The 57,211-nt window shown below is 34.5% G+C and carries 62 protein-coding genes and 1 pseudogene (1 of these 63 cut by a window edge); 31 read left to right on the top strand and 32 right to left on the bottom strand.

Annotation, left to right across the window (positions count from 1 at the left end; genetic code table 11):
• Positions 1–102: 102 nt before the first annotated feature.
• The 3 genes from ACFOUY_RS05785 to ACFOUY_RS05795 are packed head-to-tail and all read right to left on the bottom strand — an operon-like array spanning position 103 to position 1,840.
• Positions 103–216 (bottom strand): type II toxin-antitoxin system YoeB family toxin, encoded by a 114-nt coding sequence (locus ACFOUY_RS05785; RefSeq protein WP_378959622.1) that lies wholly within the window; start codon positions 214–216, stop codon positions 103–105.
• A 58-nt stretch (positions 217–274) separates the two neighbouring features.
• A complete protein-coding gene (locus ACFOUY_RS05790; protein WP_378959529.1) occupies positions 275–472 on the bottom strand; it encodes a DUF2683 family protein in 198 nt (65 codons plus the stop codon).
• 33 nt (positions 473–505) lie between these two features.
• The gene (locus tag ACFOUY_RS05795) at positions 506–1,840 is read right to left on the bottom strand and encodes a dihydroorotase (protein WP_378959530.1); all 1,335 of its coding nucleotides are present in this window, start codon (positions 1,838–1,840) and stop codon (positions 506–508) included.
• Positions 1,841–2,174: 334 nt separating this feature from the next.
• On the opposite strand from ACFOUY_RS05795, the gene ACFOUY_RS05800 reads away from it, so the two are divergent.
• The 4 genes from ACFOUY_RS05800 to ACFOUY_RS05815 all read left to right on the top strand — a co-directional run bounded on the left by ACFOUY_RS05800 (position 2,175) and on the right by ACFOUY_RS05815 (position 4,907).
• A complete protein-coding gene (locus ACFOUY_RS05800) occupies positions 2,175–3,521 on the top strand; it encodes a DEAD/DEAH box helicase (RefSeq protein WP_378959531.1) in 1,347 nt (448 codons plus the stop codon).
• The gene (locus ACFOUY_RS05805; protein WP_378959532.1) at positions 3,521–3,793 is read left to right on the top strand and encodes a hypothetical protein; all 273 of its coding nucleotides are present in this window, start codon (positions 3,521–3,523) and stop codon (positions 3,791–3,793) included. Before ACFOUY_RS05800 ends, ACFOUY_RS05805 begins: the two co-directional genes overlap by 1 nt.
• A 139-nt stretch (positions 3,794–3,932) precedes the next feature.
• The gene (gldC, locus tag ACFOUY_RS05810; RefSeq protein ID WP_378959533.1) at positions 3,933–4,268 is read left to right on the top strand and encodes a gliding motility protein GldC; all 336 of its coding nucleotides are present in this window, start codon (positions 3,933–3,935) and stop codon (positions 4,266–4,268) included.
• Between the two features lie 225 nt (positions 4,269–4,493).
• Positions 4,494–4,907, top strand: a complete 414-nt coding sequence (locus tag ACFOUY_RS05815) for a hypothetical protein (protein ID WP_378959534.1) — start codon at positions 4,494–4,496, stop codon at positions 4,905–4,907.
• Here ACFOUY_RS05815 and ACFOUY_RS05820 read toward each other — a convergent pair.
• From ACFOUY_RS05820 to ACFOUY_RS05835, 4 genes are read right to left on the bottom strand one after another with little or no spacing between them, the layout of a single operon-like run.
• Positions 4,897–5,400, bottom strand: coding sequence for a lipocalin family protein (locus ACFOUY_RS05820; protein WP_378959535.1), 504 nt, complete (start codon positions 5,398–5,400; stop codon positions 4,897–4,899). The genes ACFOUY_RS05815 and ACFOUY_RS05820 overlap by 11 nt on opposite strands.
• 57 nt (positions 5,401–5,457) lie before the next feature.
• Positions 5,458–5,841, bottom strand: a complete 384-nt coding sequence (locus ACFOUY_RS05825) for a cupin domain-containing protein (RefSeq protein WP_378959536.1) — start codon at positions 5,839–5,841, stop codon at positions 5,458–5,460.
• A 12-nt stretch (positions 5,842–5,853) separates the two neighbouring features.
• Complete coding sequence (locus ACFOUY_RS05830; protein ID WP_378959623.1) at positions 5,854–6,123, bottom strand: methylated-DNA--[protein]-cysteine S-methyltransferase; 270 nt, start codon at positions 6,121–6,123, stop codon at positions 5,854–5,856.
• Complete coding sequence (locus tag ACFOUY_RS05835) at positions 6,093–6,338, bottom strand: hypothetical protein (protein ID WP_378959537.1); 246 nt, start codon at positions 6,336–6,338, stop codon at positions 6,093–6,095. Before ACFOUY_RS05835 ends, ACFOUY_RS05830 begins: the two co-directional genes overlap by 31 nt.
• A 143-nt stretch (positions 6,339–6,481) precedes the next feature.
• Here ACFOUY_RS05835 and ACFOUY_RS05840 point away from each other — a divergent pair, with 143 nt between their 5' ends.
• The 4 genes from ACFOUY_RS05840 to ACFOUY_RS05855 all read left to right on the top strand — a co-directional run bounded on the left by ACFOUY_RS05840 (position 6,482) and on the right by ACFOUY_RS05855 (position 9,742).
• Complete coding sequence (locus tag ACFOUY_RS05840; RefSeq protein WP_378959538.1) at positions 6,482–7,147, top strand: heme exporter protein CcmB; 666 nt, start codon at positions 6,482–6,484, stop codon at positions 7,145–7,147.
• Between the two features lie 80 nt (positions 7,148–7,227).
• Complete coding sequence (gene ccsA / locus ACFOUY_RS05845; protein WP_378959539.1) at positions 7,228–7,890, top strand: cytochrome c biogenesis protein CcsA; 663 nt, start codon at positions 7,228–7,230, stop codon at positions 7,888–7,890.
• 78 nt (positions 7,891–7,968) lie between these two features.
• Positions 7,969–8,187 carry a CcmD family protein gene (locus ACFOUY_RS05850; RefSeq protein ID WP_378959540.1) on the top strand — a complete coding sequence of 73 codons (219 nt, stop codon included), beginning with the start codon at positions 7,969–7,971 and terminating at the stop codon, positions 8,185–8,187.
• Between the two features lie 133 nt (positions 8,188–8,320).
• Positions 8,321–9,742 carry a Glu/Leu/Phe/Val family dehydrogenase gene (locus ACFOUY_RS05855; protein WP_378959541.1) on the top strand — a complete coding sequence of 474 codons (1,422 nt, stop codon included), beginning with the start codon at positions 8,321–8,323 and terminating at the stop codon, positions 9,740–9,742.
• A gap of 678 nt (positions 9,743–10,420) precedes the next feature.
• Here ACFOUY_RS05855 and ACFOUY_RS05860 read toward each other — a convergent pair.
• From ACFOUY_RS05860 to ACFOUY_RS05875, 4 genes are all read right to left on the bottom strand, one after another.
• Complete coding sequence (locus tag ACFOUY_RS05860) at positions 10,421–12,031, bottom strand: Na+/H+ antiporter (protein WP_378959542.1); 1,611 nt, start codon at positions 12,029–12,031, stop codon at positions 10,421–10,423.
• Positions 12,032–12,105: 74 nt separating this feature from the next.
• Positions 12,106–13,452, bottom strand: a complete 1,347-nt coding sequence (locus tag ACFOUY_RS05865) for a hypothetical protein (protein ID WP_378959543.1) — start codon at positions 13,450–13,452, stop codon at positions 12,106–12,108.
• A gap of 51 nt (positions 13,453–13,503) precedes the next feature.
• Positions 13,504–15,537, bottom strand: coding sequence for a hypothetical protein (locus ACFOUY_RS05870; protein ID WP_378959544.1), 2,034 nt, complete (start codon positions 15,535–15,537; stop codon positions 13,504–13,506).
• Position 15,538: 1 nt separating this feature from the next.
• Positions 15,539–16,219, bottom strand: coding sequence for a hypothetical protein (locus ACFOUY_RS05875; RefSeq protein WP_378959545.1), 681 nt, complete (start codon positions 16,217–16,219; stop codon positions 15,539–15,541).
• A gap of 264 nt (positions 16,220–16,483) precedes the next feature.
• Here ACFOUY_RS05875 and ACFOUY_RS05880 point away from each other — a divergent pair, with 264 nt between their 5' ends.
• The 9 genes from ACFOUY_RS05880 (at position 16,484) to ACFOUY_RS05920 (ending at position 23,454) form a co-directional block, all read left to right on the top strand.
• Positions 16,484–16,918, top strand: coding sequence for a cytochrome c maturation protein CcmE domain-containing protein (locus ACFOUY_RS05880; protein WP_378959546.1), 435 nt, complete (start codon positions 16,484–16,486; stop codon positions 16,916–16,918).
• Between the two features lie 5 nt (positions 16,919–16,923).
• A complete protein-coding gene (locus ACFOUY_RS05885) occupies positions 16,924–19,389 on the top strand; it encodes a heme lyase CcmF/NrfE family subunit (protein WP_378959547.1) in 2,466 nt (821 codons plus the stop codon).
• A gap of 1 nt (position 19,390) precedes the next feature.
• Complete coding sequence (locus tag ACFOUY_RS05890; RefSeq protein WP_378959548.1) at positions 19,391–20,155, top strand: Rossmann-like and DUF2520 domain-containing protein; 765 nt, start codon at positions 19,391–19,393, stop codon at positions 20,153–20,155.
• 40 nt (positions 20,156–20,195) lie between these two features.
• The gene (locus tag ACFOUY_RS05895) at positions 20,196–20,528 is read left to right on the top strand and encodes a 2Fe-2S iron-sulfur cluster-binding protein (RefSeq protein WP_378959549.1); all 333 of its coding nucleotides are present in this window, start codon (positions 20,196–20,198) and stop codon (positions 20,526–20,528) included.
• Positions 20,529–20,565: 37 nt separating this feature from the next.
• The gene (gene iscX / locus ACFOUY_RS05900) at positions 20,566–20,808 is read left to right on the top strand and encodes a Fe-S cluster assembly protein IscX (protein ID WP_378959550.1); all 243 of its coding nucleotides are present in this window, start codon (positions 20,566–20,568) and stop codon (positions 20,806–20,808) included.
• A 33-nt stretch (positions 20,809–20,841) separates the two neighbouring features.
• Positions 20,842–21,405, top strand: a complete 564-nt coding sequence (locus tag ACFOUY_RS05905; RefSeq protein WP_378959551.1) for a KdsC family phosphatase — start codon at positions 20,842–20,844, stop codon at positions 21,403–21,405.
• A 266-nt stretch (positions 21,406–21,671) separates the two neighbouring features.
• Complete coding sequence (locus ACFOUY_RS05910; RefSeq protein WP_378959552.1) at positions 21,672–22,058, top strand: hypothetical protein; 387 nt, start codon at positions 21,672–21,674, stop codon at positions 22,056–22,058.
• Between the two features lie 76 nt (positions 22,059–22,134).
• A complete protein-coding gene (locus tag ACFOUY_RS05915; protein ID WP_378959553.1) occupies positions 22,135–22,698 on the top strand; it encodes a Maf family protein in 564 nt (187 codons plus the stop codon).
• Positions 22,699–22,755: 57 nt separating this feature from the next.
• Positions 22,756–23,454: a hypothetical protein gene (locus ACFOUY_RS05920; protein ID WP_378959554.1), complete on the top strand. Its 699-nt coding sequence runs from the start codon at positions 22,756–22,758 to the stop codon at positions 23,452–23,454.
• Here ACFOUY_RS05920 and ACFOUY_RS05925 read toward each other — a convergent pair.
• The 4 genes from ACFOUY_RS05925 to ACFOUY_RS05940 form a co-directional block, all read right to left on the bottom strand.
• On the bottom strand, positions 23,449–24,363 hold the full coding sequence (locus ACFOUY_RS05925) for a Ppx/GppA phosphatase family protein (protein ID WP_378959555.1): 915 nt from the start codon (positions 24,361–24,363) through the stop codon (positions 23,449–23,451). The genes ACFOUY_RS05920 and ACFOUY_RS05925 overlap by 6 nt on opposite strands.
• A gap of 2 nt (positions 24,364–24,365) precedes the next feature.
• The gene (locus ACFOUY_RS05930; RefSeq protein ID WP_378959556.1) at positions 24,366–25,082 is read right to left on the bottom strand and encodes an SDR family NAD(P)-dependent oxidoreductase; all 717 of its coding nucleotides are present in this window, start codon (positions 25,080–25,082) and stop codon (positions 24,366–24,368) included.
• Positions 25,083–25,200: 118 nt separating this feature from the next.
• Entirely contained in the window at positions 25,201–26,541 is a 1,341-nt protein-coding gene (locus ACFOUY_RS05935; protein ID WP_378959557.1) for an ABC transporter permease, read from the bottom strand.
• A gap of 3 nt (positions 26,542–26,544) precedes the next feature.
• Positions 26,545–27,441 carry an ABC transporter ATP-binding protein gene (locus tag ACFOUY_RS05940; RefSeq protein ID WP_378959558.1) on the bottom strand — a complete coding sequence of 299 codons (897 nt, stop codon included), beginning with the start codon at positions 27,439–27,441 and terminating at the stop codon, positions 26,545–26,547.
• Between the two features lie 570 nt (positions 27,442–28,011).
• Here ACFOUY_RS05940 and ACFOUY_RS05945 point away from each other — a divergent pair.
• On the top strand, positions 28,012–28,860 hold the full coding sequence (locus ACFOUY_RS05945) for a DUF6882 domain-containing protein (RefSeq protein WP_378959559.1): 849 nt from the start codon (positions 28,012–28,014) through the stop codon (positions 28,858–28,860).
• A gap of 92 nt (positions 28,861–28,952) precedes the next feature.
• Here the strand turns inward: ACFOUY_RS05945 and dnaJ are convergent, their stop codons facing one another.
• The 6 genes from dnaJ to ACFOUY_RS05975 form a co-directional block, all read right to left on the bottom strand.
• Positions 28,953–30,116 carry a molecular chaperone DnaJ gene (dnaJ, locus tag ACFOUY_RS05950; protein WP_378959560.1) on the bottom strand — a complete coding sequence of 388 codons (1,164 nt, stop codon included), beginning with the start codon at positions 30,114–30,116 and terminating at the stop codon, positions 28,953–28,955.
• A gap of 85 nt (positions 30,117–30,201) precedes the next feature.
• Positions 30,202–30,783: a nucleotide exchange factor GrpE gene (locus tag ACFOUY_RS05955; RefSeq protein ID WP_378959561.1), complete on the bottom strand. Its 582-nt coding sequence runs from the start codon at positions 30,781–30,783 to the stop codon at positions 30,202–30,204.
• Positions 30,784–31,048: 265 nt separating this feature from the next.
• The gene (locus ACFOUY_RS05960) at positions 31,049–31,732 is read right to left on the bottom strand and encodes a cell division ATP-binding protein FtsE (RefSeq protein ID WP_378959562.1); all 684 of its coding nucleotides are present in this window, start codon (positions 31,730–31,732) and stop codon (positions 31,049–31,051) included.
• 1 nt (position 31,733) lies between these two features.
• Positions 31,734–31,937, bottom strand: coding sequence for a fructose-6-phosphate aldolase (locus ACFOUY_RS05965; RefSeq protein WP_378959563.1), 204 nt, complete (start codon positions 31,935–31,937; stop codon positions 31,734–31,736).
• A 39-nt stretch (positions 31,938–31,976) separates the two neighbouring features.
• A complete protein-coding gene (locus ACFOUY_RS05970; RefSeq protein WP_378959564.1) occupies positions 31,977–33,866 on the bottom strand; it encodes a gliding motility-associated C-terminal domain-containing protein in 1,890 nt (629 codons plus the stop codon).
• A 68-nt stretch (positions 33,867–33,934) separates the two neighbouring features.
• Positions 33,935–34,948: an acyl-CoA reductase gene (locus ACFOUY_RS05975; protein ID WP_378959565.1), complete on the bottom strand. Its 1,014-nt coding sequence runs from the start codon at positions 34,946–34,948 to the stop codon at positions 33,935–33,937.
• A gap of 78 nt (positions 34,949–35,026) precedes the next feature.
• Here ACFOUY_RS05975 and ACFOUY_RS05980 point away from each other — a divergent pair, with 78 nt between their 5' ends.
• Entirely contained in the window at positions 35,027–35,377 is a 351-nt protein-coding gene (locus tag ACFOUY_RS05980) for a 4Fe-4S dicluster domain-containing protein (RefSeq protein WP_056871193.1), read from the top strand.
• Positions 35,378–35,539: 162 nt separating this feature from the next.
• Here the strand turns inward: ACFOUY_RS05980 and ACFOUY_RS05985 are convergent, their stop codons facing one another.
• A complete protein-coding gene (locus ACFOUY_RS05985) occupies positions 35,540–35,992 on the bottom strand; it encodes a universal stress protein (RefSeq protein ID WP_378959566.1) in 453 nt (150 codons plus the stop codon).
• A 109-nt stretch (positions 35,993–36,101) separates the two neighbouring features.
• Here ACFOUY_RS05985 and ACFOUY_RS05990 point away from each other — a divergent pair, with 109 nt between their 5' ends.
• Entirely contained in the window at positions 36,102–36,887 is a 786-nt protein-coding gene (locus tag ACFOUY_RS05990) for a C40 family peptidase (RefSeq protein WP_378959567.1), read from the top strand.
• A gap of 5 nt (positions 36,888–36,892) precedes the next feature.
• On the opposite strand, the gene ACFOUY_RS05995 is transcribed toward ACFOUY_RS05990, so the two are convergent.
• From ACFOUY_RS05995 to hisG, 10 genes and pseudogenes are all read right to left on the bottom strand, one after another.
• On the bottom strand, positions 36,893–37,792 hold the full coding sequence (locus ACFOUY_RS05995) for a WD40 repeat domain-containing protein (RefSeq protein ID WP_378959568.1): 900 nt from the start codon (positions 37,790–37,792) through the stop codon (positions 36,893–36,895).
• A gap of 81 nt (positions 37,793–37,873) precedes the next feature.
• On the bottom strand, positions 37,874–38,497 hold the full coding sequence (gene hisIE / locus ACFOUY_RS06000) for a bifunctional phosphoribosyl-AMP cyclohydrolase/phosphoribosyl-ATP diphosphatase HisIE (RefSeq protein WP_378959569.1): 624 nt from the start codon (positions 38,495–38,497) through the stop codon (positions 37,874–37,876).
• 124 nt (positions 38,498–38,621) lie between these two features.
• Complete coding sequence (gene hisF / locus ACFOUY_RS06005) at positions 38,622–39,425, bottom strand: imidazole glycerol phosphate synthase subunit HisF (RefSeq protein ID WP_378959624.1); 804 nt, start codon at positions 39,423–39,425, stop codon at positions 38,622–38,624.
• Positions 39,426–39,434: 9 nt separating this feature from the next.
• Positions 39,435–39,767, bottom strand: a pseudogene (locus ACFOUY_RS06010) (endonuclease domain-containing protein); the annotation flags it as partial.
• Positions 39,768–39,877: 110 nt separating this feature from the next.
• Positions 39,878–40,627: a 1-(5-phosphoribosyl)-5-[(5-phosphoribosylamino)methylideneamino]imidazole-4-carboxamide isomerase gene (hisA, locus tag ACFOUY_RS06015; RefSeq protein ID WP_378959570.1), complete on the bottom strand. Its 750-nt coding sequence runs from the start codon at positions 40,625–40,627 to the stop codon at positions 39,878–39,880.
• An 81-nt stretch (positions 40,628–40,708) separates the two neighbouring features.
• Positions 40,709–41,341 carry an imidazole glycerol phosphate synthase subunit HisH gene (gene hisH / locus ACFOUY_RS06020; RefSeq protein ID WP_378959571.1) on the bottom strand — a complete coding sequence of 211 codons (633 nt, stop codon included), beginning with the start codon at positions 41,339–41,341 and terminating at the stop codon, positions 40,709–40,711.
• Positions 41,342–41,626: 285 nt separating this feature from the next.
• On the bottom strand, positions 41,627–42,799 hold the full coding sequence (gene hisB / locus ACFOUY_RS06025; RefSeq protein ID WP_378959625.1) for a bifunctional histidinol-phosphatase/imidazoleglycerol-phosphate dehydratase HisB: 1,173 nt from the start codon (positions 42,797–42,799) through the stop codon (positions 41,627–41,629).
• 54 nt (positions 42,800–42,853) lie between these two features.
• Complete coding sequence (gene hisC, locus ACFOUY_RS06030) at positions 42,854–43,924, bottom strand: histidinol-phosphate transaminase (RefSeq protein WP_378959572.1); 1,071 nt, start codon at positions 43,922–43,924, stop codon at positions 42,854–42,856.
• 89 nt (positions 43,925–44,013) lie between these two features.
• The gene (gene hisD, locus ACFOUY_RS06035; RefSeq protein ID WP_378959573.1) at positions 44,014–45,306 is read right to left on the bottom strand and encodes a histidinol dehydrogenase; all 1,293 of its coding nucleotides are present in this window, start codon (positions 45,304–45,306) and stop codon (positions 44,014–44,016) included.
• Between the two features lie 60 nt (positions 45,307–45,366).
• Positions 45,367–46,218: an ATP phosphoribosyltransferase gene (hisG, locus tag ACFOUY_RS06040; RefSeq protein ID WP_378959574.1), complete on the bottom strand. Its 852-nt coding sequence runs from the start codon at positions 46,216–46,218 to the stop codon at positions 45,367–45,369.
• Positions 46,219–46,488: 270 nt separating this feature from the next.
• On the opposite strand from hisG, the gene ACFOUY_RS06045 reads away from it, so the two are divergent.
• The 11 genes from ACFOUY_RS06045 to ACFOUY_RS06095 form a co-directional block, all read left to right on the top strand.
• Entirely contained in the window at positions 46,489–48,054 is a 1,566-nt protein-coding gene (locus ACFOUY_RS06045) for a L,D-transpeptidase family protein (RefSeq protein ID WP_378959575.1), read from the top strand.
• 18 nt (positions 48,055–48,072) lie between these two features.
• Positions 48,073–48,477 (top strand): hypothetical protein, encoded by a 405-nt coding sequence (locus ACFOUY_RS06050; protein ID WP_378959576.1) that lies wholly within the window; start codon positions 48,073–48,075, stop codon positions 48,475–48,477.
• Between the two features lie 497 nt (positions 48,478–48,974).
• Positions 48,975–51,014 carry a BatA domain-containing protein gene (locus ACFOUY_RS06055; protein WP_378959577.1) on the top strand — a complete coding sequence of 680 codons (2,040 nt, stop codon included), beginning with the start codon at positions 48,975–48,977 and terminating at the stop codon, positions 51,012–51,014.
• Positions 51,011–52,273 (top strand): dihydroorotase, encoded by a 1,263-nt coding sequence (locus ACFOUY_RS06060; RefSeq protein WP_378959578.1) that lies wholly within the window; start codon positions 51,011–51,013, stop codon positions 52,271–52,273. Before ACFOUY_RS06055 ends, ACFOUY_RS06060 begins: the two co-directional genes overlap by 4 nt.
• Positions 52,274–52,387: 114 nt before the next feature.
• Complete coding sequence (locus ACFOUY_RS06065) at positions 52,388–53,056, top strand: hypothetical protein (RefSeq protein ID WP_378959579.1); 669 nt, start codon at positions 52,388–52,390, stop codon at positions 53,054–53,056.
• Between the two features lie 14 nt (positions 53,057–53,070).
• Positions 53,071–53,643 carry a DUF4199 domain-containing protein gene (locus tag ACFOUY_RS06070; protein WP_378959580.1) on the top strand — a complete coding sequence of 191 codons (573 nt, stop codon included), beginning with the start codon at positions 53,071–53,073 and terminating at the stop codon, positions 53,641–53,643.
• 87 nt (positions 53,644–53,730) lie between these two features.
• Positions 53,731–54,288 (top strand): zeta toxin family protein, encoded by a 558-nt coding sequence (locus tag ACFOUY_RS06075; protein ID WP_378959581.1) that lies wholly within the window; start codon positions 53,731–53,733, stop codon positions 54,286–54,288.
• 4 nt (positions 54,289–54,292) lie between these two features.
• Positions 54,293–54,460 (top strand): hypothetical protein, encoded by a 168-nt coding sequence (locus ACFOUY_RS06080; protein WP_378959582.1) that lies wholly within the window; start codon positions 54,293–54,295, stop codon positions 54,458–54,460.
• A 116-nt stretch (positions 54,461–54,576) separates the two neighbouring features.
• Positions 54,577–55,530, top strand: coding sequence for a glycosyltransferase family 2 protein (locus ACFOUY_RS06085; protein ID WP_378959583.1), 954 nt, complete (start codon positions 54,577–54,579; stop codon positions 55,528–55,530).
• Between the two features lie 131 nt (positions 55,531–55,661).
• Positions 55,662–56,630, top strand: a complete 969-nt coding sequence (locus tag ACFOUY_RS06090) for a glycosyltransferase (protein ID WP_378959584.1) — start codon at positions 55,662–55,664, stop codon at positions 56,628–56,630.
• Positions 56,627–57,211, top strand: the 5' portion of a protein-coding gene (locus ACFOUY_RS06095) for a hypothetical protein (RefSeq protein ID WP_378959585.1). It continues 243 nt past the right edge of the window; the window shows 585 of its 828 coding nt (coding positions 1–585); the start codon lies at positions 56,627–56,629; the stop codon falls past the right edge of the window. Before ACFOUY_RS06090 ends, ACFOUY_RS06095 begins: the two co-directional genes overlap by 4 nt.

Below are 57,211 nucleotides of genomic sequence, written 5' to 3' on the forward strand. Positions count from 1 at the left end.
TTTTTGCTTCATTAGCTCATAATCGAGCTGTTCTTCTCTCGTCATAACAAACTGTATCTAAAGTTAGTGATTTTAACTTTTGACACAGTTTATTTTACACCCTCACCATTTTCCGAAAAATTCATGTTTTAGTGCTTCTGGTTTTCCTATTCCATCAAATGGGTCATCAAGAATTGCCATTATTAATTGTTCAATTTTCTTTTGCTTTATTTCCAGATTTCTTCCAAAACTTGATGTCTAATAAAGAGTCGTCGACATATTGGATTTCCATCAGCTATTTCCACAAATCCTCGATAGCAATCTTAATGCCCTTTCCAGCTTTTATTTGTTCTTGTCCTCTTTTAATTTTAGCAACAAATTCTGGATTATAAGTGCTCTTTTCTTTTTCAAAATCAATTTTTAAGGCTTTAGCAAATGCTTTCAACGCATTAAGTTGTTCCTTATTTTTTGGATGTAATGTTAAAGTTTCCAATATACTATTTCTTAATAAACAAATATAACAAATCTATCTTGCAAAAGTTAGTCGCTTGCCAATCTGGTCTGTGGTAAATTTGCCTTTTTGATAAGCTAAATTGCCTGATACAAAAGTGTGTGTAACGCTTGCCTGAAATGTGTCGCCATCAAACGGACTCCAGCCGCATTTATAGAAATTATTAAGCTTGGTTACTTTCCAGGAGTCTTTTAAATCGACCAAAACTAAATCTGCCCAATAACCCTCACGAATGAAACCACGTTTCTCAATATCGAAGCAGATGGCTAAATTGTGCGCTGTTTTCTCCACTATTTTTTCTAGCGAGATTTTTCCTTGCAAATGCATTTCTAACAAAGCTGGCAAAGCATGCTGCACCAATGGACCGCCTGATGGGGCTTGGGCATAAGGCTGATTTTTTTCTTCTAAAGTATGTGGTGCATGGTCCGTTGCGATAACGTCAATATTATCATTTAAAACACCTGCAAGAATACCATTTTGGTCTGCTTCAGTTTTTACAGCAGGATTCCATTTAATAAAATTGCCTTTTGTTGCGTAATCTTTATCATTAAACCAAAGGTGATGAACGCAAGCTTCGGCAGTAATTTTTTTATCTTTTAGTGGAGTTGTATTATCGAATAAAGCAATTTCTTTTGCAGTAGAAATATGTAAAATATGCAAACGCGTTTGGTAGCGCTTAGCCAACTCAACAGCCAATGATGAAGATTTGTAACAAGCGTCGGCACTGCGAATTAAAGGATGCATATCAATGGTTAAATCGTCGCCGTATTTAGCTTTAAATTCTGCCAGGTTGTGGCGAATTGTTGCTTCATCTTCGCAATGTGTAGCCACCAAAATCGGTGCATTGCTAAAAATATTTTCTAAGGTTTTTTCGTTATCAACCAACATATTTCCAGTTGATGAACCCATGAAAACTTTAATGCCGCAAACGTTTTTAGGGTCGGTTTTTAAAACTTCTTCGATATTATCGTTGCTGGCTCCCATGTAAAAAGAATAATTTGCCAAAGAAGTTTCTGCTGCAATTTTATATTTATCAGCAAGTAAATCTTGTGTCAAAGTATTAGGAACTGTGTTGGGCATTTCCATAAAAGAAGTGATTCCACCAGCAACAGCCGCCATACTTTCGGTAAAAATATCTGCTTTATGTGTTAATCCTGGCTCGCGGAAATGTACCTGATCATCTATCATTCCTGGTAAAAGGTATTGGCCTTCTGCATTAATTTCTTGTGCGCCATTGGCAGAGAGATTTTGACCAATTTTGACAATAAATCCATCTTTAATTAATACATCGGCAACAATTTTTTGTCCCTCGTTTACAACTGTGGCGGCTTTTATCAGGTAAGAATTCATGCTTTCAAAGGTAGTAAAATAGTATCAAGTAGCGAGTATCAAGTATTAAGATTTGGGCGTCGGGTAGGAGGAAATTGAGTTTGATGTTGCTGTTTAGGGTTAAATAAACCTGATAAAGTGGAAATACTTTTTGTTTTAAAAGTTACGAACTCTAATAGGAACAGCGCACATTAGAGTTCGTAACTTTACAAAAAGATTGAAACGATAGCAGGACTACCGTTTACAAAGAATTACTGCAATTGCTTTACCCCTAAATCCCCTAAAGGGAACTTTGACTTTCGCTTTCAGCTTTGGTCTTTAACCTTTCAGCTTAAAAAACCTATCTTTGTGCGCTATGGCAAAATCGTTCGAAGAATTTAAGTTAAACAGGCAAATTTTAAATGCAGTTGCCGATGCAGGTTACACCGTTGCCACGCCAATACAGGAAAAAGCAATTGCACCAGTTTTATCTGGGCAGGATATTTTCGGTATTGCGGAAACTGGAACAGGAAAAACCGCGGCTTTTGTTTTGCCGATTTTAATGCAATTGAAATATGCACAGGGCGAAAATCCAAGAGCGTTGATTTTATCGCCAACCCGCGAATTGGCAATGCAAATTGCTGAGCAAGTAAAATTATTTTCTACTTATACCGATTTACGTTCGCTGGTTATTTTTGGTGGAATTGGTCCGAAAACACAGAAAGAACAGATTGCCAAAGGCGTAGATATTTTGATTGCAACGCCTGGAAGATTTCTTGATTTATACTTAGATGGCGATATTAATACGCAAAGCTTAAAGTTTTTGGTGTTGGATGAAGCTGATAAAATGATGGATATGGGCTTTATTGGTTCAATCCACAGAATTTTAGAAATTGTGCCTCGTAAACGTCAAAACTTGCTTTTTTCGGCAACGATGAGCGAATTAGTGCAGAAAATTGCTGGCGATTTCTTGAATAATCCATTGGTTATCGAAGCATCGGCACAGGCTACACCAGCAGCAAATGTTACGCAGGCTTTATATTATGTTCCGAATTTTAAGACGAAAATTAATTTATTGCAACATTTGCTGAAGAATGATGAGGCTTTTAGCCGCTTGATTATTTTCTGTAAAACAAAAACGGTTGCTGATAATATTTTCAGTTTTATTGAGCGCAGGTATGGTGCCGAAAATGTTCGTGTAATTCATGCAAATAAAGGTCAGAATACACGTATTAATTCAATAAATAGTTTTAAAGAAGGAAATATTCGTGTTTTGGTTGCTACAGATGTGGCGAGTAGAGGTATCGATGTGAGTGATGTAAGTCATGTAATTAACTTCGATGTACCAATTATTATTGAAGATTATGTGCACAGAATCGGGCGTACGGGTAGGGCTTTTGCAAAAGGCGATGCCATTACTTTTGCTACTGATGCCGAAAAATATTATATCCGCAAGATCGAAAAATTGATTCGCCAATATATTCCGGTTGCTGAAATTCCAGATGGTGTTTACATTGATGAAACGCCTTATGAGGAGCGCCAGCATATTGCGAAAGAGATTGACATGCAGAAACGTAAGGAAGACCCCGAATTTAGGGGTGCTTTCCACGAGAAAAAACACGCTGCAGCAATAGAAAAAACGGCAAGAGAAAAGGCAAAAGCAAAAGCGGGTAAAGTGGTTAAAACATTTAAAAAGGGTAAGAAATTCGATAAGAAAAAGTAATGAATCTGAGGATTACACCTTTAAATATTGTTGGAGCCGTTGCGCTGGGTTTGGTTGTGGTTAATGTGTTTTCTGAAAAAGATAATGCCCCTCGACATATTGATATGAGCGGTTTCTACCTTTTAATTTTAGGCTGTTTGATTCTCGTAACCTTTATTACAGATTTGATTTTTCGTTTCACGCTGAAAGATTTGAAACGAATTTGGATTGTAGAATCTATCTTTCTGGTGATTACCGCAATCCTGATAGTCATCATTCAAAAGCTAACGTAATTAACAGGTCAAAAAAATCTTTGAAAACATAATCTCTGTATTCAACTTATCCGTGTAATCAAATTAAATAGCATCTTTGCAACCGAAAAAATAATCGATTATCTGTGTAATCATTCAATCGGTGAAATCAATTAAGAAAATGAAGACAGCAGAAATAAAAATTACAGTAGAGTTAGACGAGGCGAACAATCCTGATAACATTCTTTGGGAAAGTACTGATGCTAATAATGCTGATAAAGTGCCAGCAAAGGCAATGTTTTTATCGGTTTGGGACCATAACTATAAAAACACTTTGAAAATTGACCTTTGGACAAAGGATATGCCAGTTGATGAAATGAAACGTTTCTTCTACGAAACTCTGCAAACTATGGCCGATAGCTTTTTAAAGGCTACAAATGAAACTTTAATTGTTGAAGATTTGCGTGATTATTGTGCTCATTTCGCTGATAAAATGGGTATTGTTGAGGGACAATAGAAGGTTGAAGGTTGAAGGTTGAAGGTTGAAGGTTGAAGGTTGAAGGTTGAAGGTTGAAGGTTGAAGGTTGAAGGTTGAAGGTTGAAGGTTGAAGGTTGAAGGTTGAAGGTTGAAGGTTGAAGGTTGAAGNAAAATAGCCAAGCAAGTTAGGAACAAATTTTAATTCTACAATTATCAATTTAAACAAACAAACGGCTCAACATATAAACGACTAAACAAATAAAAATGTTAATACTAAATAAATTCAGAGCTTTTTTGGGTGTTTTACTTTGCGCTATAGCCGGGTTTTGCCCAATGTTAAAAGTCCCGATTAAAGGAAATTGGAATTTGTATCAATCTGATGCTCGTTTGTTCGTTATCACTTATGCAATAATCGCTATAGCTGTGCTCATTCTATTTATTAGAAAAGCAGGAGCATTTAGATTTATCAGTTTTGTAATGGCTATTTGGTACGCATTAGCTGTTGTAGCAGTATATTTTACAGCGAATAATTATACAAAATATGGCTTTGCTAATAAATTAATTGGCAAGGTGGTTCATTTTCAATGGGGCTGGATTGTGCTTTTAGTTGGTGTTTTGTTTATGCTTTTTAGTACTAAACGCGGAGAAAAAATTACTGTTCAAACTACTAATCTTTAAATTGCGAAGTAAGTTTGCTTACTTCATATCCTTTAGCCTTGCAACGGGCAACTATTTCATCATGAGTTTTCTTCGACATAGTTTGATTACGGCTCATGATGAAAAGAAATTTATGGTCTGGATGACCAACCACCACATAAGAATAATCATCAGCTAGTTCGATAATCCAGTAATCAACCTTAATTGGCCATATAAATTGCGCTTGTAATTCGCCATTCTTACCGTCCTCAGATTTAAACATTTTAGAATTTCTGGAATAAATTTTATCGTTATTTAGCTTTTTGTAAGTAGTTAATACATTGTAAAAGCCATCTTTATTTAAAGTGTACTTTGTGGTCGTTTCGCGGCTGCCTTTATCGAAAATGGTAGGAATAGAGTATAATGAATACCAAGTGCCAGCGTATTTTTTTAAATCTAACTTATCAACGGGTGTGTTTTTATCAGCGGAGAAAAAGCTAAATAAGACTAATAAAATGGTGCAAATCGTTTTCATAACATCGATAGGTTTGATGTTATTTACGAGTTTTGTAAATATTCGGTTTCGGAAAAGTTAATCTGCTATAAAATAATCTTCAGCATTTTCTTCCAAAGGAATATAAATTCTCTCCCATTCATCGCCATCTACAATTTCCCAGGTATGACCAATTCCCTCGGTATCATCAGCAATTAAAATAATGCCAGGTTCGATAAAGAATGTATCGCCATTAGTTACTTCGAATTTTAGTTTGCCTTTTAATGTGATTACGTATTGTCTGCGTGGTGCAGAATGAGGTGCTTTTTGCAAAGAAATATCAGTTTGTGCGAAAAAATAATTGGTATTAATGTGTTGCCTAATTGGAATTTTACCAATCTCAAAAGCACAATCATTATTTTCTGTATTGATTAATCTAATCGCGTTTAAATGATTTTTAGTTTCGGCTTTTTCTAATGTCATCTTCAAAATATTTTAAAATTTAAGTTCTGTCTGTCCTTGTTGGGCAACTTCCCGCTCGTGTTGCAATAACCATTGTTTGCGCCATAAACCACCCGCATAACCAACCAGTTTACCATTACTGCCAATTACCCTGTGGCAAGGAACTACAATTGCGATGTTATTTCTCCCATTTGCAGCGGCAATCGCTCGTATGGCTAAAGGCTTATGTTCAGAGAATTTAGCATAAGAAATGCTTTTCCCGTACGGAATACCTAATAAATTCTGCCAAACCTCCTGTGAAATTCACTTCCTTTCTGTTTCATAGGAAAATCAAAAACCTTTAATTCGCCTTTAAAATAAGCCATTAATTGCGTCGCAACCCTTTTAGTTAACTCACTTTCTAAAAGTTCATCAATTTCTTTCTCTGAAAAAGTTACTTCTGAAATAAAATCATCATCAGCAATGATGGTAATTTTTCCAATTGGCGATTCGATTATTGATGCGTAGGTGTTTTCCATAATATGAGCCATATATTCACAGATTTCTAATCATTATGGAGAATTAATAATCTGTAAATCTGTGGCTATAAAGTTTAAACAAAATTACAACAATCCAACAATTTAGCCTCGCAATATTTATCAATAAAAGTATCTTTGCGGTTATGCAACTGGCCAAAGAGGTTAAATATTTAATCCACAAGGAAGTACTTTTAGAGTGGCGCTCCAAATATACCATCAACGGTGTATTGTTATATGTAGTTTCTACAATTTTTACTTGTTACTTATCTTTCGTAAGCCTTGGCGATAAATTAGCCTGGAATGCTTTATTCTGGATAATTATACTTTTTGCATCTATTAATGGGGTTTCTAAAAGCTTTTTGCAAGAAACCAAAGGACAACAATTATACAGTTATATTCTCGCTAGTCCAGCTGCTGTATTAATCTCAAAAACAGTTTATAATACCATTTTAATGCTCGTGTTAACCACGATAGCATTAGGATTTTACACATTGGTTTTCGATTCTTTTACACCGCCCGATTTATTGCTTTATTATGTGGCGGTAATATTAGGAAGTATCAGTTTTTCGACTGTTTTCACAATGGTTTCGGCTATTGCTAGCAAGGCCGGAAACGGCGGAATGTTAATGGCGATTTTGAGTTTTCCAATCATAATTCCAGTACTTATACTTTTGATAAAATTGGCTAAAAATGCGGTTGATGGCTTGCCTTGGGAGAATAGCTACGATGAAATTGGAATGTTGTTTCTGGTAAATGTATTAACCGTTGCAACCTCTTTATTGTTATTTCCTTACCTTTGGAGGGATTAGTAGAGCAAGGATACAGGAGCAATGAACAAAGAAATATAGACGCAAAAACTAAACAACAAACGACTAAAAAACTAATAATAATGAATAAAACTTGGTGGAAAATTTTAGGTTCAGTACTTGTCATTTATACTGCAATTGCAGGTTTATTATTGGGCGTTCCACGTTTGCCCATTTTAAATGAATCAATCAGAAATCTGTATTTCCACGTACCAATGTGGTTTGCAATGATTGTGTTGTTCTCAATATCAGTTTTTTACAGCATAAAATCGTTAAGTTCAAAAAGTGAAATTGATGATATGAAAGCTGTAGAAAGTGTAAACGCAGGTGTTGTTTTCGGACTTTTAGGCTTGGTTACCGGAGCAATTTGGGCGAAATACACTTGGGGTCAGTTTTGGAGTTTCGATCCGAAACAAAATTTTGCGGCGATATCTGTACTACTTTATTTTGCTTACTTAATTCTTCGCAATGCGATTGATGAAGAACAAAAAAGAGCTAAAATTTCGGCCATTTATAATATTTTTGCTTTCCCGATGATGGTGGTATTACTTTTCGTTTTGCCACGCTTAAAAGATTCATTACACCCAGGCAACGGCGGTAACCCAGGTTTTAACAGCTACGATTTAGATAGCCGCATGCGTATGGTTTTTTATCCGGCATGTTTAGGCTGGATATTAATTGGTTACTGGGTTTACACCATTCGTTTCAGAATACGTTCAATAGAAAATAAACAACAAGCGAACTAGGGCTATATAAGCTGAAAGACTAAAGCTAAAAGACTAAAGTTGAAGGACCAATGCTTAAAGAAAAAAACAAAAAATAAAATGAAAAAGATACTTTTCTCTATAATATTAATGTTTGCAACTGTACAATTATTCGCACAAGATAATGGTGTAGAAATGGCCGATAAGTTGCGTAGCGACGGTAAAATTTACGTTGTGGTTACTTGTATCGTTATAATTCTGGTTGGTTTATTGGCTTATCTTTTCTCTATTGATAAAAGATTAAAAAAAATTGAAAAAGAAAACACGACTAAAAACTAAGTTTAAACGTTTTAAACCTATTTTTTGAGCCTGAAATGATTGGTGTTGGCTGTACACTAAGTATTTTTTCATTTGGATATATGCGGTTTTTTTAGGCAATTTTGCGGCATACTTAATTCATAAAAAATAAATAATGGCTAATCTAGCAGACGAGAACAAGTTTTTTGCAGATGTATGCAAGAACTTTGACAGTGCGGCGCAATTTACCAATCATCCAGATGGTTTATTGAACCAGATTAAAGCGTGTAATAGTGTGTATCGTTTCCAATTCCCAATTCGCAGAGGGAACGGTTTTGAAGTTATCGATGCATGGCGTGTAGAGCATTCGCATCACATGAGTCCAACCAAGGGCGGTATTCGTTACAGCGAAATGGTTAACGAGGATGAAGTGATGGCACTTGCAGCCTTAATGACTTATAAATGTGCTATCGTAAATGTACCATTCGGTGGTGCAAAAGGTGGTATCAAAATCAACACCAAACAATATAGCGTAGCTGAGTTAGAAACGATTACTCGTCGCTACACTACAGAGTTAATCAAGAAAAACTTTATTGGTCCCGGTATCGATGTTCCTGCTCCAGATTATGGTTCGGGCGAACGCGAAATGAGCTGGATTGCAGATACTTATATGACCATGAACCCGGGTCAGTTAGATGCATTAGGTTGTGTAACAGGTAAACCAATTGCTTTACACGGTATCCGTGGACGTAAAGAGGCTACAGGTCGTGGTGTTGCTTATGCTGTTCGCGAGTGTGTAGATGTTGCAGAAGATATGGCTAAAATCGGCTTAAAAGCTGGTTTAGGTGATAAAAGAGTAATCGTTCAGGGTTTAGGTAATGTGGGTTACCACTCGGCAAAATTCCTGGCAGAATTTGGGGCAACCATTGTTGGTTTGTGCGAGTTTGAGGGTGCAATTTACAATGCAAACGGCTTAAATGTTGATGAGGTTTTTGCTCACCGTAAAAATACCGGTTCAATTTTAGGTTTTCCAGGTGCTACAGATTTCAAAAACTCAATGGAAGGTTTAGAGCAAGATTGCGATATCATCGTTCCTGCCGCTTTAGAAAACCAATTTACTGAGCTTAACATCCGTAATGTTAAAGCAAAAATTATTGCTGAGGGTGCAAACGGACCAACTACGCCAGAAGCTGAAGCAATATTCACCGAAATGGGCGGTATTATCATTCCAGATATGTATTGCAATGCTGGTGGTGTTACGGTTTCTTATTTCGAGTGGTTAAAAAACCTTTCTCACGTAGCATTCGGGCGTATGGAAAACCGTTATGCAGCTAATTCAAATGCTAATTTGATTAATACATTAGAAAACTTAACTGGTAAAACTATTCTTCCAGAACACCGTTTAATGATTGTTAAAGGTGCATCAGAAATGGAATTAGTAAACTCTGGTTTAGAAGATACCATGATTCATTCGTACCACGAAATTCGTGAAACTTTGAAAAATAAACCTGCTACACAAACATTAAGAACAGCAGCTTTTGTTAATTCAATTGATAAAATAGCCGTTTCTTATATGAATTTAGGTGTTTGGCCTTAATAAACGTAAAGCTAAAAGACTAAAGCTTAAAGTGAAAAAACCTTGCAGATGTTTAATTTGCAAGGTTTTTTATGCGTTTGTATTATTGCAAATCTCTCTTTTTTGAGTGTAATAATCTATTTTAGAAAATGAACGCTCGGTATTTCATCTTGCGGGGTTGGTCCCGCTCTTGCTACAATCTTTTAAAATTCTTGTCATGCTGAGGCACGAAGCATCTGTTTCATCTTTTGCAGATGCTTCGTGCCTCAGCATGACAGTATATTAAAGGTTGCTGCAATTTTAAAAGTATTTTCGCTAAATCGGGTTTAATTACAAAAGCTTGCTCAAAGCCAATTGCAAAATCGAGCATCAATTTTGTACCTTTCGTCATTCTCGCGTATGCGGAATTATTAATGCAAAGGAAAATAATTAATCTTTTTAAGATTTCCATTTTTATGGAAATGACGGCCAATGTGAAAGTCATTGGGGAAATAGAATTTGGGTTTAATTAGAAAAGCTTGCTCAAAACCATTTCAAAATCGAACATCAATTTTTGTCCCGTTCGTCATTCTCGCGTATGCGAGAATCTTAATGCAAGAAGAAATAATTAATCGCTTTAAGATTTCCATTTTCATGGAAATGACGGCCATTGTGAAAGTCGTTGGGGAAATTAGAATTAAACACGCTAAATAAAACCACTTACCCAGAAGAAGTAATACTCAATTCTTCCAAATCAAGCCTCCATTCTTCCTTTCGAATAATATCATCATCATAATTCTTATTGCTCTTTAAATGATGAAGTTCATCTCTTTGTACTTGAATTAAATCAAGTACAATTTCGTTATAAGCCTTTAAATCCTTTTTATCAATTTCGCCATTTTTATAGGCCTTTAAAGTATCTTTCCGCTCTACTAAAGAATGTTGTAATTCGGCTTTTAAATTAACCATTAGCTCATTGTGGGTACACTGGTATTGGTAATCTGCTTGAAGTTTATCTAAAGAAAGGTCGATTAATTTTAACTTAATTTGGCTTACTTGTTCCTGTTCAGAAAGCTTATGTTTTGCTTCCGGAATTTTCAAAAATTTAATAAACAGCGGTAAAGTTAAGCCTTGAACAACTAAGGTTACAAATATCACTACGAAAGTAATGAACAAAATTAGGTTCCTAAGCGGAAAAGGTATCTGTTCGCTTATCATTACCGGAATAGAAAGTGCAGCAGCTAACGAAACAACACCTCGCATTCCGGCGTAAGCAATTACCAATAATGAATGCCAGGTTAAATCTTGATAACGGATTCTTGTTTTCTTATTAAAAAAACCAGTAATTTTTGATGTTGAAAATAACCAAAGTAAACGAACTACAAAAGCCAAAATACTAATACCAACACCGTATGCAATTCCATTCGAAATTGGATATTCAGGGCCAAGACCATTAACAATATCTGGAAGTGCTAATCCAATTAAAATAAATACGACACCGTTAAGCATAAAAATAAGTGCAGACCAAACTGAAACTGTTTTTATTCTTGAATTTGAGGTTAGTATTATATGTGATTGGCTTGAAAGTAGCAATCCTCCAGAAACGACAGCCATCACGCCAGATGCTTCGAAATGTTCAGCAACAATGTACATGAAATATGGCGTGAGTAAAGTGAGTACGGTATCAATATTTTCTGTTGTGGGCAGCCAGCGGTGTATGGCATAAAATATACCTCCGATGGCCAAGCCAATTACAATACCCAAACCTGCTACAGAAACAAAACTTACAGCTGCATCTTGTAAAATGAAACTTCCTGTAGCAACAGTTGCTAATGCAAACTTAAAAACAATTAAACTGGATGCATCATTTACCAAACTTTCACCTTCTAAAAGCGCACTTACGGTTTTAGGAATCTTCAATCCTTTTAAAACTGCTGCGGCGGCAACGGCATCTGGCGGAGAAATAATTCCACCCAACAAAAAGCCAAGTGCTAAAGTAAAACCAGGTATAAAAGCTACTGATGCATAAGCTACGGCAACCGAAGTGATAAAAACTAACCCAACGGCCGTTAAAAATATTGCTCCTTTGTATTCATAAAAATCTTTCCAGGAGGTAAACCATGCGGCTTCATAAAGTAGGGGAGGCAAAAATAATAGAAAAACAATATCTGGGTCTATTTTTATTGGAGGCATTCCTGGTATAAAGCCAATAAGTAATCCGGCTAATACAAGAAATATTGGATACGATATTTTTAGTTTTTGCCCAACCATAACCAAAAGGGTTACGCCAAGTAATAAAACTAAAATAAGAATAAGGTTATCGTGTAGCATTGAAAAAAAGATATTTGTTTATTTTTAATAAATATAAAATAAAATAAAATTCAAGTGAAAAATTAGAAAGGCTTTTAAAAACTCTTCAAAATCTGATAAAGTGAATTAATATCTTCGTTTTTTAATTCTAGTTTGCCTTGCAAGTTGGCTTTATCTTGGTCGATAGCTTTCCCTTTCACTTCCAAACGCTTTAAAATCTTAAAATAATTAGTAACAATTGGTATTTCCAGCTGCTTATTAAGCCTTATAAAATCAATATTCAGATAAAAGAAATCATCAGATGAAACTTTATCTGTGTTTACAGTTTGTTCCTTTGCAGTAGAGAAATTAATATTGTTAGCATCGGTCTTAATGAACACTTTATACAAAGGGAAAGTGTTTTTGTTTAGTATGTTGCTATCCAGATTAACCAAACCTTGTTTTGCTAAGTAGTTTTTAAAACCATTTTGCTTGGTGCTAAAATTCAGGGAAAAAAGTGGAATATTTCGTTTTTTTAAACTTACTTTTTCTACCTTTTCGAAATCATCATTATACTCGTAAGTAATAACAGAATCGGTTTGCTGTATAGAATTTGTCCATTCGAAATCTATATTGTTGTTATAGTACTTTAATAAGCTATCTTTTTCAAGGCTAAAGTTTTTGTATTTGTAAACTTTTTTATCAATAGATTTAAAATTCGCATTTAGCCAAAAGCCAATGGTTGCATTTTCGCTCAGTTTACGATGCTTAATGCTTGATAATGGAATAACTTCATTTGTTATAAACTCATTGCAGAAATTTATCACTCCATTATTAAAATTAATCCAGCCGCTATTTTCTTTATTACTAAAAGCTAAATGCTCTTTTCGCGTCAATATTTTTTTAAATTGGCTATCGCTAGTTTTTATAAAATTTTTCTCGTTTAAAATATCCAACAATATTGGTTCATAGTTTTCGATTTGCGTAGCCAATGCAAGTGCTGCAGCTTTACTGTTGTAACAAATTGAAAAATTACCCAATTTAGATTTTGCAATATTTATATTTCCAATTTCCTTGGCGATTTCCAAGTGTAATGTATTACGTAAGAAATTTTCAAAGTCCTTAACATTCTTTATCTGAAAGCGGGAAAAGAAGGTTGTTGATGGTGCACCAGCTATATTGTAAAAGTAAAGGCTTGCTGGGATTTTTAAACCATTATAAAACTTATCGTTTTTATTAGTGCTATCTTTTTTTAAATCAGATTTAAAGTAATAAACCGGGTTGGCAATTATGTTTGCTGCTAAGGTTTTATAAATTTCATCGACACTTATTTTTACAACAGCATTCGCGTTTTTAGGAATTAGGAACTGGTTTGCTTGATATTGCCGGTATTTAAAAGTGCCAACAAAAAAAATAAGCAGTGATAAAACTATCACTGCCGTTATTTTTAGAAATTTCTTCATCAAATTGTGATTAACTGTTTGAATTGATTAATCGGTCAACTGTAAACTTAACTATTTCGATGCATTTTCGATTAACGAGAATAAATATTTCAATGCATTTTCATGTCCGTTGGGTATTTCTGCACTAATATCTGCCGAAACCACATTGCCTTTTATCGGATTCGATTTCATATAGATATTACCCATTTTGCCTAAAGTTTCATTAAATTTCTTTGCAGTTTCTTCACCACCAATTTCTTCGTTTGGCACTTTGCCTACTAAGTTTTTAGCGTTAAACAAAAAGCTGAAGTTATTTTTTGCTAATAAGTTTTTGTGTGTTTTACTGATAGAAGCATTGTAAGTATTGTTACTAATACCTTGCATTTCTGTTAACGAATTGCCAAAAAATACAATGCCATCCTTTATCATAAAGTAAATATCAATCGGACTTTTCTTTTCTTCGATTTTGTAAATATTGTTATTGGCGCTAACATAGTTTTTTTTCATACCATATTTAATCAGCTTATTCATTAGTCGGTTATCTTCTGATGAAAACATGAAAAGGAAATCTGGTAACGTTTCTTTTTTAGTTTTTGTTACTTCTTTGCGATTGTAATCATCATCATACTCGTACGAAGTATAAGTAACATCTTTATAGTTTAAGCCATTTATAACAAAAAGCGCATCGCCTTTAATTACCTTGCTTACTGCTTCTTCGTCTAACAAAAGCGAAAATAAATCAGAACCTAATTCAATTTCTTCATCCATTTTTCCACCTAAAAACGAGCCGTAAGTTTGTTTTAACAACTTAGGAAATTCTTCAAGGTAAGCTTTGGTGTCAATAGAGTAACCCATAAAACCAATTGCTTTTTCGCTGTCAACATATTTCAGGAATTTTTTATTCAACTTCCTGTCCATAATTTTCTTGTAAGAATCTGCTTGTTCTTTTGCTAACTCAAGACCTGTAGAAATACGGAAACTCGTTTTATCCATAAAAAGCTTAGCGGTTAAACTGCCATAACCTTTCATTATTCCAGCTTTGCCATAAGTGCCAAATTCTGGTGCGATTGAATTATAAGCATCTTGTAAGCTCGATACCCAAACCTCAGCAATTGCTTTATCATCTAAACTTGCTTTGTAAGATTTATTGCTTTCGATAGATTCGTAGTTAGTATTAAAAATTTTATCGGCTTGTGCAGTAATCCAAATAAAAGCCAATTGTTTTTTCTTTGCATCTTGCTCGGCTCGTTCTTTTTGATAATCGTCGTATCGGCCATCTGCATCAACAGCTTCAACTGCTGTGGTATCGGTTGCATAGGCTTCTTCCGTCATTTGTTCGTTAAGCACTTCTTCTATAACTTTAGCTTTCTTCGGTTTAACAGCCGTCTTTTTTTTCTTCGAAGATTTTTTGGTTGCAACTTTAGTTTTATTAACCTTTTTTTGCTTTACTGTTTTTTTATAGGGAACAGGTGGAGGAGGTGCATTTGTAGTATCAACGTCCTCATACATTTCTATAGTAGTTGCTGCATAGGTAGAATCTACTGCAACTACTGTGCTATCATTGTAGGCATCATAATTATTTTGGTACCTTATTTCTTTAATTCCGTAACGGGCAGAGTTTACCGAATCAGCTAAAAAAGAACTTCTTACGCTACCCGATACATAATAAAGCATATTGTTATTCCACTTAATTATACTCGTGCTATCTGGTAAAATCATCGTTCTAATATCTCCAGACTTAGTTATTTTACTCTCTTTATTATTTATTAAGCTTTCCAGCTTTGTTGCATCTCTAATCGGAATAAGAAAACAATTGTAAGTAATACTATCATTCAACTGATTGAAATAGTACATGTTTTTCTCTAAATTTATCCCGAAATCTTCTATGCTGTTAAAAGTCTTATCTAAAGATTTTGAGGTTTCTTGTAATAGTTTTTTGCCTAAAAAAGATTCGTTGAAATCTTTAACAAACATGAGTTTAAATACATTATCTCCTTTTATGGTGGCTACGGTAAATGCATTTGCAGGAATTTTTTTAACCAAATCCTGAGCGTAATTTAGTTTTGTTAGAAGTAGAAGGGAGATTGCAATTAAAATTTTCTTCATTTTATTTAGATAGTTGTATTTGATTGGAAACGTTAACTTTTCCATTAATTAAATCCATAATGCTACTTTTAAGCATTACAGCTTTTCTTGATTTTGATACGTTTGATGTTGGATTAGTGCTAATTGTTACAGGCGATTCGAACCGATAAATACTGGTATAAGTTGCGGTGTTGAAAACAGCTTTATCCTGACTTTTAAGCTTGTTAAATTCTGTTTTTGCAGTACTTACCGCCTGATATTTCCTGCTAAAAGTTTTTGTAGTTTTATTATAGCTGTAAGATGAACTGTTGGTTGCCTTTATTTTTTGCTGAGCTAAAATATTCTTAGTAATATTATTGATATTCGAAATATCCTTAAATGAAAAGCTAATTGTAGCAATGTAGTTATTGAAATCGCTTGTGCTTTTTACATTCGATATTCCTTCTGATTTTTTTAGATAAGCTACAGCTTCATTTAATTCTTGTAGAATCTTCTGTTTGCTTGGTACTTTGTATCCTTGCACACTATCCAAAAGCATAACCGATGCAACTTTGGTTTTACTCTGACTCAGGTTAATAGTTAAAGTCACGTCGCCAGTTCCATCGTTTTTCATGTTAATTTCTTCTATAACTTGAAAACAAGAACTAAAAGTTGGTATTAAAATCAAGAATAGTAAAAGTTTACAGAACTGATTAAGGTTCATATTTAATATAATTAGGTTTTACGGGGGATGTAAAAAAGAAATGATTATCTGATGCTTCAAATGTAACAATTTAAGATAGAAGTTATAAATGATTTTAGTGATAAACCATTATTTCTTAAGAACAATTATAAATAGACTAAGCAATTAGATTTTAATGCAATAATAAATCAGCTAATTGTCAATATAAAGACAAGAAAAATGTAAAAGAATGTTCGCTAAGCCTATTTTTCTATCTTTGTTGCCGGCTTTTACAACTATACAAAAATGAAAAAAAGTGCAATAATTGGTTTAATTACCATTGCGATTTCTGTAGGAATTTTATTCAGCTTAAATGCTAATACAGATACTTATTCTAATTTTAAAGAGGCAGCGGCTTCTAACAAGGAAGAGCATGTTATGGGTTATTGGGACAAATCTCAAGGCATGTATTACGATGCGATTAAAGATGCCAATCATTTTGCTTTCCACATGAAAGACGAAAAAGGCGAAATCCGTGAGGTTATTTACAATGGTACTAAACCTCAGGATTTTGAAAAATCAGAAAAGCTTGTTCTCATCGGTAAAATGAATGGTGAAAAATTCTACGCATCAAAAATTTTAATGAAATGCCCATCTAAATATAATGATAACCTTGTTGAGGTTAATAAAGATGGTAAGGTTGATACTGTAGGTAAGTACGGCGAGAAAAAATATAACTAATTTTAATGGATATTCAATTTGTAGGCGAAAACCTGTTGCCGGGTAAAATCGGACAGTTTTTTATTGTGTTGGCGTTTAGTGCATCATTACTATCAACTATCGCATATTTTTATGCCAGTCGCGAGAAAAATTTAGAAGATAAAACCTGGAGAAACTTAGGTAGAATTGGATTTTTAGTAAATTGGGCCAGTATTATTGGTATTGGTGCTATTTTATTCTATTTAATTTTAGGTCACTATTTTGAATATTATTATGTTCAATCTCACTCCTCAAAACAACTTCCTGTATATTATATTATATCCGCATTCTGGGAAGGGCAGGAAGGTAGTTTTTGGCTTTGGGCTTTCTGGCAATCGTTTTTAGGTGGCCTTTTAATCTGGAAAGCTAAAACCTGGGAGCGTCCGGTAATGACAGTTGTGGCATTTTCACAAGTGTTTTTAACCTCAATGATGTTGGGGGTAGAAATTTTTGGCGAACGTATCGGAAGTTCTCCTTTTATCCTGTTGAGGGATGCAATGGACTTAAAAGCACAAGCTCCTGTTGTTTTTGCAAATCCAGAAAACTATAAAAACTACCTTAAATTTATTACGGATGGTAAAGGGTTAAATCCGCTGTTACAAAACTATTGGATGGTTATCCACCCGCCAACATTATTTTTGGGTTTTGCAAGTATGGTTGTTCCGTTTGCTTATGGAGTAGCTGGTTTGTGGCAAAAAAGATATAAAGAATGGATTAAACCTGCTATGCCGTGGACGCTTTTTGCGGTTATGGTTTTAGGAACAGGTATTATAATGGGTTCTTTCTGGGCTTATGAAGCTCTAAACTTTGGTGGTTTCTGGGCGTGGGATCCTGTAGAAAATGCATCCTTAATACCTTGGTTAACCTTAATTGGTGCTGTACACGTAATGATTGCTTACAAAAATACGGGTCATGCTTATTTTACAGCAATTGCATTGGTGTTTTTAAGTTTCTTATTGGTGCTTTATGCATCTTTCTTAACACGAAGTGGGATTTTAGGAGATACTTCCGTTCACTCGTTTACAGATATGGGGATGTTTGGACATTTAATTCTTTACAATGTTGTTTTTGCTGTTATAGCAGTCGGGCTTATCATTTGGAGATGGAAAGAATTACCCATTACAACAAAAGATGAAGAAACATATTCTCGCGAATTCTGGATGTTTATTGGTGCTTTAGTAGTTACAATTGCTTGTGTTCAGATAATATTTTCTACTTCAGTTCCTGTATTTAATAAAGCATTCGGAACTAATTTTTCTCCTCCAATTGATGCTGTTAAATATTACAATCAATGGCAGGCACCATTTGCGGTTTTAATTACATTAATTTCGGGTTTTTCTCAATATTTAAAATACAAAAGAACAGATCCACGCAAATTCTACAGCAGTTTAGTTTCTGCAATATTGTTAGCAATAGTTTTAACAGCTGGTTTGGTTTACGTTGCTGATATATATACAAATACCATGTATATTCTGATGACGTTCAGTTGCGTTTTTGCAATACTTTCAAACGCAAGCATTTTATATCAGGCATTTGGTGGTAAAGCTAAATTAGCAGGTTCGGCAATTGCACATATTGGTTTCGCATTTTTGATATTAGGTGCTTTAATATCTGCTGCTACAAGCAAACCGATTTCTATAAACTCGAATAACTTTATTCCTGTTAAGGATTTTGAAAAAACAGAGAAGCCAGGCGAAAACATTATGTTGTATAAAAACGAGCCTAAGAAAATGGGTAAGTACACGGTAACTTATGTTAGCGATACAACTGAAGCGCCAAATACCATTTATACTTTAAACTTTAAAGTATATAATGAAGAAGGTAAATTAAAGGAAGATTTTAATTTACATCCTCATGTACAGGATAATGAAAAAATGGGCTTAATTGCTTCGCCAGATACCAAACACTATTTAACTTACGATGTGTATACCCACATTACAAGTGCTGCAATTAAAAAAGAAGCGCATGATGATCATGAAGGTCATTCTGATGATGAGAATTACAAAGCACCAAGAATAGTTAAAGTTGCAGTAGGAGATACCATTCATACTTCGAGCGGTATCGTAACTGTTAAGGCATTAAATAATAAGCCAACAGCTAAAGATTTGGTTTTAGCGCAAGGCGATTTCGCAGTTGGTTTACCTTTAGAAATTAATGCGAGTGGAAAAATTTATAATACGGAGCCTCTTTTCTTAATTAAGGGAAATAACACTTTTGATTTTGCCCGTAAAATAGAAGAACTGGATTTAAAATTCCGTTTTACAAAAGTATTACCCGACGAGAAAAAAGTTGAACTTCAGATTTACGAAAAACCTCAGCAAGCTAAAGATTGGATTGTATTTAAAGCAATAGAATTCCCTTTTATTAATTTATACTGGGCAGGTACAATTGTAATGGTTATAGGTTTCTTATTCTCCATCTTTAGAAGAAGAAAAGAAGCTAAAACAGCATAAAATGAACATTGTTTTATTAGGCTCTGGTAATGTAGCAACGCATTTAGCAATTGCATTAAAAGCAATTGGTGAAAATATTGTACAGGTTTTTAGTCCTAATTTTGATAATGCAAAACAACTTGCTGATAAAGTAAATAGCGAAGCGATTAATCAAACTTCTGAAATTGATAGTCAAGCTGATTTATACATTATTTCGGTTAAAGATGATGCCATTGTAGAAGTTGCAGCTGGTTTATCTAAAGTTAAGGGCTTAGTTGTTCATACTTCTGGCACAACAGATATTAAAGTTATTTCATCACTAGTTAATAAGGCTGGTGTTTTTTATCCTTTGCAAACTTTTTCAAAAGCAAAAGATTTAAACTTTAATAATATTCCGCTTTGTATTGAAGCTACAGATAGTGAACAGCTTGAATTATTGAACGAATTAGCGCATAAACTTAGCAAAGAGGTTTACAAGTTAGATGGCGAAAAGAGAAAGGTATTACATCTTGCGGCTGTGTTCGCTTGTAATTTTACTAATCATTTGTATGCAATGGCCAATCAGTTATTGATTAAAAATGATTTAGATTTTGATATAATCAGACCATTAATTGCTGAAACGGCTAATAAAGTTTTAGTTGATTTGCCGGAAAATGTTCAAACTGGGCCAGCAGTTAGAAATGATGAAAGTACTATGAATAAGCATTTAAGCATGCTTTCAGACCTGCCTGAATTGCAGGAAATTTATCAAACATTAAGCACCAGCATTAAATTAGCACACAAATAGTATAATTGCGGGTTTTGCTTATTACTTTTGCAGAATAATTATGAGTATTTTTAAACTAAAAATAAATTTTGAAGAAGCAGACCATGAGTCGATAGAATTACCTATCGCAGCTGGAGAATCTGTTTTAGATGTTTGTCTGGATAACGGAGTAGACCTTCAGCATAACTGCGGTGGTGTTTGCGGATGCAGTACCTGCCACGTTTATGTAACAAAAGGCATGGATAATATTGAAGAAATTTCTGATAAAGAAGAAGATTTTATCGATAGAGCTGTTCATCCGAAAATTACTTCACGCTTGGGTTGCCAGTGTGTAGTTATCAACGGCGATATAGAAGTTACCATTCCCGACCAGTCAGGTTTTATGGGTCACTAATTAAGCCAAAAAACATTAAACTTTATAACAAAACAACATGAATAACGATAAATTCGCTTTACCTATTTACTGGAACGATTATGAAGACATTGCAATGTCTTTATATGAGAAATTTGGCGATGAATTTACTGAAACAAAAATTTACCGCATCCGTTTTACTGAACTTTTAGACTGGGTATTAGAGTTGCCAAACTTTAAAGGAACTCGTGAAGAAAGCAGCGAAGGCCATTTGGAGCAAATTCAAACTGCCTGGTGCTACGAGTGGAGAGATAACCAATAACCACCAACGCCTAAAGGGGATAATAACGAACAAATGGAGCAGAATTTTACAAGCACTGGTTGGAAAAAGTCCCCTTTAGGGGATTTAGGGGTTATTTCTACCTTTATTTTTGATGTTGATGGTGTACTAACTGATGGCACTGTTCAGGTAACTGATAATGGGCAATCGTTACGCACTTTTAATATAAAGGATGGTTATGCAATGCAACTAGCTGTTAAACGTGGCTATAACCTTTGTATTATTTCTGGTGGCGATGGAATTGCTATGGCTAAACGTTTTTTAAACTTAGGAATTACTGACGTTTTCTTAGCTGCCGGTGATAAAGTAGATATCTTTAATAATTATCTTTCTGATAAAAATATCACACCAGCAGAAGTACTTTATATGGGCGATGATATTCCTGATTTAAAAGTGATGAAGCTTGTTGGCTTACCAACTTGCCCTGCAGATGCTGTTGAAGAAATTAAATCAATTTCTACTTTCATATCTCCATACAACGGAGGTAAAACTGCTGTTCGCGATATTATTGAAAAGGTAATGAAAATACAGGGAACATGGTATGATGAAAATCCAAATGCTGCTGATTCTGGGAAATAAGCCTTATTTTACCTCAGCTTTTTTGTAAAAAACCTTCCTTTTCTTGCACAAAAATTCTTTCTAAATAAATTAATTCTCAAATCTTTTTTACCTGTTTGGTTGTTAAAAGATTGGTGTTTAAGTGTTATTTGAATGCAACAAGTAAGTTACAGTTCAGCTTTAAACTATTGCAGGTTTTTGCATTCAAATAGATCTAAAAAACAACCAAAAATATAGACATTCAAAATAAAATTTGAAGCGTTTAAAAACAACTAAAAACAAAAAAGATGAAAAAATTAATGATGATTTGTGCTTTGTTATTCTCGGTAATAACTTATGCTAATGCGCAGCAAGGTGGTGGTCGTATGGGTGGAACACCTGAAGAACGAGCAAAAAGAAGTACTGATATGTTGGCTGAAAAACTGAAGCTTAGCGATGAGCAAAAAACAAAAGTTTTAGCTATTTATACTGCTCAAGGAGCGGAAATGACTAAAGCTAGAGAAGCAGCTGGTGGTGATATGTCGGGAATGAGGGAGAAAATGACAAAAATGAACGATGAAACTAACACTAAAATCGAAGCTGTTTTAACAGCTGAGCAAAAACCAGCTTTTAAAACCTGGTTAGAAGAACGTAAAAAAGCAATGGAAGCCCGTATGAATGGCGGTGGTAAATAATCCATTAATAAATAATTAAAATAACAAAAGCGGCTTTAGGTCGCTTTTGTTATTTTAGTGGAAAATTAATTTTATTATGCTTCAAAACACACCGATTATACTTGCATCAAAATCTCCACGCAGACAAGAACTTTTGAAACTGATGGGCTTAAATTTTAAGGTAGAGTTAAAGGATGTTGATGAAAGTTATCCTGAAAATTTAAGCCCTGCTGAAATTGCCGTTTACATATCAGAGAAAAAGGCAAAAGCATTTTCTGCCGACGATGAAATTATAATTACCGCAGATACTATTGTGGCTTTAAATGGAGAAATTTTGGGAAAACCAAATGATAAAGCACACGCTAAGGAAATGCTTAAAAAATTATCTGGGTATAAACATGAAGTTTATACAGGCGTTACTTTAGTAAAAGGAGATAAGAAAATATCATTTTATGATGTAACTGAGGTTCATTGTAAAACTGTTACAGAGCGTGAAATCGATTTCTACATAGATAATTATCAGCCTTATGATAAAGCAGGGAGTTATGGTGTACAAGATTGGTGGGGCATTGTTGTGGTAGAAAAAATTAATGGGTCTTACACCAACGTTATGGGCTTGCCAACCGAAAAGCTTTATAACGAGTTATTAAAGTTTATTTAATTTTATTCAGTTTATGGAATAATCAGTTTTATCTCATCATTTGCTTAAAAGATGGAAATGATGAAGACTACAATAACTGAGGTAAAAATAGCAGAACCGTGCTCCCAAAACTGGGATGAGATGGAAAATCGCAATGAAAATAAGTTTTGCCTGTCTTGCCAAAAATGTGTAATTGATTTTTCTGGCTACACAAATGAAGAAATTATTAAAACATTGGCTAATGCAGATTCAGAAATTTGTGGAAGATTATCTCAAACTCAACTTAATCAATTAAACTATTATCTATTGGTAATACCACCAAACAGGAGCTGGATGAAATATCTAGGTGTTTTAGCAATTGGCGCAAGTATTTTTACTCAAGATGCAAAAGCTACCGTTCTTGATAATAAGGTTGAAATTAGTATGCCTGTTAGCGAAAACCCAAAAGTTAAAACGGAAGACATTAAAATCAATCGTATATTTTATGGCTTTATATTTCTAGGAAAGGATAAGCCTGCTGTTGGACTAAAGTTGCAAATAAAAAACACAAAGTTTACGGCGATAACTGACAAAAGTGGCCGTTATCAATTCATAGTTGATGATAATTTCGACCGGAAATCTAATGTTTTGATTATTAAAGAATCTAAGTTCGTTACAGAATTTCCAATGAATTTTAATAGTCCAAAGCAAAATGACTATTATCCATCAACTATTACTGAACCTATGGTTTTGGGAAAGATAATGTATGTGCCAAAAAAGGGCAATAAATTTTTATAACAGGCTTGCTAACACGCCCATTTTTAAGTCATATGTAGACAGTGTTAGTTTATTCAGCTTTGTCCTGCCCATTACATAATTTGTAATTAGTGCCGCTACAACTATCATATCAACACGTAAAGCAATCATTCCGGGCATCGAAGCTCGTTCGTTGTGTGTACTATTTATAAGTTTTAGACTAATTGCAATGTATTCTTCATAATCGAATTTATAAGTTTTAGTCGTGCTTATATCGATTGTTTGATTATTTTTTCTGATAATAAGTTCTGCAAAAGTTTCAAAAGCACCTGCTGAGCCAATTAATATCTTTGGCTGATATTTTTCGCATACTTCGAACAAATCTGCAAGTTGATTTTGGATGTGATTTAAAATTGAGTTTTTGTCTTCATCGCTAATTGGGTCTGATTTGAAAAATTGCTGCATTAACCTTGCGGCACCGGTATCATAACTTTTCTTCCAAATTAATTTCTCCATATCGCAGAGTATAAACTCTACGCTTCCTCCACCAATATCCATAATAAGAGATAAATCTTCTATGGCTCCGCTTAATTTAACGCCGTTGTAAATTAATTCGGCCTCATCATCGCCGCTAATAGTTTTTATATCTATACCTGCAAGCTCTTTAGCGCTAAAAACAAAATCTAAACCATTTTTCGCACTTCTAACAGCTGAGGTAGCAGTTGCTTTAGTAACCTGAACATTAAATTCTGCAATGGTTTGGCTAAATTTCTTCAATGTTTCTATTCCTCTTTCAAATGCCGCTGGAATAATAATATTATCATTTATTCTGCCTTCACCCAATTTTACCGGAACATTCGTTTTGTATAGAATCTCATAGTTTTTCCCATCAGATTTTGCTATAAGCAAATGAAAAGTATTGGTTCCTAAATCGATTACAGCAAAGCGCATATTTATATTTTTGCTAATAAATATCGGGGTAAAATTTTAGAAATCCATGCAAATAACCTCCATCTTTTGCTTACATAAATCACATGGGCATTTCTTTCTATGCCATTAATAATTTGATGAGCAGCTTTTTTTATTGGCGTTACCCAAAATAGGTTATCTCCTTTTGCCATTGCGGTATCCATAAATCCAGGGCGGATATCTAAAATGTGAACGCCTAATTTTTCTTGTTTCGATTTTTTTGATAAACCTTCCAGGTAATTAATCTGGTAAGCTTTTGATGCGCTATAAGCCGGAGCTTTTTCGTTTCCTCGTAAACCTGCAACAGATGTAATTGCTGCAATATAGCCATGACCTTGCCGTCTAAAATACTCGAAAGACCAAGTAATTACGTTTGTAAAAGAACCTACATTTGTTTTAATGGTGTCTTGCTCAATTTGATTATTTAAATCTTCATTTATTTCGCCGTAGCCTGCACTGTAAATTAGCATATCAAAGCCATCAAGTCTCGCAATTAAAGCGCCTAAGTTTTCTATCAAATTAGGTTCGTCGTTTACATCAAAACAAGAAGCGAAAATCTTATTAGGAAGTAAAGCTTCTATTTCGTTTAATAAAGTTTGTCTTTTACCAGTTATGCCTACCGTGTAACCTGCATCAGACATTTCCAATGCAAGAGCTTTACCAATGCCAGAGGTTGCGCCAATAATGATAACTTTTTTCAAAGTTTTGAGAATCTAAAATTTACAAGGAATAATTTTTTATAAAGGTAAGTTCTAAATATCTTTATTCTCTGTATGTTTAAATTGATTTTTTAAAGCTGTTAAAATATGCCTTTTGTTATTAGTTCTTATACCAAAACCATTTCACCATTTCTTTAAAACTTGCCTTTTTACCATACATTAAAATACCAACTCTGTATATTCTTGCGGCAAACCAAACCGTACCAATAAAGCCAATTATTAAAATAAACATTGATAAAGCCAGTTCCCAGTTTGGTACACCATAAGGTAATCTTACTACCATGGCAATCGGTGAAGTAAAAGGCATTATCGAGAGCCAAAAAGCTACATTGCCATATGGGTCGTTAGTGACTACGCTAAGTGAAAGTGCGTAACCTAAAAGTAGTGGCATCATTACAGGCATCATAAATTGCTGCGTCTCTGTCTCGCTATCAACGGCCGAACCAATGGCTGCATATAATGCACTGTAAAAAAGGTATCCACTTAAAAAGTAGAAAATAAAAACTAAAATAATTTTACCTAAATCTAAATTTTGTAAACTCTTTTGTACATTCCCAAGAGGGCCATCATTCATGGCAGCCGCCTGAATTTGCTGAGCAGAAGGGTTTGCTGCCGAAATTTGAGCAGTAGAGGTAACCATTTTTTTAGCATCATCTTTACTTACAAAAACAGTAACAGCTAAAGCAGAAATGGAAAAGGTTAGCACTATCCAAAGCAAAAATTGTGTTAAACCAACCATAGCAATGCCGATAATTTTACCCATCATTAATTGAAAAGGTTTTACCGAAGAAATCATGATTTCAATAATTCGACTGGTTTTCTCTTCAATAACCCCTCTCATCACCTGCACGCCATACAGCATAATAAACATAAACATCAACACGCCAGCAACAAAAGCAATTATAGTGCTTGCTCCAGCACTACTATTTTCTTCTTTACCCGAATCACCAATTTTCTTTGTATCAATGCTAACATTGCTTTTCAAATTATCTAAATCAGTTTGAGAAATACCCGATTTTTTAAGTTTATAATCTCGGATTAAATCTTCAACGGAATCAGAAATTTTTCCGTCTAATGATAAGCCAGCTTGCTTGGTTCCGATTAATTCAATGCCTTTAGGTTTGTCAATATCAAAATCGGGGAGGTACAAAATATAGTCATAATCACTTTTACTAAGGTCTTTCTTTAGCTTTTCAAAAGAATCGTTAACATAAACATAAGTTACGTTTTTGTTCGATGTTAGTTTTTCTGTTAAGATTTTGTTCTCGCTTATTACTGCAATTTTATCTGTTTTATCGTTAATGCCTTTAATAGAGAAATAGATTATCAAACCATAAAAACCAGCTATAATTAATGGCGTTAAAAATGTCATTAAAATAAATGATTTCTTTTTAACTCTCGATAAATACTCTCTTCGTATAATTAGTAAAATTTTGTTCATTGCTTATTTTTTTACACGTTCAATAAAAATATCGTTCATATTTGGGATAACTTCAGCAAGTCGGTTTATTTTAACAACAGGAAGCATCAGGCTTAAAACATCATTAGCTGTATAAGTACCCCTAAGCTTAAATTTTAAACATTTGCCGTCTTTCGTTTCGATGGTTTCCAAAACATCAAATAATTCTGTATTTGTAAAGTTAGCTTCGCCTGAATACTCAATAACATAGGTGTTATTCCTGTATGAAGCCTTAATATCATCAATGGCACCATCCAATATCTTTTTCGATTTATCTATCAGTGCAATGTTATCGCAAAGTTCTTCAACACTTTCCATTCGGTGCGTAGAAAAAATAAATGTGGTGCCTTTTGCATTTAATTCTAAAATTTCATTTTTAATCAAATCTGCATTTACTGGGTCGAAACCTGAGAAAGGTTCATCAAGAATAATCAATTCGGGGTTATGCAGAACAGTAGCAACAAACTGAACTTTTTGCTGCATACCTTTGCTTAAATCTTCAACTTTTTTATTCCACCAGCTTGCCATATCTAGTTTTTCGAACCAAAACTTAATTCGTTTAGTCGCCTCAGCGGTACTTAGTCCTTTTAATTTGGATAAATAGAGTACTTGCTCTCCAATTTCCATCTTTTTATATAAACCGCGTTCTTCAGGCAAATATCCAATTTGATTGATGTGGTTAGAATTAAGCTTTTGTCCGTTAAGTATAACTTCGCCACTATCTGGTGCTGTAATTTGTGTAATAATTCTAATTAACGATGTTTTTCCGGCACCATTAGGGCCCAATAATCCGAAAATTTTACCCTGTTCAACTTCCAAACTCACATCATCAAGCACACGATGAGTTGCATATTGCTTTACAATATTTTTTACACTAAGCATAGTTAAAGTTTTAGTTATGTATTAGTCGCAAAAAGAAGCGAAAGGTTACAGAAAATAATCGGTTTTTGAAAAGTAATTTCAGCAGTATCTTCGTTCTAATAGTGCTTTAATATATCATAATCTTCGCAGTTAATACCTGCCACTTTTATCAATTTAATATTCTTCATAAATAAAACGAAAATTATATGTTTTGATTACTTAGCCCTCGAATATGTAATTAATATTTTTACATGAGTGCTTTGTATTTCTTTTATTTTGGGTTAGCAATAAAAATCATTTTTTTAGGTGCAGATTTCGTGTAATAAAAATAATAGTTGAAATAATATAATGACTTGACTTTTAGGGTTTTATATGTTTTTTATTATAGTGTAAATGTTTGTTCGTCAGGTTTTTGTGATAAGGATTTTGCATTGTACGATTAAAAATTTACTTTCAATTCTATTATAGAATAAATAGATAGATAGCGCTACTTTTTTTACCATCTGAAAAGAGATAACATATTATTTTTAGGTTGCATTAGATGAACTTAAAGAATGTTAGAATATTTAATTACAGCTTAAATAATTACATATGCTGCAAAATGTAAAAAATATTAATCAAAATAGTTTAGATGGTGTTTATCCTGCCTCTGATAACATTCGCCTAAGTTATAATACTTTTGTTAGCCAAGTAATTCCTAGCAAAATGAATTTTTTAAGAAAATTTTTCTCTCGTTCTGAAGAAGAAATAAAACCTGCTAAAGTTGTTTCTATGAAATATCCTCATTTCTGTAAATCAGAAAAGGAGCTTATAGAAAGATTCGGAGGAATTGCTTTTGATAAGCAAATTGATGTAGCAGAAATTATCGGAGAAAATAGCTGGAGTTTAGATATGATTAACTGTGAAATTAACTTCGGCGATAATCTGGTTATCCCTTTTCAAATTTTAGGCTCCTTTTCTCGTTCATCGCAAAGTTGGCTTTGGTCTTGGGCAAATACTCAGGCAGAGATGGCTAACGACTCTTTAGACCATGCATTTAAGCTTAAAAAGTACGGAGAAGATAATAATATCGATTTTTTAAAAAATGATCATTTTGAGGCATCAAATATAGATTTACATTTAATCGGGCTAACTGCATCAGGAATGATGAAATCAAGCGGATATTATATTGCCGATTATGGTAAGGGTGCTATGGTATTTACTTTAAAAAGTGACGCTATAGATAAGATAGCTAAAAATTCCCATGAAAGAATTTTAACCGTTTTTCCTCAGTTAATTTCCGATTTTGATGTCGAACATAAGGCAGCATTAAAATGTTATTTAGAAGAGAAAGGATACAAAATCTCAGTAGAGGAGTATAAAATGACTGGTGTAAAAGGCACTAACCGAATAACTGCTGAATTTGATAAAGATAATATATTAACCAAGTTGAGTGGCTAAAAGCCAATATGAGAAACTAAAAAACCGATGTGAAAACATCGGTTTTTTTAGTTTATAGAATTTAACCTTAATAACTTATTAGGCTAAATTTATTATTCGAAATATTCTTTCATTCTATCGAAGAAACTCTTTTCGTTTTTACCAGGTTGTGGTTTAAAGTTAGCAGAATCGCGAAGTTTTTCTAAAATACTACGTTCTTCACTACTTAAAGCTTTAGGTGTCCAAACGTTAATATGAATAATCTCATCGCCTCTGTTATACGAATTTACTTCTGGTAAACCTTTTCCTTTAAGGCGTAAAAGCTTCCCACTTTGTGTACCCGGTTCGATTTTAATTTTTGCCTTACCATCAATTGTTGGTACTTCAATACTTATTCCTAAAGCAGCATCAGCAAAGCTTAAGTGTAAATCGTAAACGATATTATTGCCTTCGCGTTTTAATGTTTCGTGCTGAGTTTCTTCAATTAAAATAATTAAATCTCCTGGTACTCCACCGTTTGGTGCTGCATTACCTTTACCACTCATGCTTAATTGCATGCCTTCGCTAACGCCGGCCGGAATATTAATTGTAATGGTTTCTTCACCACGAACAACGCCATCTCCATGACAAACATTACATTTTGCAGTAATTTGTTGTCCGCTACCGTTACAGGTTGGGCAGGTAGATGCAGTTTGCATCTGGCCTAAAATGGTATTAGTAACTCTTCTAACTTGCCCGCTACCACCGCAAGTACCACAAGTGCTTACCGATGATTTATCTTTAGCGCCTGTTCCATCGCAGGTTTTACAAGAAATAAGTTTGTTAACTTTTATCTTTTTTTCTGCTCCATGAGCAATTTCTTCAAGTGTTAATTTAACTTTTATACGCAGGTTAGAACCTTTAGCTACCCGGCGTCCGCCACGTTGCTGGCCACCGCCACCTCCACCAAAGAAGCTTTCGAACGGGTTATGGCCTCCAAAAATATCTCCAAAATTACTGAAGATATCATCCATATTCATATTACCACCACCGTAACCTCCAGATGCACTGCTGCCAACGCCAGCATGACCGAATTGATCATAACGTTGCTTTTTCTCGGGATTACTTAAAATTTCATAAGCTTCTGCAGCTTCTTTAAACATATCTTCTGCAGCTTTATCGCCTGGGTTTTTATCCGGGTGATATTTGATAGCCATTTTACGATACGCTTTTTTAATCTCGTCTGCAGGGGCGCTTTTGGTAACGCCTAGTACATCATAATAGTCTCTTTTACTCATCTTTTATTTAATGAATGAATGAGAGAATGATTAAATGAGAAATTCTAGTTCGACCATTCAAAATTCTTTCAATCAAAATTATTTTTTACGCTCCAACTACAACTTTTGCGAAACGGATAACATTATCATTTAAAGTATAACCTTTTTCTACTTCGTCTATTACTTTTCCTTTTAATGCATCGGTAGGAGCAGGAATGTTTGTAATGGCTTCGTGGAAATCTGTGTCAAAATCTTTGTTAATGCTTTCTACATCTTTTAAGCCTTTTTGAGCCAGTGTGTTTTTTAATTTGGTACTTACCAATAAAATACCTTCTTTAACAGGTGCAACATCTGCAGCTGTTTCCATTGCTTTTAAAGCACGGTCGAAGTCATCTAAAACCGGTAGAAGTGATACAATTACATCTTTTCCGGCAGTTTGTAATAACTCTACTCGTTCCTTTTGAGTTCGGCGTTTGTAGTTATCAAATTCAGCATATAAGCGTAAGTATTTATCATTAAGTTGCTGTACTTCAGCTTGTAACTTTTCTTCTACAGTTAGTTCTTCAACTTTTTCTGCATTTTCTTGATTATCAGTATTTTCTGAATTTTGTGTTTCAGCATTTTCTGACGAATTTTCAGTATTCATTATATTTTCTTCTGTATCGTTATTTTTCTTCTTATTAAACATAATATTAGGCTGAATTTTTTTGTGTTAATCGCAACTATTTTGCCATAAACGGAAATCAGCCAAGCTGGCAGATTTATTTGAATTTATCTGAACAGATTGGCTGATTGACTGACAATGAATTTGCGATTTGTAGATTTACGAATTTATATTGGCATGATTCTATTTACGGGTTTGGGATTATGATTTTAGATTTGTAACTCTAAAATCAATATTACTATGATAATGTTTTTTTATTTTAAATCGTCAATCTAAACTCTAAAACTCTTTAGACTATTTGTGCATCTTCGTGAACAACTCCACTTTCGCATTTTATTATACGAGAAGGAAAGGTTCTGATGATATGATAATCGTGTGTAGCCATTAAAACAGCAGTACCATTTTGGCTAATTTGCTTTAGTAAGGTTACAATTTCTTCTGATGTTTCAGGATCTAAATTTCCCGTAGGTTCGTCGGCCAGGATAATCTCAGGGTCGTTTAGCAGGGCTCTTGCAATAACGATACGTTGTTGTTCACCGCCCGATATCTCATGAGGCATTTTCTTGATTTTTGAGCGCAAACCCACTTTATCCAACACATCTTTTATACGTTCGTTAATCAGTTTTTCATCTTTCCAGCCTGTTGCCTTTAAAACAAACTCCAGGTTTTTCTCGATAGTGCGATCGGTTAATAACTGGAAATCCTGAAAAACAACCCCCAATTTACGGCGTAAGAACGGTACCTGGCTTTCTTTCATATCCTTTAAATCAAAGCCTGCAATATTTCCGTTTCCACTTCCAATATGCAAATCGCCATATAAAATCTTAAGCAAACTACTTTTACCCGAGCCGGTTTGACCAATTAAGAAAACGAATTCTCCTTTTTCTATATGTAAATTTACGTTTGAGAGTACTAAGTGTTTTTGTTGAAAAACATCAACATTGCTTAAATGAATTACTGCGTTTTCTGCCATTTTATATTTCTAATTTAGCAATTTGCCCAAAAGGCAAATCTTTTACCATTTTCATAATATAGTCTAGTTTATCGCCTAAACCTAATTTATCAAGAGATTTATCAGGCCTATCCACTCTAAAATATGCAAGTAAGGTAAACTTGTCATCTCTAAGTTGAACGTAATCTGGAATTTTGGCGATGCCTTTTACTTTAATGATGTACATTGAGTTCAAAAGTAGCTATTTATGCTGAAAGCTGAAAGATTATCGAGCTAAGAAAATCCAACCCGAGTAGGTTTCAAAATCTTCGTTGAAATAAATAGTGTAATAGTATGTTCCGACAGGCAAATCTTTCCCATTAAATTTGCCATCCCATGCCTTATATATGCCATTACTTTGATAAACTAGATTTCCGGTTCTATTTACTACTCTTATTTTTGCGTTTATAAAAGCATCAGCCACCTCAATATTCCAGGTATCATTTACACCATCACCATTCGGGGAAAAAGAATTGGGAATAACAATTTTTGGATAAACTTTAATAAAAACTTCATCGGTACTACTTAAGCATCCAGCGTTAGAGACTGCATTTAAAGTGTAAATTTTATTAATTGGAGGTGTAGCTTTTGGATTCAGTTTCGTAGGGTCATCCAAATATTCAGAGGGTGTCCAAAAATAGGTTACATTATCTCCTGTAACTTTTCCATTCAAAATGGTGGATCGGCCATTTAGAATTTTAATATCTGCACCAGCTTCAGCTACTGCGTTTTTGATAACATTAACCTCCCTGACTGATGTTGCAGTACAACCACCATTAGATACCGTTACTGTGTAAGCAGTAGATTCTTTTGGTTTAGCTATCGGATTTGCGACGTCAGAAGCTGAAAGGCCTTCTATTGGCGACCATTTATACGTTATGCCTTCAGGTGCAAATAATTGAACAGGACTATTCTCGCAGATAGTAACTGAGATTGAATCACTCTTAACAGGTTCCAAAACTTGAACTGTAGTAGATGATGAACTTGTACACCCATTTAGTGTAGTGGTTACCGTATAACCGCCAGACATGTTTAATTGTGCATTGGTAATTAAAGGGGATTGTTGGTCAGATTTAAAATCGTTAGGGCCAGTCCAGCTGAAGGTTGTGCCTTCTGTAGCCGAAAGCTGAATGTTTGCGCCGATACAGACAGATCCATTGCTACTTGCTAAAATGCTTGGATTTATTGTAATTACTAATGGAGTGGAAGCAACTCTACAATTTGCTGAATTAATATTTCCACTTTCAGCGACTAATAATCGATATTGATAAATACCTTTAGTCGCATTTGTAAGGTCAATAGTAGTTTGTGTTGAGTTTTGGCCGGGTAAATCTGTCCAGGTTGAACCCGTATTTACCTGCCATTGATAGACTGGACTTAGATAGCCAGGTGAAACATCTGCGTTTAAGGTATAACTTTTAGCATTACCCTCGCATACCTGTATGTTGGCAGATTCATCTTTTATTGAAGGGTTTATTACTGGTCCGCAAGCCCTGAAAGTTATATCATCTAATGCGATATCGTTACCATTACCGCGAGCACCATTATTGGTGATTTTTAATATAATTTCACTATTATTTCCAGTGGGAAATAACATTGCGTACTGTTTCCATTCAGGGCTTTCCGTTTCAGGAATATCGTTTGTATCAAACCGTTTTAAAATAGTTCCTTCTTTATTTTCAATAGTAAAGGTTACATTAGGCTTTGTTTCAGTAGAGGTATAATTTAAAATGTTTACAATCCATGCTGCAAATTCATAAGTGGTTCCTGGGCACAAATTACTTATGGTTGTTTGATAAAATACACCACGATTATTATCTGCATTAATGACCATCATATAGCCATTCTCGTCATTAGGTGTATGATCATCAATCCCAAACCATCCTCCATTAAGTCCTCTGGTACTGTTTGCAATGGTATACTCACCATCATCGGGAGTTCCTGATACATAACGATACCCAGTTGAAGGAACAGTGGGGCCAAAGTTGTTTCCAGAACCAAAATTTATATTTATTACTGGGTCGCCAAGTGCTCCTGTACAAACCTCTTGTCCAAATACTATGGCCGAAAAAAACAGAAAAAGGCCTGTTAGTGAATTTTTAATCAGATTAAACATTTAGAGGAGCATTTTACTGCAATATCTTAATAAAAAATTAAAATGATAACAAATACTCAATTAAATGATTATAAGCTATTTAAAAACTCAACAGTATTTACATTGTCTGCATAATCCCAAAATTTTGGATGCTGGCTTTGCCCAAAATCGAAAGTGTTAATTTTTAATGGTGTTTTTGTAATCACACATTGAATCTGATCGCTTTTAGCTTCTAATTTATCTTCAACATCGGCTAAATTTTTATATTCTTCATAAAAAAGAACGGCCAAAGGTGATGTTAAACTTTCATCTTCTTTTAGCAATAAAAAACCATTATCGAAATGTTTAGCCGCATTTACCAGATAAATGGATTTGTTATAATCGTAGTTGTTGTTGTACTTGAAGTGATTGATTATCGGTTGGTAGCTTTCTATGCCTTCATAAAATTTAGCAATATCGTAACCTTCAGGGAAATAAATTTTAGAAACATTTCTGCAACCCAATCCAAAATAATCAAAAATATCAGCACCTAAATTTTGAATATCTTCAAAGGTTTCATTCCCGTCTAAAACCGCAACACTATTTCTGTTTTTTCTAATAATGTTCGGGACTTTACTGAAATAATAATCAAAGTACCTTGATGAATTATTACTACCAGTTGCAATAACGGCATCAAAATCTTTTAATCTTTCTACATATTCAATTCTATTTTGAAACTCGGGTTCAATTTCGACTAATTCTGAAAGAATTGCTTTAATTAACTTATCATCGGCCGATGAAAGTTTAATTAAAGCGATATTTCCTGTTGCTAAAACACTTAAAACATCATGTAACCCAACCATTGGGATGTTTCCGGCAAGGATTAAACCAATTTTTTTAGGCGTTGAAGTATATTTTACCGATTGAAACCAATTATCTATATCAGCTTCATTAAGCATTTCTGAAAAAGAGATAACAGATTTTTTTATATTCTCTGTAGTGAACCAAGCATTGCTATTTTCGGCTGAAAAAAATGTATTTTCCAATGCGTCAGTAGGTTTAGAAAGTAATTGACCAAGCTTTTTAAAAGCGATTATTACTTTTTCTTGTGTTAAAACTGACATATTTAGAATTATTATTAAGTGATTAAGTACTATATTTGCATCGCAAAGGTAAACTAAGCAAAAGAATTAGACGAAAACATGGCGATTAAAATAACAGATGAGTGTATAAACTGCGGGGCTTGCGAACCGGAATGCCCAAACAACGCAATATACGATGCCGGTACTGCATGGCGTTTTTCTGATGGAACAAATTTAGAAGGCGTAATAGATTTTGGTAATCAACAAATCGAAGCTGACTCAGCTCAAGAAGCGGTTTCTGATGAGGTTTATTACATAGTATCGGATAAATGTACAGAATGTAAAGGGTTTCATGATGAACCACAATGCGCTGCCGTTTGCCCGGTAGATTGTTGCGTTGATGATGAAGATATCCGAGAAACAGAAGAAGAATTATTAGCTAAAAAAGCTTGGTTGCACCAGGAAAATTAAGATTTTGTATTCACTATAAATATAGAAGGCGCTTATTAAGCGCCTTTTTTTTGGAGTAGGATTTTCAATATTATTAATATCAAACAAAACTTCTTGACTTGATACTAATTTTTCCTAACCAACTAACCAACTAACCAACTAACCAACTAACCAACTAACCAACTAATCCAAATCAGATTTATTTGGGATGATTAAAACCGGGCAAGCAGATTTTCTTGCAACATGTTCAGCAACGCTACCCATTAAAAAGTGATATAATCCCGTTCTGCCATAAGTGCCAATAACGATCAAGTCAGAACCCCATTCGTCTGATTGTTGAATAATTCCATGAGCTGCAGTATCAACAACACTTAAATAGGTTGTTTTGATGCCATTTGCAAATTTGTTCTCTACCTCTTTTAATAAGATATTACTATTCTCTTCGCTATTATCGTAGGTTTCTAAAAACACTGGTGCCAATGTTAAATCCGGATTTACATTAGCAGGTATCGGTTCAATGATATTTACAAGGGCAACTTCCGAACCAAATTTTTCGGCCATTTCATAACCAGCTTTGGCTGCTTTTTCTGAACAGGTGCTATTATCTACGGCAATTAATATTTTTTTAAAGTTCATGTTGAGCAGATTTAAATGTTATCATCATAAAAATAACAAATTTGAACACAAAATGTTAGCAGGTGAATGTAATTTATTAGTTTTATGAAATAATTCAACTGAGCAAAAAATGGAAAATCAATATGGTATTTGCAGGGTGGCTATTGCGCCATTAAGGGCAGATGCATCTGATAAAGCTGAAATCGTATCGCAATTATTATTTGGAGATCATGTAGAAGTTATTCAGAAGGAAGAACGCTGGTGGCTGATTCAAAATGGCTATGACGGTTACGAAGGCTGGATGGATTTCAGACAATTATCCCCGATTTCCCAAAGTCAATTTGCAGAGATGCACGATTGCCGGTTATTTGCGCCTAAAAATTATAATAATGTTTTAAAGGCCCAAGATGGCAGTTTATACCATTTAAGTACTGGCAGTAATTTGCCATTTTATAAGGATGGTTGTTGCTATGCCGGAACAGAAAAGTTTGAAGTTACCTTTGAACCTCACAATAGTGAACTGGCAGATTTTGAGAAGGATATTGAATCGACTTCTAAATTTTTTCAGAATGTACCATACTTGTGGGGTGGTAGAAATATTTTTGGTTTAGATTGTTCGGGCTTTGTACAAACTGTTTTTAAACTTTTAAATATTAAATTAAACCGCGATGCTTCGCAACAGGCTGAACAAGGCGAATTAGTTGGTTTTTTAGCAGAATGTAAAGCTGGTGACGTTGCCTTTTTTGATAATGCTGAAGGTAAAATTATCCATGTAGGTATTATGCTAAGCAATAACGAAATTATTCATTCATCGGGAAAGGTAAGAATCGACCCAATAGATGATGAGGGCATTTATAATAAGGAATTGGGTAAATACACACATAAACTAAGAATTATAAAACGTTTTGTGGAGTAATTGAATTAATCTTCCATCTCCCAAACGATAACTTTCCTATCATCACCGGTAGAGATTAAATACTTGCCATCATTACTCCAGATTATTTTATTGATGGAATGTGTATGCCCAAACTCGCCTTTCTCTAAACTTAAAATCTTATACAATTTAAAGTTTTCTGAGTCCCAGATTTTAATGCTTTTATCTTGACTGCTCGTTGCAAAATAGGGTAGTGTGGGGTGGAAAGCAATATCATAAACTGTAAACATGTGCGCTGGGATTGTTTGCAGCAGTTCATAATTTAGTAAATTCCAGATTTTAAGTTGTGCATCTCTACCACCAGAAATTAAATATTTTCCTTCCGGATGATAAGCAAGCGAAGTAACCGGTAAAGAATGGCTTTCTAATTTTGTTTTTAAGCTATAATCGCTTAAATTATAAATTCTAATTAAATGGTCTTTGCAGGCAAAAGCCACTTCCGTTTCATCGGGCGAAATGGCGATTGCCCTAACTGTATCATAAGCAACCTGGAAACGATAAACTTCTTTAAAATCAATTAACGACCAAACTGCAACAGTTCCGTCTTCGCCTGTGGTAAGTAGTTCATTTTTGCTTTTAATCGTTTTAATATTGAAAATAGGCTTTAAGTGTGCATTAACTCTCGCAACAATTTCCTCTTTACCTAAATTGCAAACACTAAACGCACCACTTCTTTCGCCAACAAATAATTGACTATTAAAATGATGTAGACAATAAACAGAACTTTGTACAGGCATTTTTACCTTAACGAAAGCCATCTCAGCTAAAGACCATTCCACCACGCCTTTGTCGTTCCCTGCGCTAAAGAAAACTTCATCTTTATCTGAGTTTGCTAAAGCATAAACCGGGTTTTGGTGTCCAGGAAGGGTTTTTAGGTATTTAAGCATTTTTTAAAGGTTTAGGGTTTAGGGTTTAAGGTTTAAGGCTCGGCCAAATTGCCTTATACCTTACGCCTTTAACCTTCTACCTTACTTGTGTCTTTTCTCTAAATTCTTAGCAATATCTTGTATTGATAAACCTTTCTCTTTTAATAAAAACATTAAGTGAAAAAGTAAATCTGAAGCTTCGCCGATAAATTCTTCTTCGGTTTCTGCTAGTGCTGCAATTACGGTTTCAACGCCTTCTTCGCCAACTTTTTGCGCAATTTTATTTAAACCTTTGGCCCTCATTTTATTGATGTATGAACCCTCAACAGGGTTTTCATATCTATCGGTAATGATGTTTTCTAGCTCGAAAATGAAGTTTTGGTTAAAATCCGTTTTAAAGCAACTTCTACTTCCTGTATGGCAGGTTGGCCCAACCGGATTGGCTTTTATTAAAATTGTATCGTTATCACAATCAATATGCATAGATTTTACGAAAAGGAAATTGCCACTTTCTTCGCCTTTGGTCCATAAACGGTTTTTAGAGCGAGAAAAGAAGGTTACTTTTCCTTCTGCCTGTGTTTTTTCAAATGCTTCGGCATTCATGTAACCCAACATTAAAACCTCTAAAGTTTGCTCGTCTTGTATCACTACAGGAACCCCCCAGCCCCCTGAAGGGGGAGTTTTGCCAAAGTCTACTTGGCTAACGTCAATATTTTTTTCAATCATGCTCTTTAATAATCATGTGTTTCAATTTTAGAAGCAAAAATTCCATAAGATTTTTAGGCTGCTATTTTTACTTTTTATTACTTTATGCTTTTCCAATTTGAGGGGAAATTCCTCCTTTAGGGGGTTAGGGGGTTCTAACCCGAATGCCATTCCTTCTTAATTCTTGTTTTAAATCAGGTATCAGAATTTCGCCATAATGAAAAACCGATGCAGCTAATGCAGCATCAACGTTTGCTTTTTGGAAAACTTCAGTGAAATGTTCCATGTTTCCTGCACCCCCAGACGCGATAATTGGAATATTTATCATTCGGTTTACCTTGTGCAATAATGCACAATCAAATCCAACTTTTGTGCCATCATGGTCCATAGAGGTTAGCAAAATTTCTCCTGCGCCTAAATCTTCAGCTTGTTTAATCCATTTTTCGGTTTCTAATTCGGTAATTAATCGGCCACCATTTAAGTGAACCATATTTTTACCATCAACATATTTCGTGTCGACAGCTAAAACCACAAACTGAACACCAAAAGCTTTTGCCAATTCTTCAATCAATTTTGGGTTACGAACCGCTGCAGAATTGATGCTGATTTTATCGGCACCTGCATTTAACAAGGCCTCTGCATCCGCAAGTTCTGTTATGCCCCCACCAATAGTAAATGGAATATTCAGCTGACGAGCAACTGATTTTACCATCTCAATCATCGTTTTTCGACGTTCATGAGTGGCGGTAATGTCTAAGAAAACCAACTCATCAGCACCTTGTTGTGCGTATTGAGCGGCTAATTCTACCGGGTCGCCAGCATCGCGTAAATCAACAAAGTTTACACCTTTTACTGTGCGGCCGTCTTTAACATCTAAGCAGGGGATAATACGCTTACTCAAACCCCCTCCGCCCCCTAGAGGGGGAACTGCAAATTGCTGAGCCTGCATGGCTTCCTTTATTTTATCCAAAACAATGTTTAAGTTTTTGTAAATTTCTTCGTTTTTGAACCTGATTATCTTTATACCGTAGGCTTCAATTGCTATCTGTCTTTCTAAATCATTATCAGCTACTTCTTTCAGATTATGAATACTGCCATCAAGTTCGATTATCAATTTAATTTCATGACAATAGAAATCAGCAATGTATTGAGATATTGGATGTTGCCTTCTAAATTTTACACCTAATTGTTTATTACTTAAATGCCTCCAAAGTAAACTTTCGGCTTCAGTTACTCTATTTCTTAAAGCTTTTGCATTTTCAAATATTAAGTTAGATGCACCATAAAACATTTTAGGTTCATTAACTCTTAATAAATCAAAATCATCATCTGGTTCAGGATATTTTTTCACTCTTGTATTTCAAGTTTGAGGGGGTAAGTCCCCTTCAGGAGATTTAGGGGTTATATACTTGACAACATCTTCAAATTCCACTCTTTAATTTCTTCGATGGTAATTCTATCTTCATAAATCGCCTTTCCAACAACCACACTTCTAATCGGGAATTTTGCTAATTCGTAAATATCTTCCATAGAACTTACACCACCTGATGCAATTAGTTTAATCATTGGCGAATGATCCAACAGTTTTTTGTATAATTCCACTGCTGCGCCACCTAACTTTCCATCTTTGCTAATGTCTGTGCACAAGAAACGGAAAAATCCCAAAGCCAAACATTTATCAACGTAATCCATTAGTTTAATTGGAGAGCTTTCCATCCAGCCAGAATATTTAATTACTTCGTCTAAAACATCAATTGCGATAACAATGCGGTTTGCATAATCATCTTTCTTTGCAAAAGCCTCGCTTAACGATGCTAAAAAATCAGGATTTGTAATCGCTTGGGTACCTACAATTACACGGTGAATTCCAGCATCAAGCAAGTTTGTAACCTGCTCTATGGTACGGATTCCACCACCGTATTGCACTTTCATCTCCGTTTTTTTAATGATTTCGAAAAGAGATTTTTGATTACTAAAATCGCCCTTTGCACCATTTAAATCAATAATATGAATAAAATCTGTTCCGTTAGAACGGTATTTTTCTATCATTTCGGCAATAGAAACATCGTATTCAGTTTTTTGATTGTAATCACCTTCACGTAGGCGAACAACTTTTCCATCCAAAATATCAATAGCAGGAATTATGTACATTTTTTTAAAGTTAAAAGTTAAAAGTTTAAAGTAACAAAGTGAACCTGATGCCTAAATTCCAACATCTAAATACTAATTACTTTACTTTAAGTTTGAAAAATTTTTTAATATCTGTTCGCCAGCTTTTCCCGATTTCTCTGGATGGAACTGAACGCCATAAAAGTTGTCTTTTTGCACTGCTGCCGAAAACTTCAATCCGTAGTCAGCCGAGGCGATGTCAAAAGTAGGGTTATATTCAATAAAGTACGAATGCACAAAGTAAAATTGTGTATTATCTTCAACACCGTCAAACAACGAATTGTTTTTCGGACTAACCGCATTCCATCCCATGTGTGGTATTTTGATATTCAGCGATTTATCAAATTTTTTAGTTTTCACCGGAACGATGTCTAAAAGCGCAGCATCACCTTCTTCCGAATGTTCTGTAATCAGTTGCATACCCACACAAATGCCCAAAACAGGTTTGCTCAGTTTTTTAATCGCATCAACTAAACCTGTTCCTTTCAATTTTTCCATCGCTGCACCTGCATGGCCAACACCTGGAATGATGATATGTGTGTATTTCTCCAAATCACTTTCGGTGTTTATCATACCATATTGCAAGTTTAAACGCTCCAAAGCTGCGGTTAAAGAGAAAATATTGCCAGCGCCATAGTTTACTATTCCAATTACCCCCCAGCCCCCTGAAGGGGGAGTTGAATTTCTATCGTTCATGTTATTTTGCATTTCGATTACTAATTAGAAAATGAATGTCAGTTTTTCAAAGGTTCTGTAGTCCCGCTATTCGTTTCAAGTTATTTATTGGTCTTCGACAGGCTTAGACTTACAATAAAAAAACTTTCCACTGCTATCGGGTTTATATAACAAAGTTTGTTCCCCCAAACCCCCAAAGAGGCTTTTCCTTTCCATCGTTCTTGTTATTTTGCATAAACTATCTTTATTTTTTTCAAAATTGCTATGCCAATTTGCTTTTACCCCCCCCCTTGGGGGTTGGGGGGATTACAATACCCCCTTTGTACTCGGCAAAACCATTTTTTCTGCATCACGCTTTATTGCCATTTTAATGGCTTTGGCAAATGCTTTAAATATAGCTTCAATTTTATGATGTTCGTTATCACCTTCAGCTTTAATGTTTAAATTACATTTAGCAGCATCGCTGAAAGACTTAAAGAAGTGATAAAACATTTCTGTAGGCATATCACCAACTTTTTCACGCTTAAATTCAGCATCCCAAACAATCCAGTTTCTGCCACCAAAATCAATTGCAACTTGCGCTAAACAATCATCCATTGGTAAACAAAAGCCATAACGTTCAATACCTAGTTTATTGCCTAAAGCTTGTGCAAAAGCTTCGCCTAAGGCAATTCCTGTATCTTCAATGGTATGATGCTCGTCTATATGTAAATCGCCTTTTGCAATTACTTCTAAATCTACACTTCCATGTCTGGCTATTTGGTCTAGCATATGGTCGAAAAAGTTTAAACCCGTTTCGATTTTAGCTTTCCCGGTTCCGTCCAGATCCAGATTAATGGTAATATCAGTTTCATTAGTTTTGCGTACATGATTAATTTTTCTACTTCCTGCTTTAAGCAAATTGTAGATATCTTCCCATTTCTGCGTCTCTAAAATAATAATATCTAATAAAGTTTCATGTTTATCTAATGCCTCGGTAGAACCCAATACATCATTCTGACGAAGAAAGATTGCTTTTGCACCTAAATTTTTTGCTAAAACTACATCATTTAATCTGTCGCCGATTACATAAGAGTTTTTCAAATCATAATCGCCGCTTAAGTATTTTGTTAATAAACCTGTTCCTGGTTTTCGGGTAGGTGCATTGTCTTTTGCAAAAGTTCTGTCGATAATAATTTCGCTGAAATTAACACCTTCCCCAGCAAAAGTATCTAACATAAAATTATGAATCGGCCAAAAATTTTCTTCAGGATTTGATGGCGTTCCCAATCCATCCTGATTGGTTACCATTACCAATTCGTAATCCATTTCGCTAGCAATTTTAGCAAGGTAATAAAGCGAACGAGGATAGAATTTCAATTTTGCAAAACTGTCTACCTGTTCATCATCTGGTTCGATGTTTAATGTACCATCGCGGTCGATAAATAAAACCTTTACCCCCTTGCCCCCTGAAGGGGGAATTAAATTTCCATCGTTCATATCAATCGGCATATTTTCACCTTTACTATAGTTAATGTTAGTTTGCTCCATGCTTTAGCTTTGGGTTTTAAAGTCCCCTTTAGGGGGTTGGGGGTTTAGTGCTTTTAACAATTTATCATTTTCTTCTTTTGTGCCAACAGTAATTCTTAAACAACCTTCGCATAATGTAACTTTAGAACGGTCGCGAACAATGATTCCATCTTCAACTAAAGTGTTGTAAATTTTGGTTGCATCAGTAACTGCTACTAATATAAAATTCGCATCAGATGGATAAACTTTTGTAACAATTTTCAGGTTGTTTAACTCGATAAAAAGTCGCTGTCTTTCCGCAACAGATTCTTTGATCCATTCGTTCACTTGAGCGATGTTTTTTAGTGCCTCAAAAGCTAAATCTTGTGTAGCCTGATTGATGTTGTATGGCGGCTTAATTTTGTTCAAAACATCGATAACTTTTGTCGATGAAAAAGCCATTCCTAAACGTAAAGCTGCAAGCCCCCAAGCCTTAGAAAAAGTTTGCAAAACAACCAGGTTTCCGTATTCGGTTAACTCCTGAATAAAGGTCTTTTGTTTTGCATAATTTATGTAAGCCTCGTCTATAACAACAATGCCTTTAAAGTTGGCTAAAATCGTTTCAATATCTGTTCGGTTTATCGAATTTCCTGTCGGATTATTTGGCGAACAAATGAAAATTATTTTCGTGTTTTTATCAATCGTTTCTGCAATTTTTTCTAAATCTAACTGGAAGTTAGGAAGCAGATTTACTTTGCGGATTTCTACATCATTTATGTTTGCAGAAACTTCATACATTCCATAAGTAGGCGGTAGAATTATTACGTTGTCTTTACCCGGATTACAGAAAGCACGGTACAATAAATCGATGGCTTCGTCGCTGCCGTTTCCTAAAAAGGTATTCTCTATCGGCACACCTTTAATTTTGCTAATGGCATCCTTTAAATCAAGTTGTAATGGGTCTGGATAGCGGTTGTAATTTGCGGGTAGGGGAGAACCATAACTGTTCTCGTTGGCATCTAAAAATATCGATGCCTGACCTTTAAACTCATCTCTAGCGGTAGAATAAGGTTTAAGGTTTCTTATATTTTCTCTTACTAATTCGTTAATGTCCATTTTTTTGTGTTTGGGATAAAAGATTAATGAGCAAAGATGAAAGACGTGTTGCCAAAATAGCAACTGACCCATTGATAAATCTGTCCATTTTATCTTTGTTCCTTATTCTTTAATCTTATAGTTACTGCATTTTTGTGCGCTTGTAATCCTTCTGCGGCTGCAAGCGTTTCAACTGTAGGGCCTATATTGTTTAATCCCTTAGTTGATAGGTGTTGAAAAGTGATTTTTTTAACAAAAGCATCAAGCGATACACCTGAATATGCTTTTGAAAAGCCACTTGTGGGTAATGTATGGTTCGTTCCTGAGGCATAATCGCCTGCGCTTTCTGGAGTTAAGTTTCCTAAAAATACCGAACCAGCATTGATTATCAATGGTATAAGACGTTCGAAGCTTTCAGTGGCCAAAATCAAATGCTCAGGGGCATATTCGTTAGAATAATCCATTGCTTCAGTTAAATTATCAACTAAAACGGCATAAGAATTATCGATTGCTTTGGCTGCTATATCCTTTCTTGGTAATATAGAAAGCTGAACTTCAATTTGTTTTAGTGTTTCTGTTATGATTTTGTTTGATGTAGAAACTAAAATTGCCTGACTATCAGTTCCATGCTCTGCTTGAGCGAGTAAGTCTGCTGCTACAAATGACGGATTGGCAGTCTCATCAGCAATCACTAAAACCTCCGATGGACCTGCAGGCATATCAATAGCTACCTTGTTTTGAACCATCGTTTTGGCCATCGTTACATAACGGTTACCAGGACCGAATATCTTATTAACCTGTGGTACAGTTTCCGTTCCGAATGCCATTGCAGCTACGGCTTGTGCACCTCCAATTAAGTAAATTTTGTCTATACCAAGTAGAACAGCGCAGTAGGCTAAATAGCAATTCGTTTTGCCATCGCTTTGAGGAGGAGAACAAACAACTATTTCTTTACAGCCTGCAATAATTGCAGGGGTAGCCAACATCAAAAACGTACTTGGTAAAACCGCAGTTCCACCTGGAATATAAAGTCCAACCTTTTCAATTGCTCTCGATTCACGCCAGCAAACTACACCAGGCATGGTTTCTACTTTATCTTCAACCTTAAACTGCGATTGGTGAAAAGTTTTAATGTTTTGGTAAGCAGTATCAATAGCTTTTTTTGCATCAGCAGGAATGTTAGCTGCAATACTTTTTAACTCCTCTGCATCTAAAAACAGTTTTTCTAAATCAACTTTATCAAATGCTTTTGCAAAATTAAAGAGTGCTTTATCGCCATCGTTTTTAACAGAATTTATGATGTCTGTAACCCGTTCTTCAACCAATTTATCGTCTTCAATTTGTCGAGAACACAGTTCTTTAACCTTTTGTTTAGATAAATCTGTATAATTGTAGATTTCCAATGTTTTATGTTTTATAATTAACTAATAGTTAATGTTTATTTAAGCGATTTTACCCTATTTTTAGGTAATAATCTTCTCAATTGGCATTACCAAAATACCTTCAGCTCCTGCTGCCTTTAAGCTGTTGATTTTATCCCAAAAATCTTCTTCAGCAATTACAGAATGAACAGCAACCCAGTTCGGCTCGAACAATGGAACTACCGTTGGACTTTTAACGCCAGGCAACAAATCCACAACTTTTTGCAGGTTATCTTTTGATACATTTAGTACAACATATTTGTTCGATTTTGCACTAAGTACCGAACGAATTCTTTGTAGTAATTCTGCAACTTCCGGGTTATCAAGTATTGATTTATTTCCGATTAAAACAGCCTCCGATTGCATCACATCTGCAAATGGTTTTAGTCCGTTGCTTTTTAAAGTTCCGCCTGTAGAAACGATGTCAAAAATGGCATCACTTAATCCTAAACCCGGACCAATTTCTACCGAACCGGAGATGGTTCTGATATCAGATTTTATTCCTTTATCTGTTAAGAATTTATCAAGAATTACCGGGTAAGAAGTAGCAATTGCTTTACCGTTCAAGTCTTCTAATTTCTGGATTTCGCTACCTGTTTGAACAGCGATTTTTAAAGTGCATTTTCCAAATCCTAAGCGTTGTAAATATTCTACATCAGCCCTAGTTTCTGTAATTACATTTTCACCAACAATACCTAAATCGGCAATGCCATCTTGTACATATTCCGGGATGTCATCATCACGAAGAAAAAGAATTTCTAATGGGAAATTTTGAACGGTTGATATTAAAGAGCTTTTATAGTTTTCGAAAGAAAGACCACAATTTTTTAATATTTCTACAGATTTTTCGTTTAGTCTACCCGATTTCTGGATAGCAATTTTAAGTGTTTTCAAAGTATTGAATATAGTGTGAACAAGAAATAATTTTACGGAAAAAAAGTTTTGAAGTACAAAACAAACATATCATATCGCCTATCGGCGATGATGTAAATGTAAGTGATGGTTCAAAGTTAATTTCATATATTTATTTCTGCCAGTATCAATGCTTTAGCTGATTAGCGATGGCAAATATAGTGTTTGAAACCGTAAATCAAAAAATAATGGCACTTAATTTGTCAATAATGTATTTTAAATGAATAAACCTATTTTTGCATTAAACTACACGTGTTGAAAAAAAATCGCTTTCTAATTATCCCTTTTATTATTTGTATTTCGGCTTGTAATTGGTTTAAATCGCCACCTGAGATAGGTAAAGTGCTGTCCGAGCATTTTAAAAACAAAATATATAAAGACTTTGATACCGTTGCTTACGATAGTGTTTTCGTAAAAACATTGGATAGTCTTGCAGATGGTTTTGTTAATCCAAAAACCATTAAAGCTTTTTATGCAAAACATAATCGAGAACCTAAACTGATTACAAAATTCTACACTAATGGGGAATTAGATTCGCTAAATACATATTTGGAGAACAGTAAGGTACACGGATTTAACCCTAAAATTTTTAAAGTTGAGGAAATTAAGTCGCTCTTAGAAGAACTTTCTGCTAATAAATTTAAAAAAGTGGATGAGAGTTATCCAATAATAGCAAAGCTAGAAGTTCTTTCTGCCAACGCCTATTTAAACTATAATAACTATTTGAAGTTTGGTGTAGTAAATCCCCGTAATATTTTTTCAAGATATTATATTAAAGTTAAACGTCCGGATAGTGCAGGGATGATTCGCCTGCTCGATTCGGAAAATATTTTAGATACTTTAAGAGCAGTCCAGCCAAAATCAGAACAATATAAGGCATTGCAAGCTGCTTATTTAACTGCAAATAGCGAAAGTGAAAGGAGAATTTTACTTTTAAATATGGAGCGTTTCCGCTGGAAAATGCCCGAAACAGGAACCAATTATATTCAAGTAAATATTCCTGATTTTAAACTGACTTGGTTTGATAAGCAAGATACAGTAATCAGCATGAAAGTTTGCGTTGGTGGTAAGCGTGAAAATGGTTACGATGAGAAGTTAAAGGCCTATGCTAAATCTGGTAATTTAGATGATAAACCGAAGAACCATGAAACGCCTTTATTGTTTAGTAAAATTAACTCAATTCAGGCAAATCCGGTGTGGAATATTCCGGTAAGTATTGCTCAAAGTGAGATTTATTGGATGGCAAGAAAAGACCGATATTATTTATCTAACAGTAATATAAACGTCTATTATAAAGACAAGCTAATTGGCGAGCCAGATACCATCAATTGGAACAGGTATTCGAGAGATAAATTACCATTCAAATTTAAGCAAGGTTCTGGCGGTGGAAACGCCTTAGGCAAGTTCAAATTTATATTTGATAACAGCTCGAGCATTTATCTACACGATACGAATAATAAAAACGGTTTTGGTTTAACTAATCGAGCAATTAGTCATGGTTGTGTGCGTGTAGAAAAGCCTTTAGAGTTTGCAGAAAAATTGGTTGGCGATAGTTATACTTACGACAAGTTAAGGGCTGAAGTTGATTTACCCCCAGTTGATAGTACACATGTTAAATGGTATAAGAAAAGAATGGCTGCAAAAGCCGATACTACAAAATCTTTCCAGTTGAAGCCAGCTTGGTTTGGCCCTAAGAAACAAGTCCCAATAATAATTACCTACATCACAGCTTGGGCACAAAACGATAAAATTGAATATCGTCCTGATGTTTATGAAATGGATGAAAAACTTTGGGTGGCAATGAAGAAATTTAGATAGAAGATGTAGATTTGCCGAATGCAAGATAACCCAACCTTTAATCACCAGGCTGATATTGTAAATAGTGCAATCCGATTTATCAATTCATGGTTTAAGCAATCGAAATCGATAACTGAAGAATTGAGTGATTTCTTTATCCTTCCAGGTGGCAAAGTAATTGGCAAGGATGTGATTATTGCCAGGTTAAAAGGTATTTTTGGTAAATCGGATGAATATGTTGGTGGCCGATACGATATCATCGATACTAATTTCGCATTACTAAACGCCGGAAAAGGGATGGGTTTTGTAGAAGGTGTTGCTGGATTTAGAGCAGTAATTCAAAAAGAATCGAAAATTGTAAGCGGTGCGTTTAAACTGTACTTCGCTCTGCAAAATGGAAGTTGGAAAATTGTAAATATAGAATTTCCAGGATTTGCTTATTAAGTTTAATATTTTCTTTCGGTTAGTACCTCACCAACCTAAAAATAGTTTTCTTATATTCTGTTAACCGCATATCCTTTAAATGAAGGAGCACCAACCACTGGTGCAGTAGAGTAGTCTTTGTAAATTTTAAATGCTTCGCATTAACCATCTCCTTTGTTGGAGATAAGCGTTCAACTATATTAATAAAAATATATGCTTAGAATACTATTTATAGTGTCTGGCTTTACCATTTAGGTAAACAAAAGGTACAGGATAGGTAGACAAAAGGTACAGGATAAGTAAGGAAAGGGTTAACCAAGTGTATAGAAAGGGTTAACTTGTCCGATACTGAATAGGTACATATTTTTTTGGTGGTTAATATCAGCTTAAAAATTATGCTTATGCACAATAACTAATACGCAGACTTTTTTTATGTTTAATAAAAACGAATTTAGGTGAACGACTTTATTACAATTGTAATTCTCCACTTTCCATATTTTTTCTATCTTTGATTTTTAATGAATTTCCTTTATCCGGGCTTTCTTTTTGCACTATTATCGGTCGCTATTCCGGTCATTATTCATTTATTCAATTTCCGAAAATTTAAAAAGGTTTATTTCTCTAATGTTCAGCTTTTAAAAGAGGTAGAACAACAAAATTCATCAAAAGAAAAGCTTAAAAACCTGCTTATATTATTCTCGCGTATTTTGGCGCTAATCTTTTTGGTGCTTGCATTTGCGCAGCCCTATATTCCTTTAAATCATCAAAAAATAGCCGCTTTAAATAATTCAGTAAGTATTTATATTGATAATTCTTACAGCATGGAAGCCATTAATACTGATGGAAACCTGCTTGATGAGGCTAAGCGTAGGGCAAAGGAATTAGTTAAGGGTTTTGGCGTAAATGATAGATTTCAGTTATTAACGAATGATTTTGAGGGAAAACATCAACGTTTGTTAAACGAAGAAGAATTTTTAAAAGCTTTGGATGATGTTAAAATTTCTCCATCAAATAGAAATTTACAGCAAATCTTAAACCGACAAGGAAATGTTTTAACAGGTTCGGCAAATAAATATAGTTTCCTGATTAGCGATTTCCAGAATAATATTGCTCCAGCGAAGAAACTCGAAACCAAAACCGGTATTCAATATTCTTTTCTGAAATTAAATGCTACAGCTTTAGCAAATGTGGCGGTAGACAGCGTTTGGATGCTTTCGCCAAACCATCAACCTGGAGCAAATGAAAAATTAGTGGTTCAGCTGAAAAATTATTCGGAAGAAGAAGCCATAAATATTCCGCTAAAGTTAACCATCAATAATCAGCAAAAAGGTTTAAGTTCGGTCACTATCCCTGCCGGGAAAACTAAAAAGGATACTTTAAGTTTTTCCGGGTTAAAATCTGGATGGCAGAAAGGGGGCATCAGCATTAAAGATTTTCCGGTAACTTTTGACGATTCTCTTTCTTTCAGCTTCAAGGTTGATGAAAGTTTACCAGTTTTGAGTATCAACGGAGCTACCGCAGGCAATTTTATTAAAGCACTTTTTGCGGCAGATAAATATTACAAACTCACAGAAAATGCAGAAAGCAATATAAACTATAGTAATTTTGCTGATTTTGGTTTAATCGTTTTAAATGGATTAAAAAACCCATCAACAGGTTTAGCGCAGCAATTAAAAGCTTATTTAAAAACTGGTGGTTCAGTCGTAATATTTCCAGATTTAGATGCAGATATTCAGGCTTATAACTCCTTTTTAGGCAGTTTATCTTTACCTCTGATACAAAATTTAAATACTACGGTTACCAAGGTTGACAAAATTGATTTGCAACATCCAATTTTTAGAACTGTTTTTGAGGAAATTCCTAAAAACCTTGATTTACCAACTGTTAACCGGTATTTCAGCTTTGGCGAAAATAATACCTCGAATAAAGAAAATATTATGTCTTTGCCTGGTGGAAAATTGTTTTTCTCGAAATACGGCATAGGAAACGGACAGGTTTATTTATCATCAACAGGTTTAAATACTAACGATGGTAATTTTGCACGTCATCCTGTTTTTGTGCCATTAATGTATAGGCTAACCTTAAACAGTGGTATCGAAAATGCACTTTACTATAATCTTGGTAATGATAATACCTTAGCCAGCAAACGCATTAATCTGGGTAAAAACCAGTCATTGAAACTTACGTCTAATAACTTCGAAACCATTCCAGAAATAAGACAAGTTGATGGTAAAACGTTAATATATACTGCCGACCAAGTCAAAAAATCAGGATTTTACAAATTATCTTTAGCCGATTCGCTTATTGCCGTTTACAGTTTTAATAATGGAAGATCAGAATCAGATATGCATTATCTAACTAAAGCCGAACTTGATAATCTGGCAGAGAAAAGTAATTTAAAAATTTACGATACCGATAAAGATGCAGTGAAATTAATTGCTGGTACAAATAAAATCGGACAAACATTATGGAAACTTTGCCTAATTTTGTCGCTGATTTTTATTGCAGCAGAAATTCTGCTCATCCGATTTTTTAACAACCCTAAAAAAACAATATGAATCTCCTTGTACAGCAAGTAACTATTGCCGACCCGCAAAGTAAATTTAATAAGCAACTATGCGATGTTAGGATAGAAGATGGGAAAATTAAAAGCATAGGCAAGTTATCGCCAGAGAAAAATGAAACGGTTTTCGATGCAAACGGTGCTTTCTTATCGCCAGGTTTTTTCGACTTAAATTGTGTAGCTGGCGACCCGGGTTTCGAAACTAAAGAAGATATTGAAACCTTAACAGCTGCAGCTAAGGCCGGTGGCTTTACAGGTTTAGCATTATTGCCTCAGGCAAATCCTGTTGTGCAATCGAAATCGCAGGTAGAATATGTTATTAACAAAGCCAAAAATAATCTGGTTGATGTTTTGCCAGTTGGTGCTATCAGTCAGAATAGAGAAGCAAAAGAACTCGCAGAATTGTTTGATATGAAGCAAGCAGGTGCGGTGGCTTTTTCTGATGGCGATAGAGCGTTACAGGATGATGGCTTTATGAGTCGTGCGCTACAATATGCAAAAGGATTTGATGCATTATTGATGGTTTATCCAGAAAATAAATCGATAGCCGGGAAATCTCAAATCAACGAAAGTAAAAATTCTGTGCTTTTGGGTATGAAAGGTTTGCCAGCGTTGGCAGAAGAAATGCATATTGCCCGCGATATTTTCCTGGCACAATACAATGAAACTAAAATTCACATCAGTAATATTTCTACAGCTGGTTCAGTTGCTTTAATCCGCAAGGCTAAAAAAGATGGCGTTCAGGTTTCTTGCGATGTTACGGCTCATCATTTAGTTTTTACAGAAGAACTTTTAAGCGATTTTGATAGTAATTACAAAGTTAAACCACCTTTACGTGGCAAAGCTGATGTAAAAGCTTTAATTGCCGGTTTAAAAGACGGAACGATTGATGCCATTACTTCTCAACATCGACCAGAAGAAATCGAATTTAAAAATGTAGAATTTGAAATCGCACATTATGGTATTATTGGTTTGCAAACTGTTCTGCCTTTGTTGATAAAAGCAGGCTTAGACGCAAACCTAATTGCAGAGAAATTAAGCATCAACCCAAGGAAATTACTAAATTTAAATATTCCGGTTATTGAAGAAGGGGCAACCGCAAACTTTACGGTTTTTAGTCCGAATGAAAAATGGTTGTATAATGCCGCAAGCAATTATTCGAAATCGGCTAATAGTCCGCTTTTAGGTACAGAACTTACTGGAAAAGTAACTTTGGTTTACAATAATAGTAAGGTAGAAGGCTTAAAGGTTTAAGGCAAAAGGTTAGAACAACTAAAGAGAAAGAAAAATTTTAAAACAAATAATATTTACGTTTCGCAGTCCCTCCCCTTTGGGGAGTGGCGGGGTGGGGCTTCTAAAAATCTTATTATGGATAACAGAGTAAAAAAAGCACTTAACGCTTCAATAAATAAATATGCACAGCTCGCTGCGGTAGACGCTGGAAATTTCGAGAACGAACTGATTTCGGCATTTGAATTGGATGTTAACTTTATGGATAAAGTAACTGCATTTGATGCGGTTTTCGATTCACATCCAAAATTTGAAGAGTTAAGAGAAGTTTTCTTCGATTTATTGATGGTTAACTTTTTCAGCAGCGACGTTCAGAAATTAGAAGAAGATTACCTCGAAAGTGATGAATGGGCAAACATTGAAGAAGAAACTATTGATAGAGGTTCAGAACTTTTAAACCTTCTGCTTTACATGAAAGAATGTCATGATGAAGATTTAGATCCTGAATTGGGCGATTTCTTAAAAGAGTTTTTATTAGTTGAGGATGATGAGTTTCAAGATGAATTTGAAATTTATGAAGAGTTAATAAGCAATCAGCAACTTGCAGAAAGCAGCATAGAAGAGATTTGCAAAACTTCGCCAACATTAAATATTAGTGATGAAATGAAAGAATTATTTGTTCCTTTTATGGCATTTTTTCTTGATACAGAGGGAAGTGCAACATCAATTAAAGAATTAGAACAATTTAGTAGTAACAAAGCTTTCGATACTGCATCTTATGTATTGATAACAACAATTAATAACTAAAACTAAACGAACTCATGGAAACAACAGAAACAGCAGTTAATTTAAAAACAGAAGCGTTAAAAAACGGCGCAATTTGGGGCGGTATCAACGTAGTAATTTTCTTAATCACCTGGTACATTATGCCAAGCTTAATGAGTTCTTATGCTTATGGCGGATTGAGTTTTGTTATTGGAATTGCACTTGCGGTTTTCTTTTGTATTGATATGAGAAAAAAAGCTGGCGGATATTGGACTTTCGGGGAGGCTTTATTCAAAATTTTTGTAATGTTCCTATTATCAATGGCAATTATGTATGTTTTCAATATTGTTTTTGGAAAATACATAGATACCAGCTATCCTAGCACAATGAAAGAAATGATTATGACTAAAACCGAAAGTACATTCAAATCTTTAGGTATGGAAGGCGATGCAATGGATAAAGCAATTGCAAGTACATCAGAAAGCATTGACAAACAATTTACACCTACTTTTAGTCAGGCAATTGTTGGCTTTGGTATTTCGGCAGTATTCTATTTTATTGGAGCAATAATCTTTTCATTAATTTTCAAAAAGACGAGACCAGTTTTTTTGGCTACAAGCGAAGAATAACCAGTTCTTTATAAAAATTTCGAACGTGCAAGTTTTATCATTTAAATTGATGAAATTTGCACGTTTTAGTTTGTAATTGGATCAAAATTGGCAAATTTTTATATAATTTCAGGATGTAATGGAGCGGGGAAAACAACTGCGTCTTTTACCGTTTTGCCAGAGATGCTCAACTGCAAAGAATTTATCAATGCAGATGAAATTGCTAAAGGAATTTCTCCCTTTAGACCAGAAAGTGTGGCAATTCAGGCGGGAAAAATAATGCTTTCGAGAATCGAAGATTTGATGAACCAGAATGCTGATTTTGCAATCGAAACAACACTTACTACAAAATCTTATCTCAATACAATTAAAATAGCTAAAACTAAGGGGTATAAAATTACCTTATTGTTTTTCTGGCTTAATGATGTAGAATTGGCAATAGAGCGTGTTAGAACCAGGGTTTTAGAAGGCGGTCATAATATTGCAGTGGATGTAATCAGACGGAGATATTTAAAAGGAATAGAAAATTTATCAAAATTTACATCTGTTAGTGATTATTGGCTATTAATTGATAATTCAGCTGGCACTCCATTATTTATTGCCGATGGAAACCTTGAGCAAGAAATTACTATATTTGATGATACAAAATTCAACATTTTAATATAAAACGATGGTAAATTCAATTGATGATAACCTTAAAATGCGTGAAAAAATTCGTGCAGGCCTTGATTTAACATTCAAAAAATTGGTTGCCTACAAAAAAAATAACGATGGTCTTTTTGTTTTTTCAAGTAACGGTAAGATCTTAAAAGTAAAAGCCAAGGATATTAAATTATAGCAGTGAACAAAAATTTCGAACGTGCAAGTTTTATCATATAATTTGATGAAATTTGCACGTTTTATTTTGAACAAACCTCATGGGTTTTAAAAACCCATGAGGTTTAAATATTAAAAATGGATATATCAGTTGTAGTACCTTTATATAACGAAGATGAATCTTTGCCAGAATTAACGGCATGGATTGATAAAGTGATGACAGAAAATAATTTCAGTTACGAAATTATTTTGGTTGATGATGGCAGTACCGATAAATCGTGGGAGGTGATAGAGTCTTTAAGACTACAGAACGATGCAATTAAAGGCATAAAATTTCGTAGAAATTATGGTAAATCTGCCGCTTTAAATGTTGGTTTCGAAGCTACGCAAGGTGATGTAATTATTACAATGGATGCCGATTTACAGGATAGTCCTGATGAAATTCCTGAACTTTACCGCCGAATTAAAGAAGAAAAACTTGATTTAATTTCTGGCTGGAAAAAGAAACGTTACGACCCGATTACTAAAACCATACCTACAAAGTTATTTAATGCCGCAACAAGGAAAATGAGCGGTATCGAATTAAATGATTTCAATTGTGGTTTAAAAGCGTACAGAAGTGATGTTGTAAAAACCATCGAAGTTTATGGCGAAATGCATCGTTATATTCCGGTAATTGCTAAATGGGCAGGCTTTAGTAAAATTTCAGAGCAGGTTGTAGAGCATAGAGCCCGTAAATATGGAACAACCAAATTTGGTTTCAGCAGGTTTATAAATGGGTTTTTAGATTTACTTTCTATATTCTTTGTAGGTAAATTTGGTAAACGCCCAATGCACTTTTTTGGTTCTTTAGGTGTTTTGAGTTTTTTAGCAGGAACAGTTATGGCGCTATATATGATTGGTATTAAACTTTATCATATTGCAGCTCATATTCCTTACAAAAGAGAAATTACCGACCAACCATTGTTTTATATTGCGCTTGTTGCAATTGTAGTTGGTTCGCAGATGTTTTTAACGGGTTTTGTTGCAGAACTTGTAAGTCGTAACGCACCAGAAAGAAATCAGTATTTAATAGAAAAAAGAACCCCCTAGCCCCCTGAAGGGGGAATTCCAGGCAAGGGTAAATATACATCGGCATATATGGTTTGCGAAGTTTTAAATTTAATTATACGCTCAAATTTTACTTTGGGTTTTAACTCCCCCTTCAGGGAGCTGGGGGGTATATGTTCTTTTCTATAATAATTCCACTTTACAATCGCCCACAAGAAATTAATGAGCTTTTGTTTACATTAACTAAGCAAACTTATCTACAGTTTGAGGTTTTGGTTATTGAAGATGGTTCTAAAAATGATGCGAAAGCAATTGTAGAAAGTTATGCTAACAAACTTGATGTAAAATATTATTTTAAGGAAAACGCCGGACAAGGTTTTGCCCGTAATTTTGGTTTTGAAAGAGCCAAAGGTGATTATTTTGTAATCTTCGATTCAGATTGTTTAATTCCTTCAAATTACCTGGAGATTGTTAAGAACTATTTATACGAGCATGATTTAGATGCCTATGGCGGTCCGGATGCTGCACACGAAAGTTTTACGCCAGTGCAAAAAGCAATTAGCTATTCTATGACTTCGCCATTTACAACAGGAGGAATTCGGGGTAATAAGAAGCATGTTGGTCGGTTTCATCCACGCAGTTTTAATATGGGCGTATCTCGTCAGGCTTGGGAAAAAGTTGGTGGTTTCATTCTAACTCGTTTAGGCGAAGATATAGAATACAGTATCCGCATTCACGAAAATGGTTTCAAAATTGGTTTAATTCCCGATGCTAAAGTTTATCATAAAAGAAGAACGAGTTTCGGGCAATTTTATAAACAATTGCATTTCTTTGGCAGGGCGAGAATTAATATTTATAAACACTTCCCAAAAGAACTTAAACTGATTCACTTTTTCCCTGCAGTGGCAACAGTTGGAATGATCACAACATTGCTAATGAATATCTTTTATCCGCCTTTAGCGTATGTTTTAGATTTCTTGGTAATATTATACTTTATGTTGATATTTTTTCACTCCTGGTCTGTAAATAAATCGTTAAAAGTTGCATTTTTGAGCATCATTTCTTCATTCATCCAATTAACTGCTTATGGCTTAGGTTTTATACAGGATTTATTTAAAAGAGTGGTATTTAAACAACAATGATAAATTATCTAAAAGAAAGTACGTTTGCCGTTAACGATGTGATTCAAAAGGCTTGGGGCATCACTAAAAAACATTATTTCTCTATAGCTACGCTGTGTTTTTTAATGTTTATTACAGCAAGTGCATCTAGCTTAATGGCCTTTTTTATAAAGGATGTTAGTAAGGTTTTAAGCTTTTTCATGGTAATTATTTTTATCATGTTGTATTTCACAATTAACCTATCACTATTTAAATACATATTTCATTTAATAGATAATGAGGATGAAGACGTTACAATTGTGGGTACATTACCAACCAGACATCAAATTATAAGGTTTTTAATTGCAACACTTTATTTTGTTGGCTGTATTTTATTTGTTGGGCTGTTATTAGTTCCAATACTTTTCGTTTTAGATCCTATTTTGCGCTATTTAGTAAACATTGGCTGGGTAGAAGACTTTACCTCAACAGGTAAAACGATTACCAGTATTGCAATAGGAATTGCTTTAGTCGCTATTTTTATAACATGGTTAAGAATTTCTTTCTTCCCTTTCTTCATTATCGATAAAGGTGCTGCACCATTCGAGTCGATTAAATTAAGT

This window comes from Pedobacter jamesrossensis (assembly GCF_042650905.1).
Classification (GTDB): Bacteria; Bacteroidota; Bacteroidia; order Sphingobacteriales; family Sphingobacteriaceae; genus Pedobacter; species Pedobacter jamesrossensis.

Bases quoted from the DNA above. Each gene is read 5' to 3' on its own strand.
- ACFOUY_RS05795 (WP_378959530.1), bottom strand. From the start codon at position 1,840: ATGAATTCTTACCTGATAAAAGCCGCCACAGTTGTAAACGAGGGACAA.
- ACFOUY_RS05800 (WP_378959531.1), top strand. From the start codon at position 2,175: ATGGCAAAATCGTTCGAAGAATTTAAGTTAAACAGGCAAATTTTAAAT.
- ACFOUY_RS05805 (WP_378959532.1), top strand. From the start codon at position 3,521: ATGAATCTGAGGATTACACCTTTAAATATTGTTGGAGCCGTTGCGCTG.
- gldC (WP_378959533.1), top strand. From the start codon at position 3,933: ATGAAGACAGCAGAAATAAAAATTACAGTAGAGTTAGACGAGGCGAAC.
- ACFOUY_RS05815 (WP_378959534.1), top strand. From the start codon at position 4,494: ATGTTAATACTAAATAAATTCAGAGCTTTTTTGGGTGTTTTACTTTGC.
- ACFOUY_RS05820 (WP_378959535.1), bottom strand. From the start codon at position 5,400: ATGAAAACGATTTGCACCATTTTATTAGTCTTATTTAGCTTTTTCTCC.
- ACFOUY_RS05825 (WP_378959536.1), bottom strand. From the start codon at position 5,841: ATGACATTAGAAAAAGCCGAAACTAAAAATCATTTAAACGCGATTAGA.
- ACFOUY_RS05835 (WP_378959537.1), bottom strand. From the start codon at position 6,338: ATGGAAAACACCTACGCATCAATAATCGAATCGCCAATTGGAAAAATT.
- ACFOUY_RS05840 (WP_378959538.1), top strand. From the start codon at position 6,482: ATGCAACTGGCCAAAGAGGTTAAATATTTAATCCACAAGGAAGTACTT.
- ccsA (WP_378959539.1), top strand. From the start codon at position 7,228: ATGAATAAAACTTGGTGGAAAATTTTAGGTTCAGTACTTGTCATTTAT.
- ACFOUY_RS05850 (WP_378959540.1), top strand. From the start codon at position 7,969: ATGAAAAAGATACTTTTCTCTATAATATTAATGTTTGCAACTGTACAA.
- ACFOUY_RS05855 (WP_378959541.1), top strand. From the start codon at position 8,321: ATGGCTAATCTAGCAGACGAGAACAAGTTTTTTGCAGATGTATGCAAG.
- ACFOUY_RS05860 (WP_378959542.1), bottom strand. From the start codon at position 12,031: ATGCTACACGATAACCTTATTCTTATTTTAGTTTTATTACTTGGCGTA.
- ACFOUY_RS05865 (WP_378959543.1), bottom strand. From the start codon at position 13,452: ATGAAGAAATTTCTAAAAATAACGGCAGTGATAGTTTTATCACTGCTT.
- ACFOUY_RS05870 (WP_378959544.1), bottom strand. From the start codon at position 15,537: ATGAAGAAAATTTTAATTGCAATCTCCCTTCTACTTCTAACAAAACTA.
- ACFOUY_RS05875 (WP_378959545.1), bottom strand. From the start codon at position 16,219: ATGAACCTTAATCAGTTCTGTAAACTTTTACTATTCTTGATTTTAATA.
- ACFOUY_RS05880 (WP_378959546.1), top strand. From the start codon at position 16,484: ATGAAAAAAAGTGCAATAATTGGTTTAATTACCATTGCGATTTCTGTA.
- ACFOUY_RS05885 (WP_378959547.1), top strand. From the start codon at position 16,924: ATGGATATTCAATTTGTAGGCGAAAACCTGTTGCCGGGTAAAATCGGA.
- ACFOUY_RS05890 (WP_378959548.1), top strand. From the start codon at position 19,391: ATGAACATTGTTTTATTAGGCTCTGGTAATGTAGCAACGCATTTAGCA.
- ACFOUY_RS05895 (WP_378959549.1), top strand. From the start codon at position 20,196: ATGAGTATTTTTAAACTAAAAATAAATTTTGAAGAAGCAGACCATGAG.
- iscX (WP_378959550.1), top strand. From the start codon at position 20,566: ATGAATAACGATAAATTCGCTTTACCTATTTACTGGAACGATTATGAA.
- ACFOUY_RS05905 (WP_378959551.1), top strand. From the start codon at position 20,842: ATGGAGCAGAATTTTACAAGCACTGGTTGGAAAAAGTCCCCTTTAGGG.
- ACFOUY_RS05910 (WP_378959552.1), top strand. From the start codon at position 21,672: ATGAAAAAATTAATGATGATTTGTGCTTTGTTATTCTCGGTAATAACT.
- ACFOUY_RS05915 (WP_378959553.1), top strand. From the start codon at position 22,135: ATGCTTCAAAACACACCGATTATACTTGCATCAAAATCTCCACGCAGA.
- ACFOUY_RS05920 (WP_378959554.1), top strand. From the start codon at position 22,756: ATGATGAAGACTACAATAACTGAGGTAAAAATAGCAGAACCGTGCTCC.
- ACFOUY_RS05925 (WP_378959555.1), bottom strand. From the start codon at position 24,363: ATGCGCTTTGCTGTAATCGATTTAGGAACCAATACTTTTCATTTGCTT.
- ACFOUY_RS05935 (WP_378959557.1), bottom strand. From the start codon at position 26,541: ATGAACAAAATTTTACTAATTATACGAAGAGAGTATTTATCGAGAGTT.
- ACFOUY_RS05940 (WP_378959558.1), bottom strand. From the start codon at position 27,441: ATGCTTAGTGTAAAAAATATTGTAAAGCAATATGCAACTCATCGTGTG.
- ACFOUY_RS05945 (WP_378959559.1), top strand. From the start codon at position 28,012: ATGCTGCAAAATGTAAAAAATATTAATCAAAATAGTTTAGATGGTGTT.
- dnaJ (WP_378959560.1), bottom strand. From the start codon at position 30,116: ATGAGTAAAAGAGACTATTATGATGTACTAGGCGTTACCAAAAGCGCC.
- ACFOUY_RS05955 (WP_378959561.1), bottom strand. From the start codon at position 30,783: ATGTTTAATAAGAAGAAAAATAACGATACAGAAGAAAATATAATGAAT.
- ACFOUY_RS05960 (WP_378959562.1), bottom strand. From the start codon at position 31,732: ATGGCAGAAAACGCAGTAATTCATTTAAGCAATGTTGATGTTTTTCAA.
- ACFOUY_RS05965 (WP_378959563.1), bottom strand. From the start codon at position 31,937: ATGTACATCATTAAAGTAAAAGGCATCGCCAAAATTCCAGATTACGTT.
- ACFOUY_RS05970 (WP_378959564.1), bottom strand. From the start codon at position 33,866: ATGTTTAATCTGATTAAAAATTCACTAACAGGCCTTTTTCTGTTTTTT.
- ACFOUY_RS05975 (WP_378959565.1), bottom strand. From the start codon at position 34,948: ATGTCAGTTTTAACACAAGAAAAAGTAATAATCGCTTTTAAAAAGCTT.
- ACFOUY_RS05980 (WP_056871193.1), top strand. From the start codon at position 35,027: ATGGCGATTAAAATAACAGATGAGTGTATAAACTGCGGGGCTTGCGAA.
- ACFOUY_RS05985 (WP_378959566.1), bottom strand. From the start codon at position 35,992: ATGAACTTTAAAAAAATATTAATTGCCGTAGATAATAGCACCTGTTCA.
- ACFOUY_RS05990 (WP_378959567.1), top strand. From the start codon at position 36,102: ATGGAAAATCAATATGGTATTTGCAGGGTGGCTATTGCGCCATTAAGG.
- ACFOUY_RS05995 (WP_378959568.1), bottom strand. From the start codon at position 37,792: ATGCTTAAATACCTAAAAACCCTTCCTGGACACCAAAACCCGGTTTAT.
- hisIE (WP_378959569.1), bottom strand. From the start codon at position 38,497: ATGATTGAAAAAAATATTGACGTTAGCCAAGTAGACTTTGGCAAAACT.
- hisF (WP_378959624.1), bottom strand. From the start codon at position 39,425: ATGCAGGCTCAGCAATTTGCAGTTCCCCCTCTAGGGGGCGGAGGGGGT.
- hisA (WP_378959570.1), bottom strand. From the start codon at position 40,627: ATGTACATAATTCCTGCTATTGATATTTTGGATGGAAAAGTTGTTCGC.
- hisH (WP_378959571.1), bottom strand. From the start codon at position 41,341: ATGAACGATAGAAATTCAACTCCCCCTTCAGGGGGCTGGGGGGTAATT.
- hisB (WP_378959625.1), bottom strand. From the start codon at position 42,799: ATGAACGATGGAAATTTAATTCCCCCTTCAGGGGGCAAGGGGGTAAAG.
- hisC (WP_378959572.1), bottom strand. From the start codon at position 43,924: ATGGACATTAACGAATTAGTAAGAGAAAATATAAGAAACCTTAAACCT.
- ACFOUY_RS06050 (WP_378959576.1), top strand. From the start codon at position 48,073: ATGCAAGATAACCCAACCTTTAATCACCAGGCTGATATTGTAAATAGT.
- ACFOUY_RS06055 (WP_378959577.1), top strand. From the start codon at position 48,975: ATGAATTTCCTTTATCCGGGCTTTCTTTTTGCACTATTATCGGTCGCT.
- ACFOUY_RS06060 (WP_378959578.1), top strand. From the start codon at position 51,011: ATGAATCTCCTTGTACAGCAAGTAACTATTGCCGACCCGCAAAGTAAA.
- ACFOUY_RS06065 (WP_378959579.1), top strand. From the start codon at position 52,388: ATGGATAACAGAGTAAAAAAAGCACTTAACGCTTCAATAAATAAATAT.
- ACFOUY_RS06070 (WP_378959580.1), top strand. From the start codon at position 53,071: ATGGAAACAACAGAAACAGCAGTTAATTTAAAAACAGAAGCGTTAAAA.
- ACFOUY_RS06080 (WP_378959582.1), top strand. From the start codon at position 54,293: ATGGTAAATTCAATTGATGATAACCTTAAAATGCGTGAAAAAATTCGT.
- ACFOUY_RS06085 (WP_378959583.1), top strand. From the start codon at position 54,577: ATGGATATATCAGTTGTAGTACCTTTATATAACGAAGATGAATCTTTG.
- ACFOUY_RS06090 (WP_378959584.1), top strand. From the start codon at position 55,662: ATGTTCTTTTCTATAATAATTCCACTTTACAATCGCCCACAAGAAATT.